The sequence below is a fragment of the Paenibacillus sp. Pae15 genome (assembly GCF_024519685.1).
GTDB classification, from domain to species: domain Bacteria; phylum Bacillota; class Bacilli; order Paenibacillales; family NBRC-103111; genus Paenibacillus_G; species Paenibacillus_G naphthalenovorans.
In genome coordinates this window covers 57,672-109,863 of the sequence record NZ_JALJRM010000018.1, presented here as the reverse complement: position 1 = coordinate 109,863, position 52,192 = coordinate 57,672, and the positions used below count along the sequence as shown (strand labels likewise).

Here is a 52,192-nt window from a genome sequence, read left to right as displayed (position 1 = left end):
ACGAGAAGTTAAGAAAACAGGGCCGTCCCTGCGTAGTTAAAAACTACTTATGGGACGGCCCCTTTTTGCGCTTCGAGGCTTTGCGCGAGTGCGTCATGATCAAGCAAGCGTTCGTTATTTCTCATACAGCTCGAGCGGAAGCGCATCGGGGTCGGAAAAGAAAGTGAACCGCTTTCCCGTTGTTTCGTCGATGCGGACGGGCTCGACTGCAACGCCTTGATTTTGCAGCTTTTGGACCGCCTCTTCGATATCGTCCACCTCAAAAGCCAGATGCCTCAACCCCTGCGCTTCCGGGTAGCTGGGTCTTGGCGGAGCGCCCGGAAAGGAGAACAGTTCGATCTGATGATCCTTCCCTACCAGCAGGTCCAGCTTATAGGAATTTCGTTCCGCCCGGTACGTTTCGCGGATTACCGGAAGACCGAGCACCTCCGTGTAAAAAGCTTTGGATTTCGCATAGTCGGAGCAAATGATAGCGGCGTGATGTATTTTATTGATGTTCAGCATGATGAACAGATAACCTCCTGGCCTCATTCTTCGGAATCCAAGCAACCGCCCGAACCGGTGAGCCGGAACCGCCTTTAATCTTGAGCGGAAAACCGATAAAGAAGGATTCTCCGGCAATCCGCTCCAATCCTTTCAGGTTTTCAAAAATGGTAATGCCATTCCCGAGAAGCTGATAATGTGCCGGATAGCCGTCTGAATGCGAACTGTCAACGGCCAGCGTATCGCATCCCACAGCCTTTATTTTTTTGGATGCCAGATAGGCGGCAGCTTCCTCGCTCAGACCGGGCCAACTGGCCGTGTAGGTTCGGCCGGCGGATCGCGGCGTCCAATACCGGTCCCAGCCAAACCGGAATAATACGATATCCCCTTCTTCAATGGAAAAATGTTCCCTTTCCCACGAGAGCACCTCTTGCCTGGACACCAGATCCGAAGCTTCATAGCTGGAGAAATCGAGGGTCAACGCCCTTCCCATACAATGCTCCAGGGGTGTTTCCGCCATATACCGGTGTGCAGGCTCCCCTTCCTTCAAGAAGTTTCCCGTAGCATCTACATGCGTACCGCAATGTTCATTGATGAGCAGTTGGCACACAAGCGCCGGACTTCCTGTCTCGAACGAATCCCACTTGGTATGAAAATAGCGCGAGTGCGTCGGATAAACCGGCATATCCTCCTCCAGCACATGGGTTAAATCGATCATTTCCATGCTCTCAACGGCATGAAGCAGATTTCGAACACTGCTCATCGTTTCTCATCCTCCTCACAGGTTATGACCCATCCAACCATAGACCCTCAGGCCAAATAACGGCACGCAGAAGTTCATAAACGGAAACAAACGAACTCCCAAGCCTATCCGGGACGTTTATCTCTTCTAACCATTATCTTCCATAGGCGCCGCTTATGTCCAGCCTTCTCCCCCCAATATCGGGTCTCGGAAAAAATTACCTGAGGCTCTCCTATTGAAATACGAATATTTGTTCGCTATCCTGTGTATGTTAAGAACATACGTTCTGTAAGTGAGGGTGAACATCATATGCTGACTTCCGTTTCAACTTCTAACAAGAGCGCGCGCACCATCATGCTGGCGGACTGTCAGTCGTTTTATGCCAGCGTAGAAAAAGCGGATCACCCGGAATACAAAAATAAACCCGTTGCTGTGGCGGGAGATCCCGCACGCCGGTCCGGAATCATTCTGGCCGCTTGTCCTATAGCCAAAAGCTATGGAGTAACCACCGCCGAACGGCTTGGCGAAGCATTGAACAAGTGCCCGGATCTGGTTGTGGTACGTCCCCGCATGCAGCATTATATCGATGTTTCGCTGATGATTACACAAATCTATGAAGAGTATACCGATCTTGTTGAAGTATTCAGCATCGACGAGCAATTTCTGGACGTTTCGGCAAGCTTGTCCATTTTCGGGGATCCTGTAACGATTGCCCGGTCGATTCAACAGAAGGTCCTGAGGCAAACCGGGGTATGGGTGAGGATCGGAATCAGTTCCAACAAAATACTGGCTAAAATCGCAACCGATATATGGGCCAAAAAGAATGAGAGCGGCGTGTTTACCCTACCCGCTTCACAAGTGGAAGATTTACTGTGGCCTCAGCCCGTAAATAAGATGTTCGGAGTCGGCTCCCGTATGACGGCTCATTTTACCCGCTTTGGCATGCATACCATAGGCGATATCGCGAGAACGCCGCTTCCGCGCCTCAAAGCTCGATTCCGTGCCTATTTCGGCAAGCAGTCGGATATCCATGCCGAGGTGATGTGGCGGACGGCGAACGGCCTGGATGAAAGTGTGGTTACTCCCAAAACCTTTGATACTCCGCCCAAGTCCATCGGACACATGATGACTTTACCCAGAGACTACACGAAAACGACCGAGGTGGACACGATCCTTCTCGAGCTCACGGAGGAGGTCTGCCGCGACTGCCGGCGTAAAGGATATATGGGTTCCGTAGTGACGGTGAGCTGCATGTGCAGCCCCTACGAAGCACCGACCGGATTTTCCCGCCGGATGAAGATGCCGGACCCTACGAATCATACGAATACGGTATTCAAAGCCGTGAAGAAGCTTTTTTATCGCTTTTGGGACCATATGCCAGTACGCCGCCTCGGCGTCACCTTAAGCCAGTTAACGAATGATCAAAATTATCAGCTTACCTTATTCGAGGATCAAGAAAAAATCAGGTCTTTAGAGAAAGCAACTGACTTGATAAAGGATCGGTACGGGAGCTCGGCCATTGTACGGGCTTCTTCGCTGACTGCGGCCGGCCAAGCCGTGGAGAGATCATTGAAAATCGGAGGACATTATAAATGAAAGACAACAAATTGACACCCGGCAAAAACATCCTATGGGAGTCCTCACGCATGATGCTGCCCGAGCATAAGGAGCAATTGCTCCGGCACCGCCGCGAGCTCGGCAGACAAGAGAAGCCGACGCTCGACGAGCAGCGCTTGGAGGAGCTTGGACAGACGCTCGGCATCGCGCTCCATGAAGACGCGGCGCTGCGCCTTACACTGTATGATAACGGGGAGCGCAAGTCGATCGACTGTACGATTCTGCAGGCCGATCTGCATCTGCAGCGGATCAAGGTACGCTGCAGTGAAGGCTCCACATGGGTAAGGCTAGCCGACTTGATCGGCGCCGAACTGCTGTGAGCAGACTCTCTCTTACGCAGCAGGAGAAATTCCCTCGCTTCATATTTTCTTGCGCTTCCATAAAAGAAGGGGATCCGGGCGCGGGAAGGCATATAACAGCCGGCATCACTGCACTAATCCGGCATCGGACTGTATCCGTCAGAAGCCGCTTTTTGCCGTATCCGTCCCTTGATCCGCAAGGGCTTCGCCATTCCCTGTACCGGAATTGCCGTATACCGTGTTGCTTTCACAGCGGGCGCTGCCGAGCCGGATGGCTGCCGAGGAGCAGCTAAACAGCGTATTGCCTGATACCAGGTTGCTGCGGCACCGGGCCCCGCTCCCTTCGCCCTTGGTATTCAGCAGGATGCCGGTTTTCACACGCCGGACGTCGTTGCCTGTCACGGCATTGCCATCGCTGTTCAGCAGGGCAATGCCTTCCGGCGCGCCGTCGACCTTATTGCCGGAAATGAGATTGCCCGCCGGACGCTCCAGCTCCGCCGTTCCTTCTCCTTCAAGCATAATGCCCGTAAACGCCGCCCGGGAAATGACATTGTGCTGAATCAGATTGTCCGTGCTGTAGCTGCGCAGCAGGATGCCGCGAGAACAGCTCGTCTCGTCCTTGGCCAATCCGGCGCCGGAAGCCGTGTTTCCTTCAATCCGGTTATGCGAGCAGGGCTTGATCTTCGAGGACACGACCACAAAGGCGTCTTTGCATTTCTCCGCCGTATTGCCGGATACGGTCGAATAGGAGCATCCTGCCGACAAATAGATGCAGGGTCTGGGCAGCTGCACAAACCGGTTATCCGTAATCCGAAGCCCTTCTCCGGATTCGGCCACGATACCGTATCCCTCATTATCATTACCCGCTGAAAGCAAGGAATTGAACAAGCAGCCGCTCACTGCAACATGCCGGCAATCCGTGATCCGTATGCCGTTTGTAATCTTGGAGAACGAGCAATCCCGTATCCGAACATGCTCGCAATCCTTGAGGTGAACCGCCCGTTCCGGATCTGCGAATACTTCCTGATACAGATTTCCGGTCCCCTCGAATCCAAGACTTTCCACTTCGGCATGCTTCACACCGTTGCCAACCATCAGGATCAAATGAGACTGAAGCGACTTGAGCACCGACCTCTGGCTGGATGCTCCAAGCAGCTTAACATTAGAGTAAAGCACAAGGCTCGAATTCAAATAATAGGTACCCGGAGGAAAATAAACGATGCCCCCTGTCCTCACAGCCGCATTCATGGCGGATTGGATGGCGGGTGCATCGTCCACATTGGTTCGTCCGAGATTGCCTGCCCCGTAATCCTTCACATTATGCCAAATCGGCGACTCCTGCTGGACAGCGCCAGGCAGTGCAGCAGCCGACGCCGTACCCCAGCCCGTACCTGCTCCTGATGCCAGCATCATCGCCGTGGCCGAACCGACCGTGGCCAACAGCTGACGGCGCGTCAACCCTCTACTGCCTTGCTCCGGCTTTTCCGAGTGTGACATTCTCTCTCCCCCTATGACAAAAACTAGCAATCTATTCAAAATTATAACTTTTGCTGCGCCGCTTGACAATGCATCCTTCACTTGAACCTTGCAAAAAAAAACACGTTCCGCTTCAGCGGAACATGCTCCACAGCTTAATCAAGTGAAACGTATTATTCGGATCGATTTTTTGGGAGATCACAAAATTGACCAGATGCTCCGTCTGCTGCTCCGTTACCTTCTCGCCGAGCACCTTGGTCAACGTCGCGACAAAGCGGCGCACCTTCACCCGGTCCTGCAAATCGTACTTGTTTACGCCCTTCAAAATCATTTTGACACGTTCTTTGGTTTCCGGGTTTTTCATTTTCAGCTTGATCCGCTCCACCTGCGCGGGATCAAAACCGAACTTTGTATAGCTCATTGAGCTGCACCTCCGCTTTCACGTAAGTAGAGTGGACTTCTATACCACACACAGTAAGTCTATGACGGAGGGCTTGGCCATGTGTACCTATTTATTGTTCCACCCCGCCGCAGCTGTGACCCCGAACACCTTGGAAGGCCGCATATTTTAATACCAGGACATCGATGACAGTCGGCTAACCATTTAAACAGGTTTTCATCTCCAAGCAAATACGGTAATATAGAACTTGTCGAATATTATCGAATAAGGGCGGATAGAAATGGACAACGGAGGAGTTACAAAGGAAGAGCTTTCTTTATTGCTATCCCATAATTCCAAAAACCTTAGGGAATCATTCACATCTGTTGAACCCAATACCAGTACTTTTATTCCTAGGTCCAAGCGGCATAGACGAAGAAAAAAGTGGCTTTCTCTTCCATGGAAGGGCAAGGGCTAGCCTTTATCCGTGAAAAAAGCATCCCGGCAGGTTTATGCTCTGCCGGGATGCTTTTTTATGAGGAATATCAGTCCATCAGGTCATTATCGAAAATGCGCTCGCGCTGCAAATATTCACGAAGCGACGCATAACCGGCCCCGGTCCAAAAGTCGGGTCGTCGCACCATCTCGGCAGCGTCATCACGCGCCTGCTCCATGATTTCAAAGTCAATCACCATATCCGCGACCCGGAAATCTGGAACGCCGCTTTGTTTGGTGCCGAAGAAATCACCGGGACCGCGCAGCTCCAAATCCCGCCGTGCGATTTCAAACCCGTCGTTTGTCTGAGTCATCACCTTCATCCGCTCTTTTCCGACCTCATTCTTCGGATCGGCGATGAGCACACAATAGGATTGGTGCTCGCCGCGCCCGACACGGCCCCGAAGCTGATGAAGCTGTGACAGCCCGAACCGGTCGGCATCGTATACCACCATCAGAGTGGCATTCGGCACATCGACGCCAACCTCAATAACGGTCGTGGATACAAGTACCTGCACCCGCCCGGCGCTGAATTCGCGCATGACCTCATCCTTCTCGCCGGGCGTCATCCGGCCGTGAAGCAAACCGACTTTGTATTCGGGAAAAGCGTACTGCAGCTGGGCATGCACATCGATGGCGTTTTGCACGTCGAGCTTCTCGGATTCTTCAATCAACGGGCAAATGACATAGGCCTGCCTGCCGGCAGCCACCTCGCGGCGAATGAAACCGAGCACCCGCTCCAGCATGTCGTGTCCTACCGCGTACGTCTTGACCGGCTTACGCCCCTTCGGCAGCTCCCTGAGCGTAGATACATCCATATCCCCGAAAGCGGTGATGGCCAACGTCCGCGGAATCGGGGTCGCCGTCATCGTCAGCACATCGGGATTTAAACCCTTGCGGCGCAAAATACTCCGCTGCTGAACGCCGAAGCGGTGCTGTTCATCCGTCACCACAAGCCCCAGGTTCCGGAAGAACACGTCCTCCTGAATGAGCGCATGGGTACCGACTATGATATCGGTGAGCCCCATTTGCAAGGAGGCAAGCACCTCACGACGCTGCTTGCCCGTCAGGCTACCGGTGAGCAGGGCGGTTTGAATGCCGTAGGGCTCGAACAAGCGATCAAGCGATCGTTTGTGCTGTTCCGCCAAAATTTCCGTCGGAGCCATAAGCGCCCCCTGGTAGCCTGCTTTTACAACGGCAAACAAGGAGGCCGCCGCCACCACGGTTTTACCGGCCCCGACATCTCCCTGCAGCAGCCGGTTCATCGCATAGTTTTGCTGCAGGTCATGAAGAATTTCAGCCAACACGTTTTTTTGCGATTCCGTCAATGCAAACGGCAGGCTGCGTACAAAGCTGCGCACCCCCGGCAAATCGACAGGATGCGCAACCCCGTCGGCCCGTTGATGATGAAGCGCGCGGTAAGCCTGCATCTTAAGCTGAAACAAGAACAGCTCTTCATACACCATGCGGCGTCTGGCCCGCTGGCCCTGCTCCATCGATCCGGGCAAATGCAGCAGGGAAACAGCCTGCTTCCTCGGAAGAAGATCGTATTTGCGAAGCAGCTCGGCAGGAAGCACCTCCGGAATCATCTCACCGAATTGCAGCAGCGCTTGTTTCATCGTTTGCCGGAACCACTTCTGCGTGATCGATCCGCCCACCGAATAAACAGGCTGCAGCGTGCCGATCTGCGAAGTCCCCCGACCCGGAAATTCCGCTTCCGTTACCGTCAGGCTCATCCTTTTTTGAACCCATTTGCCTGTCAATATTATTTCGCTGCCCGCGCTCAGCTTGTCCTTCAAATAATGCCGGTTAAACCAAACGGCCGTAATGAACAATCCGTCGACCACGATTTTACAGCTCATACGGGATTTCATCCGGCCATACATTTGGACCTGAGGAACCCCTGCTATCTTTGCCTGCACCGTAATTTTGTCGCCATCCTTCACCTGCGTCAAATCCCGAAGCGTGTAATCCTCGTAGCGGAAAGGATAATAATCGAGGAGCTCCCCGACGCTCGTAATCCCAAGCGCGAGCAACTCCTCAGGCTTCTTGCCTTTGACGCCGGACACCTTCGTGACCGGAAGCGAATATAAATCAATGGTCATATCAGACAGGGAGCGCAAATGCCGCTACGGTTCCAGGCCCGACATGGGTGCCGATCACGGGGCCAATGTGTGTGTAATGCACGCTCTCTATAGTAAAATGCTGCGCAATGAGCGACTTCAGCTCTTCCGCCGTATCCCGTCCGGTCGTATACGCGAGGATCAAGTGAATCGGCTGGCCGCCCAAGTCCTGCTGAAGCAGCTCGACGATCCGGTTCATAGCCTTTTTCTGCCCGCGTATTTTATCTACGGAATACACTTCCCCTTCTGCGTTAATAGACAAAATGGGCTTAATGTTCAGCAGCGATCCGAATAACGCCGCCGCTTTGCCGATACGGCCGCCCCTCTGCAAATATTCCAGCGTGTCGACCAGGAAATACAGCCGCTGCGTTTGACGCATCTTTGCAATCAGCTCTAATATTTCTTCCTTGCTCTTTCCCTGCCTCGCCGCCTCGGCAGCTGCTACGACAAGCATTCCAATGCCGTAAGAAGCTGAACGGCTGTCCACCACTTCAATATCCGCATCGCCTTCGACCATGGATTTGGCCAGTACCGCAGACTGGTAAGTCCCGCTCATCCTGGATGACAAATGAATCGAAATAATTGGACCGCCGCTCTCCTCCGCCAGCTTTTGATACAGCTGTTGAAATTCCACAGGAGACGGCTGGGAGGTGGTCGGCATATCGTTGGACTCGGTCAACCTGCCATAAAACTGCTCCGGTCCGATATCTACAGCATCCCGAAGCACTTCTTGACCGAACAACACCTTTAACGGCACCATAGCGATGCCAAGCTTCTCCCGAAGGTCGGCCGGTATGTCTGCCGTACTGTCCGTTACAATTCGAACTTGACTCAAAAAAGCTGCCCCCTTCCTTATCTAAACCTTTTTTATTCCGCAGAAATGATGTAGTAGTAGAGAGGCTGGCCGCCCTCGTGGACTTCCACTTCCACATCCGCATACGTTTGTTCGATATAATCTGCCAGCTGCTCCGTCTGTTCCGGCCGGGCTTCCGCCCCCGCATACAGCGTGACGATTTCGGCACCGCCTCCGACAAGACTGTCGATCAGCTTCCGGCAGGAGGCCAAGATATCCGGCTCGGAGGAGACAATACGGCCATTGTGTATGCCGATGTAATCCCCTTGCTTGATGTCCATCCCATCCATCTGTGTATCGCGAACGGCATAGGTCACTTGTCCCGCCTGTACATGCTGCAGCGCCTGCTGCATCTCCTCGGCATTCTCCTCCGGAGCCGCATTCTCCTGGAAGGCGATGACGGCTGCGATCCCTTGAGGAATGGATTTGCTCGGGATCACGATCACCTGCTTGTCTTCCACGAGTTCTACCGCTTGCTGCGCTGCGAGAATAATGTTGGAGTTGTTTGGCAGAACAAAAACCGTCTGGGCATCGACCCCGGCTACCGCACGCACGATGTCCTCCGTACTCGGATTCATCGTTTGTCCGCCGTGCAGTACCCGATCGACCCCGAGACTCGTAAAGATGCCGGAAATGCCTTCTCCTGCAGAAACCGCCACAAATCCGTAGCGTTTAAGCTCTTGTACGGCTTCCTTCCGGGCAGCGGCATCTTCAGAATCCGCAGACAAATGTACGGCCATCCCCGATTGCGCTGCGTTCCGCTGCCCGGCTTCCTCCATTAAAATATGCGTATGCTGGTCACGCATATTCTCAATCTTGATGCGGCTTAGGTCTCCGTAGTTTTGCGCCAGATTCATAACGCTGCCCGGATATTCCGCATGAATGTGCACCTTCACGAGATCGTCGTCGGCCACAACGAGCAGAGAGTCGCCGAACGCGGACAACTCTTCGCGGAAACGATGCTCGTCGAAGGTCCGGCTTGCAACCTTGTCAGCGTTCAACCTCACCATGAATTCCGTACAGTATCCAAATTCGATATCCTCGGTCGCCAGCTTCGCCTGAGCGCTGTGCAGTTCCCCATGCACATGTTCGAGCGGTTTGGAGATGGTAAGGGCATTCTGTTCCAACACCTCATCCAGCGGCTGAACAGCCCCGAAAGCGGTATAGGGCATATCCGCGGGCTCTTCCGTTATCTCGGACACCAATGCGGACATGAACCCCTCATAGATGAGAACAAGGCCTTGGGCGCCGGAATCGACTACACCGACCTGCTTCAGCACGGGGAGCATGTCCTGCGTCTTCGCGAGTGCTTCCCGCGATTTCTTAAGCAGCTCCTCCATGACGATATGGATATCCGACTGCCGCTCCGCTGTTTTCACGGCTTGCTTGGCCGATTCCTTGGCTACGGTCAGTATCGTTCCTTCCACCGGTTTGACCACCGCTTTATAAGCCATGTCAACACCGCTTTGGAACGCCGCGGCAAACTGCTTAGCATTGACCGATTCCAAATCCGACACCGCCTTCGCAAAGCCGCGGAACAACTGCGATAAGATGACGCCTGAATTACCGCGCGCACCCATCAGCAGCCCTTTGGCCAATGCTTCACCCGCTTTGCCGATATGATCCGAAGGCCTGCGGCGCAGTTCCTCCACACCGGACGTCAGCGTCAGGTTCATATTCGTTCCCGTGTCACCATCCGGCACCGGAAAAACGTTTAATGCATTGACCCGGTCTACGTTCGATTTCAATGCATTGGCCCCGGCCTCCACCATCCGGATAAAGTCTTGTCCGTTAATTTGAATTAAGCGCTTACTCAAAAAGACCAATCTCCTTCCCCGCTATCACCCTGTCGGCGTCTCATTATATCGGCGACAACTGCTGTCTGTCAGTCTTATTGCGCGATCCGCACGCCTTGAACAAAAATATTAACATAGTCCACTTGCAGTCCTGCCACTTCGTTCAGCATGTATTTCACTTTGGTCTGAACATTGTGGGCTACGACCGAAATTTTCGTGCCGTAGCTGACGACGATATATAAATCAATGGTCAGCACGCCCTGCTCATCACGATGAACCTCCACACCCCGGCTCAAATTATCCCGACGCAGCAGTTCTGCGATTCCGTCTTTTAATTGATTGCGCGAAGCCATTCCCACGAGTCCATAGCAATCCAAAGCAGCTGAGCCTGCGAGCACAGCAATCACTTCATCGGTTACGTATATTTTGCCATATTGTGTGTTAAGTTCGACAGCCATCTCTCTAACAGCTCCTTTAATCCAGATTCGGATGGACTATGTTACATTGTACTATAATCATCACAAGAAATAAACAAACCTCCCTAGCCATAGCGGAAGAAAAACCGCACGCATTCGTTGACGGCATTTATTCGGCTGTGATATGATATTCAAGTATGTTTTTGAAGCGTACATGCTTTAAGGAGGTGTAACTATGTCCCGTAAATGTTTTATTACTGGTAAAGGACCGGGTACCGGCAACCATGTATCCCATGCGAACAACAAAACCCGACGCACTTGGGGCGTCAACGTTCAAAAAGTCCGCATTCTGGTCGACGGCAAGCCTAAGCGCGTTTGGGTAAGCACAAAGGCGTTGAAATCCGGAAAAGTTACTCGCGTGTAATCTGCCCAGCAGACAAAAAGCACCTGATGCAGGTGCTTTTTTAGCGCTTCAGAGCATTGACTCCGGCGTGCTCTATACTTGTTTCTGAATCACCCTGACAAACGCTTACGTCCCCAAAAGGACGGCGCAGCCGTTTATCCCTGGTTTGCTGTGCGCGGCAAACAGCAAACTCATAAGTACGAGCTCTCATACCTTCAGTTTTTACTAAAAGTATTAAGTACTGCCTTCACAAAACCACCCAAAAACTTCGGAAGCTTAATCGTATAAAATTTCATTCAGTACCCTCCTCCCGGCAACTCAGCCTCGCAAAACCAGTATATTACTGCTTCCGCCAAAACGTGCCTGACAACCCATTTTTCCGATAAAACAAAAAGGCTACAAAAGTAAGCCCTACTTTTGTAACCATGTTATGCCCCGCCCGGGCAAAATATGCTGTTTTTGCTTATGCGGGCTGCTGTACGATAGACAGACAGACCGCATGAAATACCGAATAGATAAAATAAAATAAGAACTCAATCAAATACGAAAGCCATTCCCATACCGAGGGTCTATTTTCAGCTTTAAGCTCCCTTGCCCGTCAGGCCTGCCCGCGAATCGCGCGAATCGCGTCCGCACGATCAGGCCGATTGAACACCGCGCTGCCGGCCACCAGCACATTAGCTCCGGCTTCGACAGCAAGCTTAGCCGTTTCCTCATTAATGCCGCCATCCACCTCGATATCCACGTCTTGAAGCCCCCGGTCATTGAGCATTTCCCGCAGCTTTGCAATCTTAGGCAGCATGCCGGTGATGAAATGCTGTCCGCCGAACCCCGGATTGACCGTCATCACAAGGACCAGATCAAGCTTGTCGTCCATGACGTGCTCCAAGGCGGAAAGCGGGGTAGCCGGATTCAACACGACCCCGGCCTTGACCCCCTGCTCCTTGATCAAATGAAGCGTCCGGTGAAGATGGACGCAGGCTTCCGTATGTACCGAGATCAGGTCTGCACCCGCCTTGGCGAACGCAGGAATGTAGCGGTCCGGTTCTTCGATCATCAGATGCACGTCGAGCGGCAGCCTCGTCTTCGGACGGATGGCTTCCACTACCAGCGGACCAAGCGTAATGTTCGGAACAAAATGCCCATCCATGACATCCACATGGATCCAATCCGCTCCTCCGCGTTCCACATCGGCAATCTCTTGGCCAAGCATAGAAAAGTCAGCGGATAGAATGGAAGGAGCAATCCGCAGCATGTCAGTACCTCCTTTTTTTATCCCGGATTTCCCCTAGGAACTGCAAGTAATTTTCGTATCGCGTAGCCGCGATAAGCCCGGCATCTGCGGCCTCCTGAACCTTGCAGCCCGGCTCATGGAGATGAAGACATCCGCGAAAACGGCATTCTGCGGCAAAGGGCGCGAATTCGCGGAAGCAGCCGCCAAGCCCCTCGGCATCCACCTGCAGAAAATCCAGTTGACTGAACCCGGGCGTATCCGCCACAATCCCTCCGTTTCGCAGGCGAATCAACTCGACATGCCGGGTCGTATGCTTCCCGCGGCCGAGCTTCAAGCTGATTTGATTCGTCTCCAGCTGCAGACCCGGAACCATGGCATTGAGCAGCGACGACTTGCCTACCCCGGACTGTCCGGCGAACACGCTGATCCGGCCGGAAAGCTGATCCATAACCTTATCTACGCCGACTCCTTCCTTCGCGCTTGTGACCAAAATCGTGTATCCGATCGATTCGTACAGCTTGATCACCGATTCCAGCTCCAATGGACCGCCGTGTTCCCGGGAATCGGCAAGCAAGTCATGCTTGGTCAAGCAGATGAGCGCATCGAGCCCGGCGCTTTCCGTGTGCACCAGAAACTTGTCCAGCAGAGGGAGGTTGAGCGCGGGCTCATCGACAGAGAATACCAAAACAACGAGGTCTACGTTAGCGACCGGCGGACGAACGAGCTCGGAGGTGCGAGGCAAAATTTCATCCACCGTTCCCTCCCCGTTCTCCGTCAGTTGGTAGATCACGCGGTCTCCTACGAGAGGAGAAATCCCCCGCTTCTTAAAGATCCCCCGCGCCCGGCATTGAATCGATTCCGCGCTTTGCGAATCTTCCGGCAGCACATAATAATATCCGCTTAACGCCTTAACGATAAATCCCGTTGGCATTATGATTGTCGTCCCCCTGTACTTGAGCTTCCTCCGGCCGCCCCGTTACCGTCATTATCGGTCCCCATCGATCCAGGCGCACTCGCCGGGGCATCCTTCACAGCGCCTGTTCCCGGTATGGCGCCGTTCTTTTGCGCCAAATAATCCTGATAAGTGACGGAGATCACCTCGGCAATAATGTTGTCCACTTTCACTTGGATGACCGCGTTCTTTTGGGGAGAAACGACCAGCTTAACATCAAGCGTTTCCGTCTTGACCACGTTGTTCAGCGTTTGGTATTCAAAGTTGTCGTATTGGGCGTCGTTTAATATGATTTTGACCGTGGAAGGTTTTCCTTCGCTCGTCGGCTTGATCGTCACAGGCACCGACATAGGTCCGGCCTCCTCGGGAAAACCGGAGCTGACAATCAGCTTGATCTCCGCTCCCGGCGATACCTCATCGCCCGGTTGATACGGAAACTGCTCGATGACCCGGCCTTTGGTTTGCTTATAGCTCGCCTCATAGCTGACGTTTTCGTTGGACAGCTTCAAATTGTTGACCATGACCATATTCCGCGCTTCGTTTTCCGTCTTTCCGATCAGATTCGGCATCTTGAACGTCTCCGGGCCTTTGCTTACGATCAGCTTGACCATCACGGCCGACGGATCGGTAAATTCCTCACCCGGCCCCGGAGTCTGGGTTACCACCGTATCCGGCTCCTCGTCCATAAACTGCGGATCGACAGAGATATTTTCCGGTTTAATCCCCCACTTCGTAAGCCGCTCTTTGGCATCGCTCAGCTTCAATTTAACGACCTCCGGCATCTTTTGCTTGGCCGGCCCCTCACTGACATACAGCGTAACCTTGTATCCGGGCCTGACCTTCATGCCTGAGGGATTCTGCCTGATCACCACATCTTTTGGAACATCCGACGATTCCAGATACTCCACCAGCGCTTCAAGCTGTCTGCTCGCAAGCTCCTGCTTCGCCTGATCCAGCGTCATATTGACGACGTCAGGCACATCCACCTCGGAGGGAACCGCGATCATTTCCTTGACATAGCCTACCGAATACCACATGATGCCGAGCATCGCCGTCAGGATGATAAACCAAGCGAACGGCTTTCCCCAGCTTTTCTTCTTTTTTTCCTTTACCGTAAGCTCCTCTTCCTCGTCGGCCTCTTCTTCATCCCTGACGGCTTCATATTGACCGGGGCGCAGGGCCGGAATGACCAAGGTCCGCTCTTCATCCAGCTCATCCTCGTCCAGGAAGCTCGCCTTAGGCTCTCCCCGGCGATGCGGAAGCAGGCATGATTCCAAATCATTCATCATATCCTTGGCCGAACGGTAACGTTCCGAAGTGCTTTTGCGCATGGCCCGTAAAATAATGTTCTCCACGCTTTGCGGAATGAGAGGATTCACCTTGCGCGGCTCCTCTACGTCCTCCTGCAGGTGCTTCAACGCCACACTGATCGGACTCTCTCCAAGAAACGGCAGACGCCCCGTCAGCATTTGATACATGACGATGCCCAAGGAATAAAGATCGGACTGCTCCCCTGTCGGTGTGCCTTTGGCATGCTCGGGTGAAAAATAATGCACCGAACCGACAACAGAGCCGGTTTGTGTGATGGTGGAGGAGGTAACGGCGCGGGCAATCCCGAAGTCGGTCACTTTTACACGGCCGTTCCTGCCGATCAGAATGTTATGAGGTTTGATGTCGCGGTGAATGATTTGATGATGGTGCGCATGATCCAGCGCATCACAAATCTGACTCGCGATATGAACGGCTTCCTCTACCTGCAAGGGGGCTTTTTCTTTGATCAGCTCATTCAGCGTCGTGCCTTCGATGTATTCCATGACGATGTAATGCACGTCTTCCTCTTGGCCTACGTCATAAATGCTGACCACGTTGGGGTGTGATAATGAGGCCGCGGCCTGCGCTTCACGGCGAAATCTCTGGATGAATTCTTCGTCGTGCACATACTGCTGACGCAGTATTTTTACAGCGACATGCCGATGCAATAAGATATCTAGTCCTTTGTAAACAATGGCCATTCCGCCGCCGCCGACGCGCCCCAGAATCTCGTAACGTCCTCCCAACTGCCTACCGATCATGATGTCCTCACCCCGCTTCCCCAACATTGTCGCTTGCCGGATCCGCAACGTTGGCGAGCAACACCACCGTGATATTGTCGTCGCCGCCGGCATCCAGCGCTTCCTGTATCAACTGCTGAACCTTGCTCTCCAGCTCCCCTTCCCCCGTGACGGTTTGCAGCAGCCTATCCTTCTCGACCAAGCTGCTCAACCCGTCGCTGCACAGAAGGAGCAGATCGCCCTGCTGCCACATAATTTCCTGTACATCGACCTCAATGGTCGGCTCCGTACCGAGCGCTCTGGTCAGAACGTTGCGGCGCGGATGATGGTATGCATCCTCCCGGCTGATTTGGCCGCTGCGGACCAGCTCGTTGACAAGCGAGTGATCCTCGGTGAGCTGTTCGATGTGATTTCCGCGGATCCGGTAAGCCCGGCTGTCGCCGATATGTGCTACAACCGCGCGGTCGTCCTTGGCCAAGACCGTGACAACCGTCGTTCCCATCCCGTGATAATTCTCCCTTTGAGAAGCGAATTCAAAAATCTTTTCATTGGCAATCTCAATCACCGTGCGCAGCTGTCGCTGGCGTTCTTCCCCCGAAATGTTAGGGTCCACGGACTGCAGCCCTTCCTGGATCAGTTCAACCGCCATCGTGCTTGCGATATCCCCGGCTTGATGGCCGCCCATCCCGTCTGCCACAATGGCAAGAGTCCAGCCGTTCAAGTCCTCTTGCACAATTGCGCGGTCCTCGTTTACCAACCGTACACGGCCAATATCGGATTGATAAGCCAATCTCAGCATCGTTCGTCTCACCTCGCACCCGACTCCATATGCTTCGCACGCAGTTGTCCGCAGGCCGCAGCAATGTCGCTGCCCTGCTCCCGGCGAATTGTGGCATTGATTTTGTTTTTCTCCAGAATGCGTTGGAATGTAAAAATGTCATTCCGCGGCGTACGCACATAATTCCGTTCCGAGACAAAATTGACCGGGATCAGATTGACGTGTGCCATAGGGAACGTCTTCAGTACTTTAGCGAGCTCCTCCGCATGCTCGGGCCGGTCATTGACCCCGCCCATCAGCGCGTATTCGAACGTAATGCGCCTGCCGGTTTTGGCCACGTAATACTTGCACGCCTCTATCAAATCCGCAAACGGATAACGGCGGTTCACAGGCATCAGCTTGGACCGAAGCGCATCATTGGGAGCATGAATAGAGATCGCAAGATTGATTTGCGTATCTTCATCAGCAAACCGGTAAATATTGGGCACAATTCCGCTTGTGGATACCGTAATATGCCGCTGGCCGATATTCAGGCCTTTGGGATGAATCATGACTTTAAGAAACTTCATCATCGCATCGTAGTTTTCGAACGGTTCCCCGATCCCCATGATCACAATGCTGCTGACCCGCTCTTGTGTTGCATCAAGCAGCTGCTGCGCCTTGACCACCTGTGCGATGATTTCACCGGGGGATAAATTCCGCTTTAAGCCGCCCAGCGTCGAAGCGCAAAACGTACAGCCGATCCGGCAGCCAACCTGTGTCGTCACACATACGCTGTTTCCGTAGTTATGCTTCATTATCACGGTTTCAATCGCATTCTTGTCGGTAAGCTCAAACAAAAATTTGACGGTCCCGTCCTGCGACTTATAATTGGCCACCTCGGTCAGCGTGACAAAATCAAACTGCTGCCGGAGCTTTTCCCGCAGCGACTTCGGCAGGTTCGTCATTTCTTCAAAGCTTGATACTCTTTTCACATACAGCCAGTCAAAGATTTGACCGGCCCTGAAGCCTGCTTCGCCGATCGTCTTGACCCACTCCTGCCAATCCTCAAGAGTATAATCGTATACATAAGGCTTTATTTCCTGAGCCCTGGTTTCCTCAAGATTCACGATATCCATCACAACCCGTTTATTCTATAGTGAAAGCCTTAAGGGCAAATTTGCCCGAAAAAGCCACATTTAGTTTACCACACTTTGCATTTTTATGCTCGTTTGCGGAGTCTGGCTATAAAAAACCCGTCCGATCCGAAGTCATACGGCATGATTTGCACGAATGCCTGGCCGGCCGGCAAGGAAAGCCGTCCGGTTTGCCCTGACGGAGGTGCGTCCGGCTCAAACTCCGGATGCCGCTCCAGGAAAGCACGGACCATGTCCTCGTTCTCCGCTTTTTCCACCGTACAGGTGCTGTACACCAACACTCCGCCCGGCTTGAGCAAGGAATGTATCGAATCCAGCAGTTCCTGCTGAACCTCGCAAACGCTCTCCAGCTCGCTTTCCTGCCTGCTCCACTTCATATCCGGCTTGCGGCGGATCACGCCCAAGCCCGAGCAGGGGGCGTCGAGCAGAATGCGGTCGAAGCTTCCGGCCGGAAATTGCCCGGCAAGGCTGCGCGCATCAGCCCTTACCGTACGGATGGACCTGAGCCCGAGCCTCTCCGCCTGTTCGCGGATCAGCTGCTCCTTGTGCTCATGTACGTCGCAGGCAATGATTTCTCCGCAGTCCTGCATTTTCTCCGCCAGATGCGTCGTCTTCCCGCCGGGTGCGGCGCAGCAATCCAGCACCCGCTCGCCCGGCTGCGGGTCAACCCACTCCGCGACGAGCATCGAGCTCTCGTCCTGGATGGTAAACAGGCCTTCCGCGTATTCCCGCGTCAAGGCCATGTTGCCGCCGCCGCGCACAACGACGCCGGCGGGGGCCACGTCCGAGGGCTCCGCTTCGAGCCCTCCTTGACGAAGCCGCTCGGCCAGCTCCGCCGGGGCGAGCCGAAGCCGGTTCACGCGGATGCTTACGCGCGGGGGGCGATTGTTCGCCTCGCAGATCCGCTCCGCGGCCTCCTTGCCGAACTGCCGGATCCATCTGCGCACCATCCATTCCGGATGCGAGGTGGCCAAGGCAATCCGCTGGTCGTCAGGGAGCCCGTCGGGAAGAACTAGCTCAGCTTTGCGGCGGAGCACATTACGCAGTACGCCGTTCACCATGCCGGAGATGCCTTGATGTCCTCTCCGCTTCGCCAATTGCACCGCTTCGTTCACGACCGCATGCTCCGGAATCCGGTCCAAATAATAGAGCTGGTAAAAGCTCAGCCGCAGCAGGCTTCTCACCCAGGGCTGAAGCTTGGCGAGTCCGCCTTTTACGAACTTTTCAAGGAAATAATCGATCGTCCCCTGCCGCTGAATCGTGCCATAAACGATTTCCGTGGCCAACCCCGCATCCGGCCTGTCCAGTTGATATTGCTGCAATGTCCGGTTCAGCAGAAGGTTGCTGTAGGAGCGGTCCTGTTCGATGCGAAGAAGCACATCAAGCGCCGCTTCGCGGGCCGAGCCCTTAACCCCTCCACGCGGCCCGCCTTTGCCCGGCTGGCGCTTTGACGGCCGGTGCGCCGGCGCTTTACTTTTGGCCAAGCCCGGCTTGCCGGTGCCGGTATTGTCGTTGTTTCGTTCGCTCACTTCGATTCTAAGCCCCCGTTTCCTATATGCCCAGCACCGTGCCCGGGGTCAGCTGCCCGCCGCGTGCGAAAGCGGCCGCATCCATTGCTTTTTTACCTGCGGGCTGCAGCTCCGTGATGCGAAGCACACCTTGTCCGGTGGCTACCGCAATTCCCCGCTCGCCCGCTTCCAGTACGGTCCCCGGAAGCGTACTGCCCGGGACGGATTCTGCGGTGTCCGGCTTGGCGCATGTCCATATTTTGAGCACATCGCCGTTCCACAGCGTGAACGCACCCGGCCGCGGATGAAGCGCCCGCACCAGATTCCAGATCTGCAAGGCCGGCTTGGTCCAATCGATCCGCTCCTGCTCCCGGCTGATATTCGGAGAATACACCGCTTCTTCATCGTTCTGCGGCACCGCCCGAACCCGCCCGGAGAGCAGATCCGGCAGCGTCTCCTTCAACAGCTTGGCGCCGGCTATGCTTAATTTTTCGAACATCGTTCCCGTAGTGTCCTGATCTCCGATCGGCACTTCGATCCGGCTGATCATCTCCCCGGTATCCAGCCCTTCCGCCATGTACATGATCGTAACGCCCGTAACGGGATCCCCGTTCATGACCGCATAATGAATCGGCGCCCCGCCGCGATATTTGGGAAGCAGCGAGGCATGAATGTTGATACAGCCGAGCCGCGGCAAATCCAGCACCGACTTCGGCAAAATTTGTCCGTAGGCGGCCGTCACGATCAATTCCGGCTGAAGCGCTGAAAGGGCATCGACCGATTCAGGGCTGCGCAGCCTTTCCGGCTGAAGCACGGGAATGCCGTGCTTCTCCGCTTCCGCCTTGACCGGGGTGGGAGTCAGTACGCGCTTGCGACCGACCGGACGATCCGGCTGCGTGACCACCGCCACAACCTCCACACCGTCATACTCAAGCAAGGTTTGCAAAGAAGGTACGGCAAACTCCGGCGTACCCATGAAAATCACTCTCATGCCTCACCACGATCCTGCGGCTCGTTCTTATAGACTTTTTCAGCCAAATCGGTATAAAGCACACCGTTCAAATGGTCGACTTCATGCTGAATGCAGCGCGCCAGGAGATCTGTCCCTTCAATGACAATTTCCTCGCCATCCCGGTTCAGGCCCTTCACCTTCACCCGCTGCGCGCGTTTAACGTCGCCCGTAAAGCCTGGAATGCTGAGGCAGCCTTCCGGTCCGAACTGCTCGCCTTCCCGTTCGATGATCTCAGGGTTGATCAGTTCGATCAATCCGTGCTCATCTCCGACATCCATCACAATGACCCGCTTGAGAATTCCAATTTGCGGTGCCGCCAGCCCAACGCCTTCAGCGTCATACATGGTATCGGCCATATCTTTCAGCAGCTTATGGATATTCGGCGTAATTTTCGGAACAGGCTTGCTTTTTTCCCGCAGCACCGGATCCGGATCTTTCACGATCATTTTGATAGCCATACGAACCAACACCATCCTTCTAATAATAAAACGTTGAGTAATTATATATATTCCGGCCTTCCCGGACCGGTTTACATCAAAATTTGCGGATCGACGTCGACGGACACCGTCAGCTTCCTCTGCTTGACAGCATCGTCCAGCACGGCAACTGCCTGCTGCACGAGCCCGGCAATGTCCATCTCTCCCCGATATTTTATCATGCATTGGAACCGATATCTATCCTTGATCCGCGAAATCGGCGAAGCTACGGGTCCAAGCACCTCCAGCTCCGTCCCTTCAGCCTGCATCTGACTCGCCAGTTCCTTCAGCCTGGCGGCAACCGCTTCACCCGAGCGAATCAAGAGCTGCACCTGCTCATGCGACAGCGTAATCAGCACCAGCCGGTGAAAAGGCGGATAATTATGCTGCTTGCGCATCAGCATCTCCTTAAGCATGAAGCCTTGATAGTCATGTTTGCTTGCACTGAGAATGCTGTAATGCTCCGGAGTATACGTTTGCACGAACACTTCGCCAGGAAGCTCATGCCGTCCAGCCCTGCCAGCTACCTGCGTCAGCAGCTGAAATGTCCGTTCCGCCGCCCGAAAGTCCGGCAGGTTGAGCACGGAATCGGCAGCCAGCGCGCCAACAAGCGTCACATGCGGAAAATCGAGTCCCTTGGCCACCATTTGCGTACCGAGCAGCAGATCCGCCTGCCGGTTTTTAAATATCGTGAGCCATTTTTCATGAGACCCTTTCTCCGTCGTTGTATCCACGTCCATGCGGATCACCCGAATCCCCGGGAACAGCTTGGAAAGCTCCTCCTCCACACGCTGCGTTCCCGTGCCGAAATGACGGATATGCTCGCTCCCGCAGTCCGGACATGCCGTCAGCTCACGCTCGGCATAGCCGCAATAATGGCATCGGATCGCCCGGGAGCTCTGGTGGTACGTCAGCGAGATGTCGCAGTGCGGGCAATTAGCTACATAGCCGCAGGTGCGGCACATGACGAAGGTCGCGTAGCCCCGGCGGTTCAGCAGCAAAACGGTTTGTTCTTTCTTGTGTAACCGTTCTTCTATCGCTTTATACAGGGCGCGGCTGAACATGGAACGATTACCGTTTTTCAGCTCTTCCCGCATATCGACAATATGTACGCGCGGCAGCGGCCTTCCCTCCACGCGGGAGGTCATGGTCAGCAGTTCGAACGCCGGACGGTCCGGCGTTGCAGAAAGAACGGCCTCGCGGCCTGTCCGGTACATGCTCTCCAACGAAGGCGTAGCGGATCCAAGAACAACGGCCGCTCCATGCTCGGACGCTCTGGCGATGGCGACGTCACGAGCGTGATATTTCGGGCTTTCCTCCTGCTTATAGGTCGATTCATGTTCTTCATCAATAATAATAAGTCCGATTTTCGTGAATGGAGCAAATACGGCCGAACGGGCCCCGATCACAACGCTGACTTCCCGCCGTACGATTTTGCGCCACTCATCGTACCGCTCCCCGTGTGACAGACGGCTGTGAAGCACGGCAACCCGGTTGCCGAAGCGTCCTTTGAAACGCTCAACCATTTGCGGAGTAAGCGAAATCTCGGGTACGAGAACAATCGCCTCCCGTCCCTGATCCAGGCAGGTTTGAATCGATTGCAGATACACTTCCGTCTTGCCGCTTCCCGTTACACCGTTCAGCAGAAACACCCGCTGCTCGCCGGAAAGAACCGCGTCCTTGATGCAGTCAAATACTTTCTGCTGTTCCGGGGTAAGCGGCAGCGGCGAGGTCGGACGAAACGTCCGCGAGGCGTACGGATCGCGCTGAACCTCGACCTCCTCGAGCCTTACCCATCCCCGCTCCGCCAAGCCTTTGACGGCGGCGGCGGTAATATGCAGCCTCGAAAGCAGCTCCGTCAGCTTGATGGGCTCGGGGTGCTTTTGCAGATACTCCAGCACCAGTTTCTGCTTGGCAGCTCTGGCGGGAAGCTCTTCCTGCCATGCCGCAAGCTGTTCCGGGTTCTCCGGGGGAAAAACCGTCAGCGCTTTTTTCGCCGACATCCGGTCCTTCACCATATGAACCTCCGTCAGAACCCCGTCCTCCAGCAGCTGCTTTACGAGCAAAGTGTCCCCGGCAAATTTCTCCAACAGCGTTTCCAGCCGGACCGTTTCCTGCTTCCGGACATAATTTAAGATCTCTTCCTGATTCGGAACCGGCAGCATCAGGACATTCTCATGCCCTCCTCGCCGGCCTCCGTGTTCGTCCACCTTCACATGGCGTTCGTATTTTGCTTTTAATGCGCCTGGGATCATGGCTTGCAGCGCCGTGATTTCATGGCACAAATACGTCCGGCTGATCCAGCGGGCCAGCTTGACCAATTCCGGCGTCAGCGGCGGGATCAAATCGAGGATCTGCGCAATCGGCTTCAGCTTGGCCGGATCCAGCTCGGTTCCTTCGTGCAGTTCCACAACGAATCCCTGTACCGTGCGCGGGCCAAACGGTACGCCGACCCGGCTGCCAACGGTGACGAGGTCCTTCATCGCTTCCGGAACCACATAATCGAAAGCGCGGTTCGTCGGTTTGGCCGGTACGTCGACAATTACTTTGGCGTACATTCTTCGGTTATTTCCCCCTTCGTCAGACGGTCTGCGATAAAGGCCAGCAGCCGGGCGGCCACTTCCCTCTTCTCCATCAGCGGCAGCCTCAGCACGAGTCCGTTCGCATCATAAACGTTCACCACATTCGTATCGGTGCCGAATCCGGCCCCCGGTACCGTGACGTCATTGGCGACAATCAGGTCACAGCGCTTGCGCTTCAGCTTATCTATAGCAAAAGCTTCTACGTTGTGCGTTTCCGCCGCAAAGCCGACAACCAGTTGGGACGCTTTCTTTCGTTCGCCGACCGCCTGCAGGATATCCGGATTTTTGACCAGCTTCAGCATCATTTCCGACTCCGTCTTCTTGATCTTCTCCGGCGCTTGCTCTGCCGGACGGTAATCGGATACCGCCGCGGCTTTGATAATCACGTCCTGCTCATCCATCGCGGAGAGCACCGCATCCATCATCTCTATTGTAGATTCCGTGCGAATCACCTTAACCCCGTTCGGGACGGCAACGGTTGCCTTACCCGTGACTAAAGTGACTTCGGCCCCCATTCTTGCAGCCTGTTCGGCAATGGCATAGCCCATCTTGCCAGAGGAATCGTTCGTCAGATAGCGAACCGGATCAATCCGTTCCATGGTCGCTCCGGCGGTAACCAGCACACGCTTGCCGCGGAGCGGCTTTTTCTCGTTAAAGAAGCTCTCGATCGCTGCGAGAATCTCTTCCGGCTCGGCCAGGCGGCCTTTGCCGACATAGCCGCAGGCCAGCTGCCCTGTACCCGGTTCGATAAACCGAACGCCACGGTCGGCCAGCGTTTGCAGGTTGGCCTGCACCGCAGGATGAGCGAGCATATGCACGTTCATTGCAGGGCAAACAAAAATAGGCGCCGTCGTCGCAAGCAGCGTTGTGGAAAGCATGTCGTCCGCAAGCCCCAACGCCATCTTGCCGATCACATTGGCTGTCGCTGGAGCGATAACGACCAGATCGGCCCGGTCGGCAAGATCAATGTGGGACACGACCGACGGATCTTTCTCATCAAAAGTATCGATGTAAACGGCATGCCGGGATAATGTTTGAAACGTTAGCGGAGCGACAAATTTGGCCGCGGATTCCGTCATGATGACCCTGACCTCGGCTCCCGCTTGAGTCAGCTTACTGCACAGCGCAGCTGCTTTGAACGCGGCGATCCCGCCGCTTACGCCGAGCACGATCGTTTTTCCGTTCAGCATCCGGTTTCCTCCCCTTCTGGTTTCATAGCGAAAAAAATAACAACCGCGAGGGTTGTTGTTTTACTTTATGGATTCTTTGTTATACAGCTTCTCATACGAGATATGTCCCTCGTAAATTTCCTCAAGAGCCAAACCTACGTATTTGTGCGATTTCTGGTTCTGCACTTCGGTCTTCGCTCCGTCACGAAGCATCCGCGCTCGTTTGGAGGCGGCGACCACCAAAGAGTACTTACTGTCTACTTTGTCCAAAAGCCGATCTATGGAAGGGTACAGCATCTTATTTTTTCACCTCAGCCATCCAGTGTTTTATTTTGGAAACCATGCGCGCTTTACGGCAGTGCTCCGCCGTGAGAATACTGCGAATCCGGGAACAGGCCAGTTCCACTTGATCATTGATGATCGCATAGTCGTAATGTTCAATCAAAGCAATCTCATCTAAGGCTACGGACAATCGGCTGCGGATCGAATCCTCCGATTCCGTCCCCCGTCCTACAATGCGGCTCTCCAATTCGTTAAGCGACGGGGGGAGCAGGAAAATAAAGACGCCCTCCGGAAATTTCTGCTTGACTTTGAGTGCGCCCTGCACTTCAATTTCCAAAATGATGTCTTTGCCGCTGTTTAACGTATCTTCCACAAATTTGCGCGGCGTTCCATAATAATTACCTACGTATTCCGCCCACTCCAGCATCTGGTCTTGGTCGATCAGCTGCTGAAACTGTTCCCTCGTCTTAAAAAAATAATTCACTCCGTCCACTTCACCGGCTCGAGGCGGGCGGGTCGTTGCCGACACGGAGTATACGATGTCCGGCGCGCACCTTCTTAGCTCTTTGCACACCGTTCCTTTTCCAACCCCGGAAGGTCCTGAAAGCACGATTAATATTCCTTTTTCTGCAGGGCCGTAACCCAAATTACTCGTCATGATCATCGTCCTTATTGGAAAGTCGATGCGCTACCGTTTCGGGCTGAACCGCCGACAGGATGACATGGTCGCTGTCCGTAATAATAACGGCACGCGTACGGCGGCCATACGTCGCATCAATCAGCATATGGCGGTCACGCGCTTCCTGAATGATCCGTTTGATCGGAGCCGATTCAGGACTTACAATGGAAATGATTCGATTCGCGGAAACGATGTTCCCGAAACCGATGTTGATAAGTTTGATCGCCATCTATAGGTTCCCCCTGGTTCTTTCTTTGAAATCAGGCGTTGTTCGCGGGAAGGAAACCGACGCACGGCAACAGTTTTCTTCTTTAGTCGTTGATCAACCAACACCGTTTCAAAAGAAAGAATGATATTACTAATAAGGTATGTTATTCGATATTTTGGATCTGCTCCCGCATCTTTTCCAGCTCCGCCTTCATCTCCACCACAATGGAGGAAAGCGGCGCATAATTGGCTTTGGAGCCGATCGTATTCACTTCCCGATTTATTTCCTGAACGAGGAAATCCAGCTTGCGGCCTACCGGTTCGGCGGACCTGAGCAGCTTCTTGAACTGGCCGAAATGGCTGTTCAGCCGGGTCAATTCCTCATCGATCGCAGCACGGTCCGCGAACAATGCCACTTCCATCGCCAACCGGTTCTCGTCTAAGGGCATATGCTGCAGCAGCTCCTGAATTCGGCTTTTAAGCTTCCCGGCATATTCCTTCACGATGATCGGAGCTAATTGAACGGCCTCCAGCCTATAGCTTTCCATGACCCCAATACGCTGCTCCAAATCCGCAAGAAGTACCTCGCCTTCACGCTCGCGCATCGTCACGAGTTCCTTGGCAGCCTCATCCGCACAAGAGAACAATTCGCGCTCCAGCACCTCATCCTCCAGCTCCGGCTTGTCCTTAAGCGAAACCATACCGGGTATTGACAACAGATCGCGAAGCGACAGCTCCTCTGAAAGCGACAGCTTCTCTCGCATCTGCTCGGCCGCTTGCCGGTAACCCATGGCCAATGCCCAGTCCACTTCGACAGTTTGCGGAGCCTTACCGTCCCGTTCAACCGAAACAAAGGCATCCACCCGACCGCGCTTCACCCGTGCAAGCACCGCACGTTTTACTGCGTCTTCGTAACGGGCCCATTCCCGGGGCATCCTTACAACGACCTCGCAGTAACGATGGTTGACCGATTTCAAGTCGATCTGCAAACGAAAGCCCGCGAGGCTTCGAGCGGCTTGGCCGAACCCAGTCATACTGGTCATCATGGCATTCACATCCATTACCCTATTTTAATTCATTTTTCCAGAGGGTACAAGTGGAAATCGCGTCTTCCCGCTTTCTGCCACACGTATTTGGTCAATTCAACAGTCATCTCATATGCAAGGAACGGCGTCATCAAGTAAATGCCTTTAAAATGGCTCAAAGCCACATCCAGCAGTTCCTTGGCGATTTGCACGCCCATAGCTCGTCCTTCCTCGCCTTTGAGACCGCTCATGCGCTGACGCACTTCGTCGGACAGTTGAATCCCCGGCACCTCATTGTGTAAATATTCCGCATTGCCTCCGCTGGCCAGCGGCATAATGCCCAGGAAGATCGGCACGTTGAGGTGCCTGGTCGCCTCGCTGATTTTTTCGATCAGCTCGGCATTGTAAACCGGCTGGGTCATGATGTAATCGGCACCGGACTCGATCTTGCGTTCCAACCGCCGCACCGCTTTATCCAAATATTTGACGTTCGGATTAAACGCAGCTCCGACAATGAAGTTCGCTTTTTTCTTCAGCGGCTTGCCCGAGAAAGAAACCCCTTCATTCAGCTGCTTGATCATGCGGATGATTTCGAACGAAGTCAAATCGTATACGGAGCTCGATCCGGGCAGGTCTCCGAATTTCGCCGGATCGCCCGTTACCGCAAGCACGTGGTCGATGCCCAGTGCATGCAGTCCCATCATGTGCGACTGCGTTCCGATCATGTTCCTGTCGCGGCAGGCGATATGAATGAGCGGCCGAATGCCTATACGCTCCTGCACGAGACTACCGAGCGCCAGATTGCTCATTCGCGTTACGGCAAGCGAATTGTCCGCCATCGTGAGCGCATCAGCTCCGGCTTTCTTAAGCGCGGACGCCCCCTGCATAAACTTCTCGATGTCCAAATCCCGCGGAGGATCCAGCTCTACGATTACCGTAGGCCGCTCCTTCACCAGGTCGACGATCGTAGGCTCCGACTGTACAGGCGGTGCGGCCGGCGGCCTATCGGACACCTGAACCGGCTCCGCAATCCTTTCCGGTCGAGGCTCCCTGACGTTTTCAGTAAGCTTGCGAATCGCTGCCGGATCCGGAACGTACCCTCTTAGCGACGAGGCTATCGCAGCGATGTGCTCGGGGGTCGTTCCGCAGCATCCGCCGATAATCCGTGCGCCGAGATCGACAAACTTCCGCGCCGTTTCACCGAAATAAGACGGCGTCGCCGCAAACGTATAGCGTCCGTCTACATAGTCGGCTATCCCCGCATTCGGGAATATGGAAAACGGCGGGGCGGCCTCCATTCCGGCGATGCGTTCCAGCGAGCGCATCAGCCCGTTCGGACCGCTGCGGCAGTTGAAGCCGACCACATCCGCCCCTGCTGCCAGAAGCCGCCGAAACGCCTCATCCAGCGGAATGCCGTCGTGGGTCGATCCGGTACCTTCTGTCGCGAACTGGCAAATGACAGGCAGGCTGCTGATCTTTCGGATCAGCTTCAATGCAATCAGCAGCTCCTCCAGATCGTAGAACGACTCCAGCAACAGCCCGTCCACCGGCGTATCCGCCAGCACTTCAATTTGCTGCTTCAAATCATCCTTGACCTTGGCCGTACGCACATTTTTGCGTTTGCCCGCGCGGATCGAACCGATCGCCCCGACGACATAAGCATCGCTGCCGACCGACCGTCTGGCTAAATCGACACCCGCGCGGTTGATGGCCTCCACTTCCTGCTCCAATCCATATTTGGACAGTTTTTCACGGTTAGCCGAGAAGGTGTTCGTCTCGATCAACCGTGCGCCGGCCTCATAATATCTGCGGTGGACATCCATAATGACGTCCGGCTTAAGCAAATTCAATTCCTCATATGAAATGCCGACAGGAAAGCCCATTTGGTACAAATATGTCCCCATAGCCCCGTCCCCGACAATGAGCTGCTGCCGGAGCGCTTCTCTCAAATCCGCTTTCATCGCGGCGCCCCCTCTTCCCATCATATACGTTAAAGCGTTCCTTTAAACACCGTTTCCGCCGGTCCGGTCATATAGACATGATTGTCCGCCTCACTCCACTCGATCAGCAGATCGCCGCCTTTTAACGACACGGTCGCCTTGCGGTCCATCAGTCCGTTCAGCACCCCGGCCACCAACGTGGCGCATGCTCCTGTCCCGCAAGCCAGCGTTGGCCCTGCTCCGCGTTCCCACACGCGCATGTCGGCATAATCCCGGCTGTGCACCGTAGCGAACTCAACGTTGATGCGGCGGGGAAATAACGGATGGTTCTCCAGTTCGGGTCCCCACTTGTAAAGGTCAACCTGGAGCGCGTCTTCCGTAAAAATCACGCAGTGCGGATTCCCCATCGACACGGCGGTAAAGCGAAATTCCTGTCCGTCTACGGAAACCGGGTATGAGACGATACGTTCCGCATCGATGACCGTAGGCACCTCAAGCCCGTTCAGAACAGGCGCGCCCATATCAACGCGAACCGCCGTCACTCGTCCGTCCGTAACCGAAAGCTGCACGGGCTGCACCCCTGCACCGATCGTTTCAATGGTAAGCCCGGTTGCCGCTTTGTCCACCATTCCGTGATCATAAATATATTTAGCGGCGCAGCGGATGGCGTTGCCGCACTGCTCCGCCTCCGAGCCGTCCGAATTGATGATTCGCATCCTATAGTCAGCCTTCTGTGAAGGCAGCAAATAGACCATTCCGTCCGCACCGATGCCGAAATGACGGTCGCATAAACGAACCGCCAGCTCAGATGCATCCCGAGGCAGTTCGTCATGTCCGGCCAGCACGATAAAATCATTTCCCAATCCATGCATTTTCGTGAAATCCATCGTCTGCACTCCTGTTTGAGCATTTTCCTCATACTATATCGCAATTTCGCCGGAATGCATACCCGCTGACGAAAAATTTTATACCAATCCGTTTAAAAAAGCAAACAAAAGAACTCCGCTTTCAAGATGCCGGAGTCCTTATCGTTTCTATTATCTTGCGGCAGGTCCGATCGGTTTCGGGCCGCCGCCGTATGTCATGCGCTTGCGCTTGGAGGAACCGCTCAGCACGCTGCCAATGCCCATGAGGAAGCTTGGAATACCAGCAAATACGAGGACGAGCAGCCAATCGAGCCCCCCGAGCGGGACGGTCTTGAAAATCGGCTGAAGCTGCTCCACGTACAGTACGGGCAGCATCAGCAGCAGCGAAGAAACGACCGCCAGTACAAGCCAAACGTTTTGCAGCGGATTGCGGTGAAAGATCGAGCGCGAGCTCCGGCAGTCGAACACATGAATAAGCTGCGCCATAACGAGCGTAACGAACGCAACCGTCTGTGCTTTGACCAGCGCATTCGGGCTGTCTCCTCCCTGCTTCAAGGTGATGTAGAAAGCCGCCAGCGTACACAATCCGATCAGGATTCCGCGGCTGACAATCTTCCATCCCAGACGCCGCGCAAAAATGTTCTCCTTGGCCGAACGCGGCTTCTGCTGCATAAGATCCTTCTCCGCCTGATCGACGCCGAGCGCCATCGCCGGCAGGCCGTCGGTCACCAGATTGACCCATAAAATCTGGATCGGCACCAGCGGCAGCGGCAGCCCGCACATCATGGCCAGGAACATCGTCATAATTTCTCCGACATTGGAAGCAAGCAAGTACCGGATAAATTTGCGGATATTCTCATAAATGCCCCGCCCTTCTTCAATAGCGGATACGATGGTGGCGAAATTATCGTCGCTGAGCACTAGCGCAGACGCTTCTTTAGATACATCCGTACCGCTGATGCCCATCGCAATGCCGATATCCGCCGCCTTGATGGCCGGCGCGTCGTTCACACCGTCTCCGGTCATCGCTACCGTATGGCCCCGGCGCTGAAGCGACTTGACGATCCTCAGCTTGTGCTCCGGAGAAACGCGGGCGTACACATACACGTCATCCACCCGTTTGTCCAGCTCGTCGTCGGTCATCACCGAAAGCTGGCGGCCATTCATGGCCAGCCCGTCCTGCGGAAGAATGCCGAGCTGCAAGGCAATCGCCTCCGCCGTGGTTTGGTGGTCGCCCGTAATCATGACGGTCTTGATCCCCGCACGACGGCATTTGACGATCGCTTCCCTGACCTCGCGCCTCGGCGGGTCGATCATGCCTGTCAAGCCTACAAACACAAGCTGGTATTCCAGCTGCGTTTCCTGAAGGTCCCGATCCGCCGGCTTCAGATCCCGATAAGCGAGTCCCAGCACGCGCAGCGCGTTTTTGGCCATGTCCTCATTGGCGGAGAGTACCTTCTGCTTTAATGTGGGAGTAAACGGGATGATTTTATCATCCCACAATATATAAGAGCACTGCTGCACCAGCACATCGGGCGCCCCCTTCGTACATACCATCCGCCCTCCCTGGTGCTCCACGACAACAGACATCCGTTTTCTCTCTGAATCGAAAGGCAACTCGTTGACCCGGCGGTACAGTCCATCCAGAGAACGCTGCGTAATGCCCGCTTTCGCCCCCAGGACAACAAGCGCCCCCTCTGTCGGGTCTCCCTTGATACGCCAAGCGCGGGACGGTTCGGCATCCGCTTTTTTCTTCTTGTTGTCACTTGTTTCTTCATGCAGAGAAGCATTGTTGCAAAGCACGGATATCTGAAGCAATCGGCGGAGCATTTGATTTTTTTTAATGTCCGCCTGCTCTCCGTTCCTCAGAATATCCCCGCGAGGGTCGTAGCCGTCCCCGGTGACCTCCAGCCAGTGGCCTCCTACCCATAAGTGGGTGACCGCCATTTTGTTCTGGGTTAACGTTCCCGTTTTATCGGAGCAAATCACCGATGCGCAGCCCAGCGTTTCGACCGACGGCAGCTTGCGGACGATCGCTTTGCGCTGAATCATCCGCTGTACGCCGAGAGCCAGAGCGATCGTTACGATGGCCGGCAGGCCTTCTGGAATCGCTGCAACCGCCAGGCTGACGCCGGCCAAAAACATGCCGTACGGTTCCTGCCCGTGCAGGATGCCCGCTGCGACGACCATCACCGTCAATGCCAGAGCGACGATGATCAGAATTTTACCGAGCTGCTCCAGACGATGCTGCAGCGGCGTCTCCATCGCATCCGTGTTTTGAATGAGATCCGCGATCTTGCCCATTTCCGTGGCCATGCCGGTACGAATTACGACCCCTTTAGCCGAGCCCCTCGTCAGCAGGGTTCCCATAAATCCCAGATTGCGCTGATCTCCGAGAGTTACGCCTTCTCCGTGAATCGCCCCGATATGCTTGGCTACCGGAACGGACTCCCCCGTGAGCGCCGACTCTTCCGCATACGTGCTGTATACCTCGATAAAACGGATATCGGCCGGAATGCGGTCGCCGCTTTCCAGCACGACAATATCGCCCGGAACCAGCTCGCGGGCCGGAAGCTGCTCCAGCTTTCCGTCTCTGATCACCTTGGCATTGGGTGCGGAAAGCTCCTTTAGCGCGCGCAAGGAACGCTCTGCACGAAACTCCTGCACGAAGCCAAGAATTCCGTTCATAATGATGATGGCGATAATCGTGATGGCATCCAAATATTCACCGAGCAAGCCGGATATTAATGTAGCTCCAACGAGTACCAGAACCATGAAATCTTTAAACTGGTTCAAAAAAAGCGTGAGCGCCGATATGCCTTGTCCATCCGCCAGCTCATTTTTGCCGTAAACGGCAAGCCGCTTGTCCGCTTCTTCCGCAGCCAGCCCTTTTGAGGGCTCCGTCCCCGACGACAGCAGCGTTTCCTCGGCCGTCATTTGATACCAATGTTTCTGACTCATCTGCTCTTTCCCTCCCAAAAGGTCGTCTAGGCTAAATGTATTCAGACAAGCCGCAAAATATCACGTTTTCCTTCGAAGAGAAAATATGGCATGATAAAGGGTAGCACTCAAAAACAGACTCATCCTCGCACGATTGGAGTTGTTCTTAACATGTCATTAGACGGTCTCGTCGTTCACGGCCTCTCCCGCGAGCTGCAAAGCTGCGTCATGGGCCGAATCAATAAAATACAAATGCCTTCCAATAACGATATTATTGTGCAGATCCGCGCGGCGGGCCGCACCGTGAAGCTGCTTCTGTCGGCCAACCCGACTTACCCGCGTGTCCATCTCACGGAACAAAGCTTTATGAATCCGCTGGAAGCGCCCATGTTTTGCATGCTCCTGCGCAAGCACTGTGAAGGAGGCATCATCGAAGCGATCGAACAGCCCGGGCTTGAACGGATTCTTCACTTCCGCATCCGCCAGCGCGATGAACTGGGCGACCTGAGCGTCAAAACGCTCATTGTGGAAATCATGGGCCGCCACAGCAACATCATCTTGATGGACCCGGCCACCGGCGTGATTTTGGACGGGATTCATCACGTTACGCCGGCGATCAGCAGCTACCGCGTAGTCATGCCCGGCAGCAGCTACATTGCGCCCCCGGAACAGCACAAGACGTTGCCGTTCGACTTGAACAAAGACCGGTTTATTGCACTGATGGCGGAAAGCGCCGAGGGTGTCCCGCCTGAGGAGGCGGCCTCACGCCGCTTCTGGGAGCAGACGCTGGTGCAGCGCCTAAGCGGTTTTAGCCCGCTGGGCGCCCGCGAGCTCGTTTATCGAGCTTTGGGAGACGGTCCTGCCGTTATGTCCCCTGCCGATATGGCGGAGAAATTGTGGGAGCCCCTGCGCTTGCTGACGGATCAGGTCCGCAGCGGAGTGCTCGATCCGGTGATTGTGGAGCAGGAGCAAACCGGGAAAACCTTTTTTTCCGTCACCGCTCTCACCCACATTCCCGGAGAGGTTCGCCGTTACGAGACGGTCAGCGCTTGTCTGGAAGCTTATTATGGGGACAAGGCCGAACGGGATGCCGTCAAGCAAAAGGCGTCCGACCTGCTCAGGCTCCTTTCCAATGAACGGAGCAAAAACGTCAAGAAGCTGGAAAAGCTCGAGGAGACGCTGAAGGAAGCGCGCGAGGCCGATAAGTTTCGCATTCTCGGGGAGCTGCTTACGGCATCGATGCACCTGGTCACCAAAGGCGAGCGGCAAATCGAGGTCATCAATTATTATGATGAGGAGCAGCGCCCAATTACGATCGAGCTTGATCCTTTACTGACCGCCTCGGAAAACGCGCAGCGCTACTTCAAAAAATATACGAAAAGCAAAAACAGCCTGATCGCCGTAGAGGAGCAGATGGCGCAAGCGCACGAGGAAATCGGTTATTTGGACAATCTGATACAGCAGCTGTCGAGCGCAGGACTTGCAGATATCGAGGAGATTCGCGAGGAGCTGGAGGAACAAGGATACCTTCGCAGCCGCGGCAAGAAGGGACGCAAAAAAAAGCCGAATCAAAAGCCGCTTCTTTCTTGCTATACTTCCAGCGAAGGCGTACCTATTTATGTCGGCAAAAATAACACCCAGAACGAATACTTGACCAACCGTCTCGCCCATTCGGGGGATACGTGGCTGCACACCAAAGACATTCCAGGGTCCCACGTCGTCATCCGCAGCTCCGAATACGGCGAAGCCACTTTGCATGAAGCCGCCCGGCTGGCCGCTTATTACAGCCAGGCCAGGGAATCGAGTCAAGTGCCTGTCGATTACACGCTGATCAGGCATGTACGCAAACCCAACGGCGCCAAACCCGGGTTCGTCATTTACGAGCATCAAAAAACGCTGTTCGTTACGCCCGACGCCGAAGCCATCAAACAGATGCCGGTTACGGTAAAGTAAAAAGGGGCTGTCCCATAAGTCAACCTGATGGATGAACTGTACCCTGTCAAATAGACAGTACTAAAATAAAAATCAGTTAAGCGGCCTTCGTCCTGAATTCCTTCGGACTGAGGCCGTTTAATTTGGCTTGTAACCATTCGTTAGTAAAAGAAGATGTACGCATCAATGTCCCTTTGCAGCTCATTAAAGTTACTGTACGTGTTCAAATAATACATCTCACATTGGCAGGAGTAAGGGTATGGGAATCATTTCCATGGTCATCGTCGGCAGATCTCTGTTACGCTGATGTTCAGCATAACAGAGACAATCCGCCACCGAAGGCGGTTCTACACCAATTCACGCCTGCGTTTCATTTTCCTCGCCGTTTCTTGAGCGCCGCCAACGGACAGCAGGATGAAGCTGACTGGCAGAAATGCAAATGCCGCAAGATGGCGGCATGCGTACGCCGGTGCAAACGGCTGTTATAGAGGATGCAACTTGGGGTTGCTGGGCAGCTGCAACCAAAGCTATCTTTACTTTTCACATGGGGTTTAACAATAATGGATGTATATGATGCAGAAAGGTGACTGCCGAAATGATTTTTGCGGAGAAGTTAAAAAACGAGAGAAAGAAAAAAGGCTGGTCTCAAGAAGAATTGGCGGAAAAACTTTTTGTAAGTCGACAGTCGGTTTCCAAATGGGAAAATGGTCAAAATTATCCGAGCATTGAAATCATTATTAAAGTGAGCGATCTCTTTGGCGTAACCATTGATTCTCAAGACAATATTTTGAAACTAAGTTCCGGGCTTCGGCCAGCGACCAAACCGGGGTCATCATTTGCGGATCTTCATGGCCGCAATCCTTTCCGCTCGAACAACCGGTCCACCACATCCGCGTCGATTCGGCGAGCCCCGATGGGCGCATGAAACACAACGCCGCCCCGTTCGCCATGATAATCGGACCCCGCTGTAATGAGCAAATCATGCTCTTGCGCCAATGCCGCATAATGTTCTTCCTGTTCCGGCGAATGATCCGAATGGTAGGCCTCCAAGCCGATCATTCCGGCCTGCGCAAGCTGCGGGATCAAATCATCCTGTCCGTATAGCCCCGGATGGGCAAGCACCGCGGCGCCTCCCGCTTCCATAATCCAGCGAACGGCCTCAAACGGCGTAATCCGTGGCGGATTGACATAGGCCGCCGCCCCTTTGGCCAAATAACGGTTGAAAGCGTCGGCCATGGAATCTGCCGCTCCGAGACGTACGAGGGCATCCGCGATATGCGGCCTTCCGATCGTATCTCCCTCTTTTTTCGAAGCCTGTACCGACTTTAGAACGTCTTCCATCGTAATGGAGATGCCAAGCTCTTGCAACCGGGCGACCATCATTTCATTGCGCCGGTCCCGAACCTGTCTCAGGTCTGCCAACCTGGACAAGAATAGCGAATCCTTTTCATCGATCCAATACCCGAGCACATGAATGTCCTGCCCGTTATGCACCGTACTGATTTCCACTCCGGGGATAACGGCTATGCCATACTTCAATCCGGCCTCCTGAGCCTCGGCCAGCCCTCCCACCGTATCATGATCCGTTACGGCTACGGCGCTTAAGCCTGCTTCCGAGGCCAACCTGACGTTGTCGGACGGAGAGCCGGTGCCGTCGGATGCCAGCGTATGAGTATGCAAATCGGCGTAAGACATCATGAATACCTCCCCTTAACATGCCTATTTTATCTGTTTCGTTGTCACAGATTTCCGTTGGGCCGTACCCGGCTTGCTTTTGGATCCGTCCGGTCTGTCCGGTCTGTTATAACCATTGGCTCAGATCCCGCTCTCTCAAGAACGTCAAGAACGTCACCGCAGAAATGGGAAGCAGTGTGGAGCTCAAATAGATCGCATAGAAACTCCGCGTAAAGCGAATGCCTTCGACATCCTTTACTTTCAGCACTCCAAGAGCCGCCTCGTGCCTTACCGAGGATTGGGACAGGATGGAAATCCCGAGGCCCGCTTCCACCGCCGATTTGACCGCTCCCGTACTGCCAAGCTCCATCACGATTTTGAGCATGGATACGTCGCATCCCGCCTTTGCCAGCTCCTCTTCCATCACCCTTCGCGTACCCGAGCCCTGCTCCCGGAGCACAAAGGGATACTTCAGCATCTCTTCCAACGGAATACGCTCCCGTTCCGCCAAAGGGTGATTCTGCGGGACAATCAGCTTCAGCTCGTCGCTGAGCACCGCTTCCGTATGCACATCGGGATGCTTCACTTCGGCCTCCACTAAACCGAAGGTTAACTGATGGTTCAGGACTTCTTCAAGAATCAGCTTCGTGTTGTTGACTTTCATACTAACCGATATATTCGGATATTCGGCGCTAAACGGCCCGAGCAGTCTGGGCAAAATATATTCCCCTACCGTCAAGCTTGCTCCCAAATGAAGTCTGCCTTCCAGCATATGCGTGAACTTGGACATACTGATGTCCGTTTCCTTCATCAGCTCAATGCTGCGCAAAGCAAACGGCAGCAGCGTGCGTCCCGCCTCCGTCAACTCGACCCGCTTGGTCGAACGGATGAACAGCTTCGTTCCAAAATAATCTTCGAGCGACTGCACCTGCATCGTAACAGCCGGTTGAGTCATATGAAGCGCCTGCGCGGCATGAGAAAAACTGCCCTTCTCCGCAACCGTATAAAAAATATGAAGCTGGTGAAAATTTAGCGCCATTATATCGAATCCTCCGCCTACTTGGTACCCATCATACGAGAAGCTTATAATCGAAGATCAAAAGAACGTCTGACGAGTCTTAAAAAACATCTTGGGCAATCAGAAAGGTGAACCTCCAGTTCAAATCGATCCTTCAGCCTATTATAACAAAAAACAAAAGGGCTGTTTGGAAAAAACAAAAAAATACGCCGGGCAGAGCTCCGCTCCGGGCGTATGATATAACATATGCAGACGCAAGTTCCGCCGTTATAACGTGTAGAATCTTGTTTTATCAGGAATATTATTATTATACTCGGTTTTGATTTCATTGCGGTACGACCGCTCGACTTTTTTGACGAAGGGCAGCTTTTGCAGCTGCTTTACCGTTTCGTCCAAACGGCTGGAATATACGTACATGGCGGCATAATGCAGCTTTTTGGAGAGGTAATGCACATTGCCGTATTTCTCCAAATGTTTGCTAGCCGCTTTTAAATCGCTAAACCAAACGATGATTCCGCTGCGCTCAGGAAACATAGCTCATAACCTTCTTTCTTAAACCCATACTGGTGGTACGGATCTTTAATCTAATGATGAAAGGATGAAAGCAATAATGCAATCCTTTGACCAAGACAACCTCTGTGAGGTAACCCGCGGCAATCTGACGGAAAGCATGCATCGCGGTCATATTGCCGTGGTGGACAACAAAGGCAAGCTGATCGCTTGCGCCGGCAACCCCCGGCATTACGGATATATGCGTTCAACCGCCAAGCTGCTTCAGGCCATTCCGCTGCTGGAAGCCCGGGGCGACGAACAATTCGGGCTGACCGAAGCCGAAACGGCTTTGTGCTGCTCTTCCCACGGCGGGGAACCGGAGCACACCGCGGCGGTGCAATCGATTCTGCATAAGCTCGGACTAACTGAAAGCGCTCTAGCATGCGGCCGGCAGGAACCGCTATATAAGCCCTCGGCCGACGAGCTGAAACAAAAGGCGCTGCAGCCGTCGCAGCTCCACAACACTTGCTCCGGCAAGCATGCCGGCATGCTGGTCCTGGCAAAGGCAATGAATGTATCTATAAAACAGTATACCCGTTTGGAGCATCCTGTCCAACAAAAAATGCTGCACATCATCTCATTCATGTGCGGCGTATCAACAGAGAATATCGGTGTCGGCACCGATGGCTGCGGCGTGCCCGTATTTGCAGTGCCGCTGTCTGCACTCGCCTATGCATACGCCCGTCTGGGCGCCCCTGACGAGCTTGCAGCCCAGCGCGCCGCGGCGTGCCGTAAGATCATCCATGTCATCGGCCGACATCCTTACTATGTAGCAGGCACCAACCGGTTCGACACCCGGCTTGCCGAAGTAACGCAAGGCCGCGTCATCGGCAAAATGGGTGCCGAAGGGGTGTATGCCCTGGCTGTCCCGGATCGCGGGATCGGTCTGGCTGTCAAGATTGAGGACGGCGCCGAACGCGCCCTCTATCCGACAGCAGCCGAGGCTTTAATGCAGCTTGGAGCCCTGACCCGGGAGGAAGCCGGACGGCTTGCCGAATTTCATTACCCCAAGGTCATGAACCGGCGAGGCGAGACCGTAGGCTCTATCCGTCCGTCATTTCAGCTTCGGCAGCCTTAAGATGGCATTAACGACCGTCATAAGGCTTCTTCCGCCGCCTTAACCGCACTTGCCGCTGCAGCTGCCGCCTGAAGAGCAGCCGCCGCTTGCGGCCAGCGGGTCATTGGAAGGAACCTTGATCGTGTCGGAAACGGAGTGCGCTACCAACTGCGATATTTCATAAAGCAGTTGATCCAGCCGGTTCTCCGCTTCCTTAAAACGGCGTACCGGCTCCAAAGCATCCAGCTGAGCTTGAACCTTCTTGACTTGCTCCAGCGCTTCATGATAGTTCGGATGGTAATGCCCGAAACGTTCGCATTCGGCGAATCGCTCTTTTTGTTTGGCAAATTCCTTGGTCAGCCTGCCGACTTCCTCGTCCTCCTCTACACGCCGCTTCCAATATAAATAATCCGCAGTTTCCGCGGAAAGCTTGATCATGTCAGCCAATTCATAGGCTCCGAGAAGGATTGCAGACATATCGATCGTCTGGGATTCCATGACTGCCATATGCAGCACCGCCTTTCTATAGGTTGGACCATGGTGGCCTACCTATTTATCATATCATATCCGGCAGCGGTGTGCCGATCTAATATTTATCATTGATGCCTGGCAAAATCAGCTTCATTTCGTCCCATTCGCCGGCATGCCAACGAACCTCCAATGCTTGAGGGAGCCTGTCCTTCCGCTGTTCTATCCCCGTCATCCACCAGGTTCCCCGGGTATCCTGTACTTTTCGCGGAGCGACCCGGTAATCGGTGCCGTTCATTCGGACTTGCAGCAGCGTCTTCATCTCGATCGCCTTTTCCACGATTTCTTTTCGGGTAGAAACGTGATAGGTCCGATAATCCTTCAGCCACATCGGGGGAATGTCCTTTAAGTCGGGATACAAATCGGCCGGCTCGGGCAGCTGCGACTCCAGCTGCAAATAATGAGCTGAATTTCTGGAGTAAATCAGCCCCCTATCCATCGACAGCTGGAACTCGGCATCTGCTTCGTCTTCCTGCGGATTTACATCCGCCAGCTTCGGGTAAGACCTTCCGCGGCCGGAACCGTTCTTACCGTTGAGCAAAAGCGGCATCCCCGGCATATACCCCGCTTTTTCCAGCACTGCCGCAAGAGGCTGCAGGTCGTCCAAAGCAATAATATAATCCTTGGTTCCGACGGCTTCTTGAATATAGGGCGCCGCACCAGGCAGCTTGGCTACGGTTGACGCCGTCTCTTCATCATCACAGCGGAGCAACAGCGTGTTAGCGAAAGTCAACTTGCCGAAGGGCCTCGCCCATCCTTCTATCGCCGGGAGGAGATGATCGGGAACTCCGTAAAGCGCATGAGCTTCCAGAAACTCCGCCATCTCTTCAGCCGTCCTTCCGTTCTCCAAAGCACGCCGAATACTGGCTTTGGACAATTTATAAACGCTGACCTGATCGTGCGCAACCGGATCGGCTATACAGCACAATTCCCAGCAAACCTCATCCGTCACGTCCGGCGGCACGATGATCTCGAAGTCCGGCTGCACCATAAACCGCCCAGGTTCCTCAGACTCCTGCGGAGTACGGCTTGCTTGAAATAGCCTAACACACCAACGATAATGTACCCTTCCGCCCAGAGCCTCCGTGCCTTTTTCAAGCCAGCCCATGGCAGCCAACGGGTCCAGCCACTTCTGCTGCAGCCGGCCAAGCCGCTCTTCCAGCCCTGATTCAGCCGGTGCAGGCATCAGGCCTTGCCTTTCAAGCCCGGTCAAAAGCCCAAGCGGAGAAAACCAATGCCCGTGATCGCTCCTTTCAAGAAGTGAAACCGCATGCTGCAGCCAGGCTTCCGCCGGAAGGGTCAGCCGCTTCCATATGCTGTACAACACGAGATGTTGTTCGTTAACGGACCGGTTCAGCCAGGTTTTGAGCGCTTTGGATTGAAGCTTCAGCGTTTCTCCGTCCGGCACGATCAACTGAAGCCGCAAAAGCATATCGAGCATGATCGCTGCTTTCATCGGATACGCATCAGCATACGCATATTTTATCGTCGTCCCTTGCAGCAGCGTTTCGTTCAGAGGAATAAGCTCAAGCCATTTTTGCAGTTGTTTTTTGTGCAGGATTCCGTTTTGGGTCAGCTTCAGTTCCTGCTGCGCCGCGAAGACAAGCGCCTGAAAAAGCCCCCTGCGAATATCGGTCTTGACGGCTTGAATCGGTTCGATACCGGAAAGAGCAGTGCCATCCGGCGGAACAACGGCAAGCTCAGGAAACATAATTTGCTGCCACAGACCGAAGCTGTCTTCCGGAAGCAGGTAAACCAGTTCACCCCACGTTTTTCGAAAAGCGAAAATAAAACCTTTGCGCAGCAGACCGGCCAAGCCCGCTTTCATCTCGGCTCCGGACAACAAGCCCCTCGCCGATTTCTCCAGCCGAGCCGCGTCAAAAAGCTCGGAGCCGATGTCCCGTACAATCCCTTCAAGCACCGTCCGTTCGTCCGGGCCCATCCGATTAAAGATCGTTTCCAGCACAACCGGATCGGCCCAAATGTCCTCCAGACCGTATCCTTGCCCAAGCCAGGGAGCGTATACCGTCTCTGCTTGTATCCGGCTTCGCAGCTCCCAGGGCATTCGGGCGCAAATTTCCGAATAATTCATTTCAGGACCGCCTCCTCCTGCCTATCCGCCCGATCGATCACATAGTTGTAGCCCTGCTCGATGAGAAATAACTGCCTGTTCATGGCAAACTCCTGCTCCTTCGTGTTCTCACTGACGAGCGTATAAAAGTAAGCTTTATTGTCCCCTGATTTAGGCCGCAAAATGCGTCCGAGCCGCTGAGCCTCCTCTTGGCGGGAACCAAAGCTCCCCGATACCTGGATAGCTATGGAGGCGTCCGGCAAATCTACGGCAAAGTTGGCTACTTTGGAAACGATCAGCACCTTCAGTTCGCCGTTCCGGAAGGCGTTATACAGCTTTTCCCGCTTGTCGTGAGCCACTTCTCCGCTGATCAAGGGAACCCCTGTTCGCCTGGTCAGTTCCTGAAGCTGCTCCAGATACTGGCCAATGATCAAGATTTGCTCGCCTTCATGCTTACGCAGCAATTCCTCTACCACTGCCTGCTTAGCCGAATTGACGCTTGCGCATTTCATTTTCTGCCTTGCCTCCTCCGTACGATACACGTCCATTTCTGCCGGAGGCATGGGCACCCGCACCTCGATGCATTCCACCGAGGCGATCCACCCCTTCGTTTCAAGATCCTTCCAGGGCATCTCGTACCTTTTGGGGCCGACCAGGGAAAACACATCTTCTTCCCGGCCGTCTTCGCGGATTAACGTAGCTGTCAAGCCCAAGCGGCGGGTCGCTTGAATATTCGCAGTCACCCGAAATACCGGCGCAGGCAGCAAGTGAACTTCATCATACACGATAAGTCCCCAGTCCCGTTTGTTAAACAAGTCCATATGGACAAAAAGATCATCCTTCGATTTGCGGTAGGTCAAAATTTGATACGTTGCGATGGTGATGGGTTTGACCTCTTTATGCTGCCCGGTATATTCTCCCACCATCTCTTCAGTAACATCGGTTTTCTCCAAAATCTCCCTTTTCCATTGACGTACGGATGTACTGTTCGAAGTCAATATGAGGGTAGCGCAGTTCAGCCGTCCCATAGCGGCGATGCCGATGACGGTTTTCCCCGCCCCGCAAGGCAGTACCAAAACACCGCTTCCTCCCTGCGCGCTGCCCTCGCGGTAGAATGACTCCACGGCAGATTGCTGATAATCCCGGAGTTCAAAGGTTCGCCCTCCGTTCATTTTCGTCCTGAGCCGGATTGGCAGCCGCTCTCCTTGGCTGTATCCCGCCAAATCCTCAACCGGAAAACCCATTTTGACCAGTTCCTGCTTGAGAAGTCCCCGGTAAAGCGATGAAAAACGCAGGGTCCGCGAATCCAGCTGACAGAGGCCATAGGATTGAAGCGATTTATAGGAAACCATCTCTTTAATGACATCGACATCGTCGGATATTAAAAGCAGGTCTTCTCCAAGACGTTCCATTCGAACCAGGCCGTAACGCTGCACAAAACGGCGAATATCCTGCTTTACGGATGCAGGAATACCGAATTTGGACCACAGCTCCAAAAATGTTATGATTTCCTCCGCCGCCATTCCCGCTGCCGCCGCATTCCAAAGCGACAGCGAGGACATTCGATATGTATGCAGGTTTTCGGGAGATTTGACAAGGTCGGCAAATCTTGCCAGGCCCTTTCGCACATCATCGAATGCGGGATGCCGGGATTCCAGCAAAATGCTGAAATCGCTCTGTACGACGAGCGGCCGATCTTTATGAAATTGCATACCGATCCCTCCAAACTTTTACAGATACTGTTATTATGTTGGATTGGCGGCGGATTTAAACATGTAAATCATAAGCGAAGAAAGACGCCCGAAAAGATATGGCGGAGGAAGGACGGCAAAAAACGGAGATGAAAAGCGGAGGCTTCCGCTTCATCTCCGTACACCTGTGTAAATAAAAAATCGTTCTTCCGATAAAAAAGTTCGGAAGAACGATAAGAGCTTAATGCAAGGCGTGCTGGTTCTGTTCGGAAATTTGGCTCAACGCCTCGCCTGCTTCGTTCTCATAAATGCTGCGGACTGCGAGGTCGCCGATGGATACGATCCCGACCAGGTTCCCATTCTCGACAACAGGCAGACGGCGAATCTGTTCATCAGCCATGATTTTTGCCGCTTCATCCACTGTCGTTTCCGGAGTTACGGATACGACTTTGTCGCTCATCACTTCTTTAATAGCGGCAGAGCCTTCCCTTTTCTCAGCCAAACCGCGAATAACGATGTCCCGGTCGGTCAGAACGCCGATTAGCTTCTTGCCGTCAACGACAGGAATAAAACCCGTATCTTCCTGCTTCATCTTCACCGCAGCTTCATACACGTTATCCTGTAACGTGACTGTAGCGCAGTCTGTAGTCATGATCTCGCGAAGTGTTCTCGAACTCAAGGGAAATCCCTCCTGAAAGGAACTGGCAGCCTGAAGCATCGCCCTGCCCGGCGTACCCAAGCTGCTGCAGAATTAGGTTTTCCCTTTCCCTTGCTTTCCATTCGCCCGATCACTGTCACTTACCGGGAATGTTCCGACATATAATCTTCGACCAGCGCTATGAACAGCTTTGCAGCATGGGTCATTGCCGTTTCGTCAATATCGAACCGGGGATGATGATGCGGGTAAACGATGCCGCGGTCCGGATTTCCCGCTCCGACAAACATGAAGCATCCCGGCACCTGCTGCAAATAATAGGCATAGTCCTCCCCCGCCATGATCAGCGGCGAAGTCTTCGCCCCCGCCTCGCCCAAAGCCGCCTTGGCCGCCCGATAAAACCGCTGCTCTTCCTCCGCGTGATTCACGACAGGCGGATATCCCAGCTTGTAGTCTATCGTATAATCGGCTCCCTGCATAAGACAGGTTTGTCGGACGATATTTTCCAGACGGGCCTTCACATCCATTCGTAAAGAAGCGTTGAATGTACGCACCGTTCCCTTCAATACGGCTGTTTCTGCAATGACGTTAAAATTGGTTCCGCTGTGGATCGAGCCGACGGAAACGACGCATGGCTCAGTGGGATCCGTACTGCGGCTGACAATCGATTGTAAATTGACTACCAGCTGAGAAGCCACAAAAACGCTGTCCACCGTTTCGTGGGGCAGACCGCCGTGCCCGCCTTTGCCTTTGATTTCAATGGTGAACTCATCGGCTGCCGCCATGATGGGACCCGCCTTGCAATACGCGGTCCCAACCTCAAACGGCGTCCACAAATGAATGCCATAGATGACGTCCACCCCATCCAGCACACCATCCTTAATCATTCCGAGCGCCCCTCCCGGAGTCACTTCCTCCGCAGGCTGGAACACAAAGACAATATTTCCGCGCAGCAGCTCCCTGTGTCTGCTGAGCGTTTTAGCTACACCGAGCAAGGTGGCCGTATGAGCATCATGACCGCAAGCGTGCATGACACCGGGTACGCTGGAGGCATACTCGCAAGCTTTCTCGTCTTGTATGGGCAGAGCATCGATATCGGCCCTGAGCGCAACGGTCGGTCCGGCTTTTCCGCCCTGCAGTCTGGCTGTCACACCGTGTCCGCCAACCCCCGTCCGTACCTCAAGCCCCCATCCCCGAAGCAGTTTTGCAATGTAGGCAGCGGTTTCCGATTCTTGAAACGACAGCTCCGGATGCCGGTGCAAATACCTGCGCCAAGCGATCATCTCGGGAACTATCGTATCCAGTGTATCTTTTATCATCATAGTACCCCCTCCGCTCTTTGCAGCGTCATCATAATAATGGCGATCCTTTCATTGGCATATTAATCTAAATTTTATCAAATCTAAAGAGCGGTTTCATCCATGTGTCACAAGAAATTCAAACTTTACAGCACCGCTTTTGGAGCCATATGCATTAGGCTTGCACAAGTAAGGGAAACATACTATCATGAATAAAGGATAATTAGCTGAGTTGTACATATTTAGGAGGGCTTGCAGTGATTATTGAAAACAGTGGATTAAAAGGCTTAAAAAGTGATCTCGCCCATTTGGACGAGTCTATGGAGCAGCTCGGTTTCGTTCGCTGGCAGTGGGAATATAACCGGGCAACTTACGACCTGAAGCTTGAAGATAAAGCTACGCAAAGCGATTATTACCTGCGCATTAATACTCGGGCTGAATCCGGCAAGCTGGAATCCCCTTATGCCATTCTTTACATCGAAGAAGTCTATATCGGCAAAGCTACTTTCCCGCATGGCCTGGACTATCAAGCGCCTGTTCCCGATGCCATCTTGAAAACGGTCAACGGTAAATTGGCGGAGTTGAAAGCAAAGCTGTCCCAATAATCGGGGAATAAAAGCTTATGACTTCACCGAAACCGAGACGAGGAACGCCCGATTTCTTGCTGCTGTTTTTGACGTTTTCGCTCGTGTGTTTTGGTTTGGCATTCGTATTTAGCGCAGGCATGGCTTACAGGTCAAGCGAGCCTTGGTATTTGGCAATCCGCCAGGCATTCGCCATCGGTCTTGGAACGGTGGCCATGTTTTTCTGTATGAATATAGACTACCGCAAGCTGCAAAAATGGATCGTTCCGTTTTTAGCCGTTACCGTTTTCCTGCTGCTGTTGGTGCCGATCATAGCCCCGGAAAGAAACGGTGCGCAAAGCTGGATATATATCGGCAGCTTTGGGCTTCAACCGACGGAATTTGCCAAATTGGCGGTTATTCTATACTTGGCCGCCATTATCAGCAAAAAGGGGGATCGGATCCGTGACTTTAAACGAGGACTGGTTCCTCCCTTGGTCGTAGTAGGTTTCATTGCCGCGCTGATTATGCTACAGCCGGATTTGGGCTCAACGATGATACTTATCCTGTCTGCCTTGCTTGTCATCATCGTGGGCGGAGCCAATCTGAAGCATGTTTTTTATCTTGTCGGAGCCGCTGCCGGAGCATTGTCCGTCGTCATTGCTATTTATTTTATGAAGACCGGCGGTGACAGCTACCGAATCGCCCGCTTTACCGCCTTTCTGGATCCTTGGTCGGATCCGCTTGACTCCGGGCATCAGCTCATTCAGTCGCTTTATGCGTTCGGTCATGGGGGACTGACAGGCGCCGGCTTTGGCCAGAGTATACAGAAGCTGCATTATTTGCCTGAAGCTCACAACGATTTTATTTTTTCCATTATCGGGGAAGAGCTTGGATTTATCGGAACCTCTCTCTTTTTACTGGTGTACCTGGCTTTTTTGCTAAGAGGACTCATTGTAGCTCTCCGATGTAAGGAAACCTTCGGTACCCTGGTGGGTGTAGGAATCGTAGGAATGATAGGGATTCAGGCGTTCATCAATATCGGCGGAGTAACCAACACGATTCCGATGACAGGGGTAACGCTGCCGCTGATTAGTTATGGCGGCACTTCCATGCTGATGACGCTGATGAGCCTCGGAATTCTGCTAAGCATCTCCAGAGAGCATAATAAACCGGAAAAAGAACGCGATATGAAAAAGAGAGCCTGACAAAAGGCTCTCTTTTGGTTATTTAACCCGGTTGTGCGGATCTTCCACTGCTGCCGTCTCTTCCTCCCGAAAGGCTACCCCTTCCACCTTCACATTGACCTCTACGACGGATAAGCCCGTCATATTCTCTACCGCCTCGCGGACGTTTTCCTGCAAATCACGGCAAACTTCATGAATCCGGCTTCCATAGTTGACAATCACTCTCAAATCGATTGCCGCTTCCACTTGACCCACTTCAACCGAGACGCCCTTTTGGACGTTCTTTCCGCTCAAGCGCTTGGCCAATCCTTCCGAAATGCCTCCCGACATGGCGGCGATCCCTGGAGTTTCGAGTGCGGCTAGTCCTGCAATCGTCGCCACAACATCATCTGAAATACGGATAAGACCTGTTTGAATGTCTTCGCTCAAGAGGATCACTCCTTCAAGGATTATAGCTCTATTGTAATAACTTCCCACACGGAAAGCAAATGCGCCGTATCCGATCGGATCCAATGAACTGACCTTCAACTTTAAATCGCCTTTACCATGCCTCCGTCCACATAGAAGACAGAACCGGTCATGTAGCTGTTGCGCGGCGATAATAAGTAGGCAGCCATCGATGCCAGCTCCTCCGGCTCACCGTAGCGTCCCAGCGGAATGTCCTTGATCATGTTCTCCTGTATGTCTTCCACCGTTTTTCCTTGCCGGGAAGCATTGAAGGAATCCAGTTCGATGAGCCGGTCGGTCATAATTCGTCCTGGACACACCGTATTCAAGAGGATGCCGTCCGGACCCCATTCAATCGAGAGCGTCTTCATTAACCCGATGAGTCCCGTGCGCAGGGTGTTGGATAGTACAAGGCCGGGAATCGGTATCTTCACGGAAGACGACGCAATCGTAACGATCCGTCCCCCCTGTTCCTTCATTAATGGATGAAACCCTTTCACCAAACGGACGACGCTCATCAGATTCAGCTGGATGGCATGAAGCCAGGCCTCTTCATCCAGCGACAAAAAACTGCCGCCCGGCGGGCCGCCTGCGTTGCATACCAGTGCGTCCACCTGTCCGAACCGATCCTGGGCTTGCTGTACAAGCCAAGAGATTTGTTCAGGGCTGCTCAAATCCATACCCAAACCGGTGGCTTCCACGCCATACTTCTGCGCAAGCTGTGCGGCGACATCACAGATCGCTTGTTCATCCCTGCTGCACAGCAGCAAGCTGGCGCCTTCCGCTGCCAACTGCTCGGCTATAGCTCGTCCCAATCCTTTGCTGGAAGCGGTAACAACCGCTTTTTTTCCCTTCAGCCGCAAATCCATTCGAATGCTCCTCCTTTTGCCGATAACGGGATATTTGAGAATAGGTTTTGATCCATTCAGGTATACTTTACCACATGAGGTGATAATGATGAAACGCCACGGTTTTGCCATTTGTCTAATTTTGAGTTTTGCGCTTAGTGCGGCGGTGCATTATGTTGGATCTCCCGCATTCAATCCCACGCTGCAGTTTTTGATTGCGGCGGTCGCCATTATATTTGCCGCCGGCTTTCTCGGCAAGGCGACCGAAAGCGTGGCTCAATACGCGGGAGAGCGGCTGGGCGGTTTCCTGAACGCCACTTTCGGCAATGCGGCGGAATTGATCATCGCCATATTTCTAGTGAAGGATGGGTTATTCAATACCGTTAAAGCAAGCATCACCGGATCGATCATCGGGAATATGCTGCTTGTTCTGGGGCTCAGTGTTCTGATCGGCGGATTGAAATACAAGGAACAGCACTTTAATGTGAAGCTCGCCGGTCACAATGCTTCCCTGATGCTGCTGGCGGTCATCGCCTTGTTCATCCCCGCCGCTTTCACCCGAAGCCTGACGACAATGGAAACGCAAACCTTAAGCATTATCGTCTCCGTTATTCTGATCGTTGCCTATTTGCTGTGGCTGTTTTTTTCCATGATCACGCATAAGACCGAGCTGTCAGACCAGGCTCTGGAACACGGAGAAGCGGTATGGTCCAAGGGAACATCCGTCCTGTTTTTACTGCTTGCCACCACGATGGTGGCTATCGAGAGCGAATGGCTGGTGAGCACGCTGGAGCCCTTCAGCCATCAGTACGGTCTGTCCGACCTGTTTGTCGGCGCCTTCCTGATCGCCATAGTAGGCAACGCGGCAGAGCACAGCGCAGCGATTATTATGGCCCGCAAAAATAAAATGGGCGCCGCTGTGGAAATTGCCGTCGGAAGCAGTCTGCAGATCTCGCTCTTCGTCGCACCGGTGCTTGTCCTTTTATCGCTGTGGTTTGGCAACCCTATGAACATTATATTTACTGTCTATGAGCTTGTAGCTATCGGCGTGGCCGCCATCATCGCTACGTCGATCTCAAGGGATGGCAGCACCACCTGGTATGAAGGCGTCCTGCTGCTGGTGGTTTATCTGATCCTCGGGATTGCATTTTACTTGGTGTAAAGGCCGCATAATAAAAAAAGAGTAACCTTCGGACGAAGGTTACTCTTTATTTTGGTTCATGGCTTCATACAGCTCGGCCAAATTGCGTTCGAGCTTCATCAGGATATGCTTACCGGCTGCCTCATTGATGAGTTCGGCTCGAATAGCGAAATCGATTTCTCTGGACAGCCCGTAAATCTGCGTATCTAATACCTCTTCATAGAGAGGACATTTGCGCGTAGTCAAGTTTTCCATTTGCACTTCAATCAGCTTCTCAATCTTGTCCGCATCCTCCTGAAGCAGATTCAGCGCTCTCTGCGACAAGCTGAGCAGCACATCCGATGACATGAAGCTTCCCCCCTGTAATACGCCATGAAGCGAAACCCGGCTTACCATTTTCAAATTCGTTTCGCCCTCCCGGTTCTCCCGAAATGACGCGAATGGATATCATTCACGCTTCATAATTCAATTTTAGTCGAAAATGGCGGAATACACAAGTCATAGAGGAAGAAAAGGCATTTTCCGCCGTGCGGAAATGCCCCTCCTTGTTTCGCATCGCTTTGTTGTTAGTCCTGAATGCTATTGATCTTCAGTCCGTGCTTCTCAAACACCTCGGCCATGGCTTTCTTCGCTTCCTCCGCATCAGGACCGTGGACGTGAAGGTCGTAAGTGCCGGATGCAAGCAATGTGGTAAACAAGCCAAGAATGCTCTTCACATCGATATATTTATTGTCATACTGCAAAACGATTGAAGATCTGAATTTATTTGCTGTTTGAGAAATTTCCACGATTGCCGCATTGTTTGCGTTAGGCATAACAATCCCTCCAAAATAATACGTTGTTTTAGCTTATGATACATGGGAAGAGAATAACATGCAACTACATTTTCACACCCGGTTATTTTAAATTTTCAGGGTTTAAGCCCATTAGTTCAGGAATGACGAACCGGCCGTCCTTGCGGATCAAACGGTCGTCAAAATAGATTTCTCCACCCCCGTACTCGGCCCGTTGAATCAGCACCAAATCCCAGTGAACGGAGGAACGGTTCCCGTTATCCGCCTGCTCGTACGCTTGCCCCGGCGTAAAATGAAGACTTCCGTCGATCTTCTCGTCAAACAGCGTATCCTTCATCGGGTGTAAAATATAAGGGTTAAAGCCCAGACTGAATTCACCGATATATCTTGCTCCTTCATCCGTATCCAACACTTCCAGAAGACGGGCGGTATCGTTCGCCGACGCCTCTACGATTTTTCCGTGTTCAAATCGGAACGTGATATTCTCGAACGTTACTCCGGAATAAACGGACAGAGTATTGTAGGCGATGATACCGTTCACCGAATCCCGCACCGGAGCCGTATACAGTTCCCCGTCCGGTATGTTCCGGCGGCCGCAGCATTTGACCGATCCGATTCCGCGAATCGAAAACGTAATGTCCGTTGCGCCCGGCCCTGTAATGCGGACACGGTCGGTTTTATTCATCAGCTCCTGGAGCGGCTCCATCGCATCGGCCATTCTGGCGTAATCCAGATTGCATACATCAAAATAAAAATCTTCGAACCGCTCGGTGCTCATACCGGCCAATTGAGCCATGGAAGCGTTCGGATAGCGCAGCACCACCCATCGCGTCCGCTTGACCCTCTGCTCCAAATGAACTTTTTTACGATAAATTTGATTGTACAGCTTCATCTTTCCGTCCGGCACATCGGAAAGCTCGCTGACATTTTCACCCGACCGAATGGCGACATAGCAGTCCATCTCCTTCATTCGCTGAAGGTCCATATTCGCCCAGTGTTCCATCTGCTCTTTTGTAGCCGAACGCAGCACAGCCGCGCGAATGCTGTTATCCGCCAGCTCTATATACGGATACCCGCCCCTGGCATGAACTTCCTCTACCAGACATTTAACGATTTCACGCTCGGAACCGACCATTTCGATCAGTACCTTCTCTCCGGCTTGAACGTCCAAAGAATAGCCGACGATATTGCGGGCTAACTGCTGCAGTCTCGGATCGCGCATAAACCTCTCTCCTCGTATAGTATTTCCATTCGGGGAAATTCGTCTCTCTCTTGGCACCAGTCCGGCCCGTTTGAGGCTGAGGATACCAAACGCATTCGTTCCGGCAACCGATTCCTGCGGTACTACCTGGTTGAAGCTGCCAACTCGGTGAAAAACCGCGATCCGGAATTCGGCGAGTACTACCGGAAGAAGTACAACGAAGTACCCAAGCGCCAACACAAACGCGCCCTCGTCTTAACGGCAAGAAAACTTGTGCGTCTGGTCGATGTGCTGCTACGCAACGGCCAACTCTACACGCCTCGAAGGAAGGTGACAACTGCGAAGGATTAGCGCCTCCTTTGCCAAAGTCCTTCACGGATTCCCAGTTAAAATCTGGTAATTGACTCGATTTTCGACTGGGTTTAGTTTGGTGCTGCCATTTTCCCTGACTCCTGCGCTCTGCAGCCAAGAAAATTTCCAATTCTCACGAATCAGGGACTTGACATCTTACCGTTGGACTTTTTGACGGTCTACATTCCATTTTCGTTTTTCATCCACTTATTTTTGAATCGGTTGCCGATCACGATCATCACGGCGAACGCCGCCAGAAGGACCAAGAGCCGCCCCTTATATCTGGCAAAATGCAGAAGATCGTGCCCGATCAATGATTCGAGCCATATCATCGGCGCTTTACCGATAAGGGTTCCTGCAATGAAATCTCTCGCCCTTACTTTCATCACCGCCGCGCCATAATTGATCGCGAAGGACGGGAGCACCGGTATCAAGCGGCTTAAGGCAATGAACAGCATGCCGCGCCGTTCCAGCTGCGCGTTAAGCTTTTCGATATTTCTGTATTTCACCAGCTTTTTCTGAACCCAGCTTCTTCCATAGTGCCTGGCAGCATAAAAGGCGATGACCGCGCCGAGGCAGGCACCCAAATAATTAATGGCCAGCCCGCCCCATAACCCGAATAACAGAACATTCATCCCAGCCACAAGCACAAATGGAACAAAAGGAAAAACGGTCTGCAGTACGGCAAGCAGCGCACCTCCGAGATGACCGACGACACCATACGAATTCAGAACGTCCGACATGTGCTGAACATTCCATTGCCCCAATGCTGTAACCTCCCACTTCAAGCTTTTCCCATTGTATCAAAAAAAGAAGAGATTCTCGAACGGGATTGCAGCTTGACACAGCCCTGTTATATCTTATAAAATTAATTGTCGAGAATAGGCATGCCACCGGGACTTTACCCGAGTATGCTTATTGTGGAAGCTTGTGTCACCCTCTGTTGATTTTGTTGCCGACGGGACCGCGGCTGGTTTTTTCCCTTCGGACGCCACATGGGCATGAGAAACAAAGTCGGGCACACGCTTCACCCGTTATTAAAACCAAAACTATCTTACTTTATGAACAAAGGAGCACTCTAATCCATGTCACGTTACACTGGTCCTAAATTTAAATTAAGCCGCCGTCTCGGCATCTCCTTGAGCGGTACCGGCAAAGAATTGAAACGTCCTTTCCCGCCTGGCCAACACGGCCCGGGTCAGCGCAAAAAAATCTCCGGATACGGTTTACAGCTGCAAGAAAAACAAAAGCTGCGCCACATGTAC

At 53.5% G+C, this 52,192-nt stretch carries 49 protein-coding genes and 2 pseudogenes (1 of these 51 running past the window's edge); 11 read left to right on the top strand and 40 right to left on the bottom strand.

Annotated elements, in window-relative coordinates:
* Positions 1–114: 114 nt before the first annotated feature.
* Together gloA2 and NR121_RS16030 are read right to left on the bottom strand one after the other, a co-directional pair.
* Positions 115–501, bottom strand: a complete 387-nt coding sequence (gene gloA2, locus NR121_RS16035; RefSeq protein WP_201023621.1) for an SMU1112c/YaeR family gloxylase I-like metalloprotein — start codon at positions 499–501, stop codon at positions 115–117.
* On the bottom strand, positions 488–1,246 hold the full coding sequence (locus NR121_RS16030; RefSeq protein WP_054818947.1) for a cyclase family protein: 759 nt from the start codon (positions 1,244–1,246) through the stop codon (positions 488–490). The genes gloA2 and NR121_RS16030 overlap by 14 nt, the downstream gene beginning before the upstream one ends.
* Before the next feature lie 288 nt (positions 1,247–1,534).
* On the opposite strand from NR121_RS16030, the gene NR121_RS16025 reads away from it, so the two are divergent.
* Positions 1,535–2,821: a DNA polymerase IV gene (locus NR121_RS16025; protein ID WP_256831465.1), complete on the top strand. Its 1,287-nt coding sequence runs from the start codon at positions 1,535–1,537 to the stop codon at positions 2,819–2,821.
* On the top strand, positions 2,818–3,162 hold the full coding sequence (locus NR121_RS16020) for a YolD-like family protein (RefSeq protein WP_062407888.1): 345 nt from the start codon (positions 2,818–2,820) through the stop codon (positions 3,160–3,162). The genes NR121_RS16025 and NR121_RS16020 overlap by 4 nt, the downstream gene beginning before the upstream one ends.
* A gap of 138 nt (positions 3,163–3,300) precedes the next feature.
* On the opposite strand, the gene NR121_RS16015 is transcribed toward NR121_RS16020, so the two are convergent.
* The 6 genes from NR121_RS16015 to NR121_RS15990 form a co-directional block, all read right to left on the bottom strand.
* The gene (locus NR121_RS16015) at positions 3,301–4,638 is read right to left on the bottom strand and encodes a right-handed parallel beta-helix repeat-containing protein (protein WP_062407886.1); all 1,338 of its coding nucleotides are present in this window, start codon (positions 4,636–4,638) and stop codon (positions 3,301–3,303) included.
* Between the two features lie 112 nt (positions 4,639–4,750).
* On the bottom strand, positions 4,751–5,038 hold the full coding sequence (locus NR121_RS16010) for a stage VI sporulation protein F (RefSeq protein WP_054818944.1): 288 nt from the start codon (positions 5,036–5,038) through the stop codon (positions 4,751–4,753).
* Positions 5,039–5,541: 503 nt separating this feature from the next.
* Positions 5,542–7,596, bottom strand: coding sequence for an ATP-dependent DNA helicase RecG (gene recG / locus NR121_RS16005; protein ID WP_256831463.1), 2,055 nt, complete (start codon positions 7,594–7,596; stop codon positions 5,542–5,544).
* A 1-nt stretch (position 7,597) separates the two neighbouring features.
* A complete protein-coding gene (locus NR121_RS16000) occupies positions 7,598–8,449 on the bottom strand; it encodes a DegV family protein (RefSeq protein ID WP_054818943.1) in 852 nt (283 codons plus the stop codon).
* A 32-nt stretch (positions 8,450–8,481) separates the two neighbouring features.
* Positions 8,482–10,284: a DAK2 domain-containing protein gene (locus tag NR121_RS15995; RefSeq protein WP_062407882.1), complete on the bottom strand. Its 1,803-nt coding sequence runs from the start codon at positions 10,282–10,284 to the stop codon at positions 8,482–8,484.
* A 74-nt stretch (positions 10,285–10,358) separates the two neighbouring features.
* Entirely contained in the window at positions 10,359–10,721 is a 363-nt protein-coding gene (locus tag NR121_RS15990) for an Asp23/Gls24 family envelope stress response protein (protein ID WP_054818942.1), read from the bottom strand.
* Between the two features lie 193 nt (positions 10,722–10,914).
* Between NR121_RS15990 and rpmB the strand changes: the two genes are divergently transcribed.
* Positions 10,915–11,103, top strand: coding sequence for a 50S ribosomal protein L28 (gene rpmB, locus NR121_RS15985; RefSeq protein ID WP_054818941.1), 189 nt, complete (start codon positions 10,915–10,917; stop codon positions 11,101–11,103).
* Positions 11,104–11,297: 194 nt separating this feature from the next.
* On the opposite strand, the gene spoVM is transcribed toward rpmB, so the two are convergent.
* The 18 genes from spoVM to NR121_RS15895 all read right to left on the bottom strand — a co-directional run bounded on the left by spoVM (position 11,298) and on the right by NR121_RS15895 (position 31,940).
* Positions 11,298–11,378, bottom strand: coding sequence for a stage V sporulation protein SpoVM (spoVM, locus tag NR121_RS15980; RefSeq protein WP_014652194.1), 81 nt, complete (start codon positions 11,376–11,378; stop codon positions 11,298–11,300).
* Positions 11,379–11,680: 302 nt separating this feature from the next.
* Positions 11,681–12,337 (bottom strand): ribulose-phosphate 3-epimerase, encoded by a 657-nt coding sequence (gene rpe, locus NR121_RS15975; RefSeq protein ID WP_054818940.1) that lies wholly within the window; start codon positions 12,335–12,337, stop codon positions 11,681–11,683.
* Between the two features lies 1 nt (position 12,338).
* Positions 12,339–13,247 carry a ribosome small subunit-dependent GTPase A gene (gene rsgA, locus NR121_RS15970; RefSeq protein ID WP_054818939.1) on the bottom strand — a complete coding sequence of 303 codons (909 nt, stop codon included), beginning with the start codon at positions 13,245–13,247 and terminating at the stop codon, positions 12,339–12,341.
* On the bottom strand, positions 13,247–15,340 hold the full coding sequence (gene pknB, locus NR121_RS15965) for a Stk1 family PASTA domain-containing Ser/Thr kinase (protein WP_082660699.1): 2,094 nt from the start codon (positions 15,338–15,340) through the stop codon (positions 13,247–13,249). The genes rsgA and pknB overlap by 1 nt, the downstream gene beginning before the upstream one ends.
* A 7-nt stretch (positions 15,341–15,347) precedes the next feature.
* Complete coding sequence (locus NR121_RS15960) at positions 15,348–16,118, bottom strand: Stp1/IreP family PP2C-type Ser/Thr phosphatase (RefSeq protein ID WP_062407878.1); 771 nt, start codon at positions 16,116–16,118, stop codon at positions 15,348–15,350.
* An 8-nt stretch (positions 16,119–16,126) separates the two neighbouring features.
* Entirely contained in the window at positions 16,127–17,215 is a 1,089-nt protein-coding gene (gene rlmN, locus NR121_RS15955; protein ID WP_054818936.1) for a dual-specificity RNA methyltransferase RlmN, read from the bottom strand.
* A gap of 83 nt (positions 17,216–17,298) precedes the next feature.
* Complete coding sequence (rsmB, locus tag NR121_RS15950) at positions 17,299–18,762, bottom strand: 16S rRNA (cytosine(967)-C(5))-methyltransferase RsmB (RefSeq protein WP_256831462.1); 1,464 nt, start codon at positions 18,760–18,762, stop codon at positions 17,299–17,301.
* A gap of 22 nt (positions 18,763–18,784) precedes the next feature.
* Positions 18,785–19,732: a methionyl-tRNA formyltransferase gene (gene fmt / locus NR121_RS15945; RefSeq protein WP_256831461.1), complete on the bottom strand. Its 948-nt coding sequence runs from the start codon at positions 19,730–19,732 to the stop codon at positions 18,785–18,787.
* Positions 19,729–20,211, bottom strand: a complete 483-nt coding sequence (gene def / locus NR121_RS15940) for a peptide deformylase (protein WP_062407874.1) — start codon at positions 20,209–20,211, stop codon at positions 19,729–19,731. Before def ends, fmt begins: the two co-directional genes overlap by 4 nt.
* Before the next feature lie 71 nt (positions 20,212–20,282).
* On the bottom strand, positions 20,283–22,787 hold the full coding sequence (gene priA / locus NR121_RS15935; RefSeq protein WP_062407872.1) for a primosomal protein N': 2,505 nt from the start codon (positions 22,785–22,787) through the stop codon (positions 20,283–20,285).
* Complete coding sequence (coaBC, locus tag NR121_RS15930; protein WP_062407870.1) at positions 22,772–24,001, bottom strand: bifunctional phosphopantothenoylcysteine decarboxylase/phosphopantothenate--cysteine ligase CoaBC; 1,230 nt, start codon at positions 23,999–24,001, stop codon at positions 22,772–22,774. Before coaBC ends, priA begins: the two co-directional genes overlap by 16 nt.
* 60 nt (positions 24,002–24,061) lie before the next feature.
* The gene (gene rpoZ, locus NR121_RS15925) at positions 24,062–24,277 is read right to left on the bottom strand and encodes a DNA-directed RNA polymerase subunit omega (protein ID WP_054818057.1); all 216 of its coding nucleotides are present in this window, start codon (positions 24,275–24,277) and stop codon (positions 24,062–24,064) included.
* A gap of 1 nt (position 24,278) precedes the next feature.
* Positions 24,279–24,920: a guanylate kinase gene (gene gmk / locus NR121_RS15920; RefSeq protein ID WP_062407867.1), complete on the bottom strand. Its 642-nt coding sequence runs from the start codon at positions 24,918–24,920 to the stop codon at positions 24,279–24,281.
* Positions 24,910–25,170, bottom strand: a complete 261-nt coding sequence (remA, locus tag NR121_RS15915; RefSeq protein ID WP_009672664.1) for an extracellular matrix/biofilm regulator RemA — start codon at positions 25,168–25,170, stop codon at positions 24,910–24,912. The genes gmk and remA overlap by 11 nt, the downstream gene beginning before the upstream one ends.
* Positions 25,171–25,312: 142 nt before the next feature.
* A complete protein-coding gene (locus NR121_RS15910) occupies positions 25,313–26,194 on the bottom strand; it encodes a YicC/YloC family endoribonuclease (RefSeq protein WP_054818055.1) in 882 nt (293 codons plus the stop codon).
* A 29-nt stretch (positions 26,195–26,223) separates the two neighbouring features.
* Complete coding sequence (locus NR121_RS15905; protein ID WP_062407865.1) at positions 26,224–28,134, bottom strand: bifunctional homocysteine S-methyltransferase/methylenetetrahydrofolate reductase; 1,911 nt, start codon at positions 28,132–28,134, stop codon at positions 26,224–26,226.
* Positions 28,135–28,163: 29 nt separating this feature from the next.
* Positions 28,164–29,000: a diaminopimelate epimerase gene (gene dapF / locus NR121_RS15900; protein WP_171005855.1), complete on the bottom strand. Its 837-nt coding sequence runs from the start codon at positions 28,998–29,000 to the stop codon at positions 28,164–28,166.
* A 150-nt stretch (positions 29,001–29,150) separates the two neighbouring features.
* Entirely contained in the window at positions 29,151–31,940 is a 2,790-nt protein-coding gene (locus tag NR121_RS15895) for a calcium-translocating P-type ATPase, SERCA-type (protein ID WP_137670015.1), read from the bottom strand.
* A 150-nt stretch (positions 31,941–32,090) separates the two neighbouring features.
* On the opposite strand from NR121_RS15895, the gene NR121_RS15890 reads away from it, so the two are divergent.
* A complete protein-coding gene (locus tag NR121_RS15890; protein ID WP_062407860.1) occupies positions 32,091–33,872 on the top strand; it encodes an Rqc2 family fibronectin-binding protein in 1,782 nt (593 codons plus the stop codon).
* A gap of 574 nt (positions 33,873–34,446) precedes the next feature.
* Positions 34,447–34,623, top strand: a pseudogene (locus NR121_RS15885) (helix-turn-helix domain-containing protein); the annotation flags it as partial.
* A gap of 74 nt (positions 34,624–34,697) precedes the next feature.
* On the opposite strand, the gene NR121_RS15880 reads toward NR121_RS15885, so the two are convergent.
* The 3 genes from NR121_RS15880 to NR121_RS15870 all read right to left on the bottom strand — a co-directional run bounded on the left by NR121_RS15880 (position 34,698) and on the right by NR121_RS15870 (position 37,077).
* On the bottom strand, positions 34,698–35,546 hold the full coding sequence (locus NR121_RS15880; protein ID WP_082660695.1) for a PHP domain-containing protein: 849 nt from the start codon (positions 35,544–35,546) through the stop codon (positions 34,698–34,700).
* A 106-nt stretch (positions 35,547–35,652) separates the two neighbouring features.
* Entirely contained in the window at positions 35,653–36,564 is a 912-nt protein-coding gene (locus NR121_RS15875) for a selenium metabolism-associated LysR family transcriptional regulator (RefSeq protein ID WP_062407856.1), read from the bottom strand.
* 246 nt (positions 36,565–36,810) lie between these two features.
* Complete coding sequence (locus NR121_RS15870; protein WP_062407854.1) at positions 36,811–37,077, bottom strand: YlbG family protein; 267 nt, start codon at positions 37,075–37,077, stop codon at positions 36,811–36,813.
* Positions 37,078–37,153: 76 nt separating this feature from the next.
* On the opposite strand from NR121_RS15870, the gene NR121_RS15865 reads away from it, so the two are divergent.
* Entirely contained in the window at positions 37,154–38,173 is a 1,020-nt protein-coding gene (locus NR121_RS15865; protein ID WP_062407852.1) for an asparaginase, read from the top strand.
* A 39-nt stretch (positions 38,174–38,212) separates the two neighbouring features.
* On the opposite strand, the gene NR121_RS15860 is transcribed toward NR121_RS15865, so the two are convergent.
* The 5 genes from NR121_RS15860 to NR121_RS15840 all read right to left on the bottom strand — a co-directional run bounded on the left by NR121_RS15860 (position 38,213) and on the right by NR121_RS15840 (position 44,419).
* Positions 38,213–38,659, bottom strand: coding sequence for a YlbF/YmcA family competence regulator (locus NR121_RS15860; protein ID WP_054818054.1), 447 nt, complete (start codon positions 38,657–38,659; stop codon positions 38,213–38,215).
* 79 nt (positions 38,660–38,738) lie between these two features.
* Positions 38,739–40,772 carry a helicase-associated domain-containing protein gene (locus NR121_RS15855; RefSeq protein ID WP_256831459.1) on the bottom strand — a complete coding sequence of 678 codons (2,034 nt, stop codon included), beginning with the start codon at positions 40,770–40,772 and terminating at the stop codon, positions 38,739–38,741.
* Positions 40,769–42,463 (bottom strand): DNA repair helicase XPB, encoded by a 1,695-nt coding sequence (locus NR121_RS15850; protein WP_256831458.1) that lies wholly within the window; start codon positions 42,461–42,463, stop codon positions 40,769–40,771. Before NR121_RS15850 ends, NR121_RS15855 begins: the two co-directional genes overlap by 4 nt.
* 220 nt (positions 42,464–42,683) lie before the next feature.
* Positions 42,684–43,160, bottom strand: coding sequence for a CBS domain-containing protein (locus tag NR121_RS15845; protein WP_054818063.1), 477 nt, complete (start codon positions 43,158–43,160; stop codon positions 42,684–42,686).
* A gap of 80 nt (positions 43,161–43,240) precedes the next feature.
* Positions 43,241–44,419 (bottom strand): M20 metallopeptidase family protein, encoded by a 1,179-nt coding sequence (locus tag NR121_RS15840; protein WP_054818050.1) that lies wholly within the window; start codon positions 44,417–44,419, stop codon positions 43,241–43,243.
* 233 nt (positions 44,420–44,652) lie between these two features.
* Between NR121_RS15840 and NR121_RS15835 the strand changes: the two genes are divergently transcribed.
* Both NR121_RS15835 and ftsW read left to right on the top strand, forming a co-directional pair.
* A complete protein-coding gene (locus NR121_RS15835; protein ID WP_054818049.1) occupies positions 44,653–45,000 on the top strand; it encodes a YugN family protein in 348 nt (115 codons plus the stop codon).
* Between the two features lie 17 nt (positions 45,001–45,017).
* On the top strand, positions 45,018–46,166 hold the full coding sequence (ftsW, locus tag NR121_RS15830) for a putative lipid II flippase FtsW (RefSeq protein ID WP_256831456.1): 1,149 nt from the start codon (positions 45,018–45,020) through the stop codon (positions 46,164–46,166).
* An 18-nt stretch (positions 46,167–46,184) separates the two neighbouring features.
* Here the strand turns inward: ftsW and NR121_RS15825 are convergent, their stop codons facing one another.
* Positions 46,185–46,574: an Asp23/Gls24 family envelope stress response protein gene (locus NR121_RS15825; RefSeq protein ID WP_054818062.1), complete on the bottom strand. Its 390-nt coding sequence runs from the start codon at positions 46,572–46,574 to the stop codon at positions 46,185–46,187.
* 101 nt (positions 46,575–46,675) lie between these two features.
* Positions 46,676–47,461 (bottom strand): SDR family oxidoreductase, encoded by a 786-nt coding sequence (locus NR121_RS15820; RefSeq protein ID WP_074728167.1) that lies wholly within the window; start codon positions 47,459–47,461, stop codon positions 46,676–46,678.
* Positions 47,462–47,549: 88 nt separating this feature from the next.
* Between NR121_RS15820 and cax the strand changes: the two genes are divergently transcribed.
* Entirely contained in the window at positions 47,550–48,602 is a 1,053-nt protein-coding gene (cax, locus tag NR121_RS15815; protein ID WP_256831466.1) for a calcium/proton exchanger, read from the top strand.
* Between the two features lie 39 nt (positions 48,603–48,641).
* Here cax and NR121_RS15810 read toward each other — a convergent pair whose 3' ends face one another.
* The 3 genes from NR121_RS15810 to NR121_RS15800 form a co-directional block, all read right to left on the bottom strand.
* The gene (locus NR121_RS15810; RefSeq protein ID WP_054818061.1) at positions 48,642–48,929 is read right to left on the bottom strand and encodes an Fpa/YlaN family protein; all 288 of its coding nucleotides are present in this window, start codon (positions 48,927–48,929) and stop codon (positions 48,642–48,644) included.
* 218 nt (positions 48,930–49,147) lie between these two features.
* Positions 49,148–49,396 carry an HPr family phosphocarrier protein gene (locus NR121_RS15805; protein ID WP_054818047.1) on the bottom strand — a complete coding sequence of 83 codons (249 nt, stop codon included), beginning with the start codon at positions 49,394–49,396 and terminating at the stop codon, positions 49,148–49,150.
* Positions 49,397–49,478: 82 nt separating this feature from the next.
* A complete protein-coding gene (locus NR121_RS15800; RefSeq protein WP_062407835.1) occupies positions 49,479–50,597 on the bottom strand; it encodes an aminopeptidase in 1,119 nt (372 codons plus the stop codon).
* A 39-nt stretch (positions 50,598–50,636) separates the two neighbouring features.
* Between NR121_RS15800 and NR121_RS15795 the strand changes: the two are divergent.
* A pseudogene (locus tag NR121_RS15795) lies at positions 50,637–50,927 on the top strand (transposase); the annotation flags it as partial.
* A 179-nt stretch (positions 50,928–51,106) separates the two neighbouring features.
* Here NR121_RS15795 and NR121_RS15790 read toward each other — a convergent pair.
* Positions 51,107–51,694, bottom strand: a complete 588-nt coding sequence (locus NR121_RS15790; RefSeq protein ID WP_054818046.1) for a TVP38/TMEM64 family protein — start codon at positions 51,692–51,694, stop codon at positions 51,107–51,109.
* A 318-nt stretch (positions 51,695–52,012) separates the two neighbouring features.
* On the opposite strand from NR121_RS15790, the gene rpsD reads away from it, so the two are divergent.
* A protein-coding gene (rpsD, locus tag NR121_RS15785) for a 30S ribosomal protein S4 (RefSeq protein WP_054818045.1) crosses the window boundary here: on the top strand, positions 52,013–52,192 show its beginning. It continues 420 nt past the right edge of the window; the window shows 180 of its 600 coding nt (coding positions 1–180); the start codon lies at positions 52,013–52,015; the stop codon falls past the right edge of the window.

Coding starts and splice junctions, on each gene's coding strand:
- def (WP_062407874.1), bottom strand. CDS start 20,211: ATGGCTATCAAAATGATCGTGAAAGATCCGGATCCGGTGCTGCGGGAA.
- NR121_RS15870 (WP_062407854.1), bottom strand. CDS start 37,077: ATGTTTCCTGAGCGCAGCGGAATCATCGTTTGGTTTAGCGATTTAAAA.
- NR121_RS15860 (WP_054818054.1), bottom strand. CDS start 38,659: ATGGCAGTCATGGAATCCCAGACGATCGATATGTCTGCAATCCTTCTC.
- NR121_RS15880 (WP_082660695.1), bottom strand. CDS start 35,546: ATGTCTTACGCCGATTTGCATACTCATACGCTGGCATCCGACGGCACC.
- gmk (WP_062407867.1), bottom strand. CDS start 24,920: ATGACGAGTAATTTGGGTTACGGCCCTGCAGAAAAAGGAATATTAATC.
- dapF (WP_171005855.1), bottom strand. CDS start 29,000: ATGGATTTCACGAAAATGCATGGATTGGGAAATGATTTTATCGTGCTG.
- NR121_RS16010 (WP_054818944.1), bottom strand. CDS start 5,038: ATGAGCTATACAAAGTTCGGTTTTGATCCCGCGCAGGTGGAGCGGATC.
- rpmB (WP_054818941.1), top strand. CDS start 10,915: ATGTCCCGTAAATGTTTTATTACTGGTAAAGGACCGGGTACCGGCAAC.
- NR121_RS15990 (WP_054818942.1), bottom strand. CDS start 10,721: ATGGCTGTCGAACTTAACACACAATATGGCAAAATATACGTAACCGAT.
- ftsW (WP_256831456.1), top strand. CDS start 45,018: ATGACTTCACCGAAACCGAGACGAGGAACGCCCGATTTCTTGCTGCTG.
- NR121_RS15840 (WP_054818050.1), bottom strand. CDS start 44,419: ATGATGATAAAAGATACACTGGATACGATAGTTCCCGAGATGATCGCT.
- NR121_RS15905 (WP_062407865.1), bottom strand. CDS start 28,134: ATGAAAGCGGATTTGAGAGAAGCGCTCCGGCAGCAGCTCATTGTCGGG.
- NR121_RS15820 (WP_074728167.1), bottom strand. CDS start 47,461: ATGGATTTGCGGCTGAAGGGAAAAAAAGCGGTTGTTACCGCTTCCAGC.
- NR121_RS15960 (WP_062407878.1), bottom strand. CDS start 16,118: ATGCTGAGATTGGCTTATCAATCCGATATTGGCCGTGTACGGTTGGTA.
- NR121_RS15895 (WP_137670015.1), bottom strand. CDS start 31,940: ATGAGTCAGAAACATTGGTATCAAATGACGGCCGAGGAAACGCTGCTG.
- NR121_RS15855 (WP_256831459.1), bottom strand. CDS start 40,772: ATGAATTATTCGGAAATTTGCGCCCGAATGCCCTGGGAGCTGCGAAGC.
- NR121_RS15890 (WP_062407860.1), top strand. CDS start 32,091: ATGTCATTAGACGGTCTCGTCGTTCACGGCCTCTCCCGCGAGCTGCAA.
- NR121_RS16020 (WP_062407888.1), top strand. CDS start 2,818: ATGAAAGACAACAAATTGACACCCGGCAAAAACATCCTATGGGAGTCC.
- NR121_RS15805 (WP_054818047.1), bottom strand. CDS start 49,396: ATGCCTAACGCAAACAATGCGGCAATCGTGGAAATTTCTCAAACAGCA.
- recG (WP_256831463.1), bottom strand. CDS start 7,596: ATGACCATTGATTTATATTCGCTTCCGGTCACGAAGGTGTCCGGCGTC.
- NR121_RS15875 (WP_062407856.1), bottom strand. CDS start 36,564: ATGGCGCTAAATTTTCACCAGCTTCATATTTTTTATACGGTTGCGGAG.
- NR121_RS15910 (WP_054818055.1), bottom strand. CDS start 26,194: ATGATGACCAGTATGACTGGGTTCGGCCAAGCCGCTCGAAGCCTCGCG.
- pknB (WP_082660699.1), bottom strand. CDS start 15,340: ATGATCGGTAGGCAGTTGGGAGGACGTTACGAGATTCTGGGGCGCGTC.
- fmt (WP_256831461.1), bottom strand. CDS start 19,732: ATGAGAGTGATTTTCATGGGTACGCCGGAGTTTGCCGTACCTTCTTTG.
- NR121_RS15800 (WP_062407835.1), bottom strand. CDS start 50,597: ATGCGCGATCCGAGACTGCAGCAGTTAGCCCGCAATATCGTCGGCTAT.
- spoVM (WP_014652194.1), bottom strand. CDS start 11,378: ATGAAATTTTATACGATTAAGCTTCCGAAGTTTTTGGGTGGTTTTGTG.
- rlmN (WP_054818936.1), bottom strand. CDS start 17,215: ATGGATATCGTGAATCTTGAGGAAACCAGGGCTCAGGAAATAAAGCCT.
- NR121_RS16015 (WP_062407886.1), bottom strand. CDS start 4,638: ATGTCACACTCGGAAAAGCCGGAGCAAGGCAGTAGAGGGTTGACGCGC.
- rpoZ (WP_054818057.1), bottom strand. CDS start 24,277: ATGCTGTACCCTTCCATAGATCGGCTTTTGGACAAAGTAGACAGTAAG.
- NR121_RS16030 (WP_054818947.1), bottom strand. CDS start 1,246: ATGAGCAGTGTTCGAAATCTGCTTCATGCCGTTGAGAGCATGGAAATG.
- remA (WP_009672664.1), bottom strand. CDS start 25,170: ATGGCGATCAAACTTATCAACATCGGTTTCGGGAACATCGTTTCCGCG.
- cax (WP_256831466.1), top strand. CDS start 47,550: ATGAAACGCCACGGTTTTGCCATTTGTCTAATTTTGAGTTTTGCGCTT.
- NR121_RS15810 (WP_054818061.1), bottom strand. CDS start 48,929: ATGTCATCGGATGTGCTGCTCAGCTTGTCGCAGAGAGCGCTGAATCTG.
- NR121_RS15850 (WP_256831458.1), bottom strand. CDS start 42,463: ATGCAATTTCATAAAGATCGGCCGCTCGTCGTACAGAGCGATTTCAGC.
- priA (WP_062407872.1), bottom strand. CDS start 22,787: ATGTACGCCAAAGTAATTGTCGACGTACCGGCCAAACCGACGAACCGC.
- rpe (WP_054818940.1), bottom strand. CDS start 12,337: ATGCTGCGGATTGCTCCTTCCATTCTATCCGCTGACTTTTCTATGCTT.
- NR121_RS16025 (WP_256831465.1), top strand. CDS start 1,535: ATGCTGACTTCCGTTTCAACTTCTAACAAGAGCGCGCGCACCATCATG.
- NR121_RS15865 (WP_062407852.1), top strand. CDS start 37,154: ATGCAATCCTTTGACCAAGACAACCTCTGTGAGGTAACCCGCGGCAAT.
- rsgA (WP_054818939.1), bottom strand. CDS start 13,247: ATGCCAACGGGATTTATCGTTAAGGCGTTAAGCGGATATTATTATGTG.
- coaBC (WP_062407870.1), bottom strand. CDS start 24,001: ATGCTGAACGGAAAAACGATCGTGCTCGGCGTAAGCGGCGGGATCGCC.
- NR121_RS15845 (WP_054818063.1), bottom strand. CDS start 43,160: ATGCTTCAGGCTGCCAGTTCCTTTCAGGAGGGATTTCCCTTGAGTTCG.